We start from the raw sequence: 57671 nt of genomic DNA on the forward strand, positions 1-57671 counted from the left end.
CTTACGCGATCTTGAGCAGCTTTCGCTGCTCGTGCCGGGTGCCATCGCCACGATTTGCGTCGATCTGCCCTTCGTCGTCCTGCTGTTCGCGCTGATCGCGGCCATCGGCGGGTTCACCGTGCTCGGCCCCATCCTCGGCGCGCTGGGCCTCGTCCTCGTCGGCATGGTCTGCAACTATGCGCTGAAACTTGCCAGCCGCCGCGCCTCGAAGCTCGTCCAGGCGCGCAGCGACCTGACCGCGGAACTCACCAGCGGCTGGACCACGATCAAGGCCAACCACGCCGAAGGCCTGTTCGAAGGCCGCTGGGACGTGATTTCCGATCATCTTGCCATGGCAGGCAAGCAGGCGCGGCACTTGACCGAACTGCCAGCTTCCACCTCGGGCCTGCTCGTCCAGTTTGTGACCGTGATGGTCGTGGTGATCGGCGTGCTGCAGATCAAGGCAGGGGTGATGACAACCGGCGCGCTGATCGCCGTCGTGCTCCTCACCGGCCGCGCGATGGTGCCCGTTGCCGCCACCGTCAGCATGTTCGCCCGCGCCTACCAGAGCCTTGCGCAATTCCAGGCCTTGGCCGGCCTGCTCCAGACCGAGCCAGAGCGCGATGTTTCCGATCCCGCCGTCAGCCTTGCCCCGGTACGCGGCGCGCTCGCGGTCGCAGGCCTCTCGCACACGTTCAGCGGAAGCGGCACGCCAAGCCTTTCAGGCCTCACGTTCACCCTGCGCGAGGGTGAGCGCGTCGCGCTGATCGGCAAGTCGGGTTCGGGCAAGTCGACCCTCCTGCAACTGCTCGCCGGGCTCATCCCCGCCGAGCAAGGGCTCATCACGCTTGACGGCCACGCGCTGGACCGTTTCGCCATCCCGCACTTGCGCCGGAACGTGATCTACAGCGCGCAGGATGCCATGATCTTCGAAGGCACTGTCTGGCACAACATCCTGCTCGGCATGCCCGAACCTTCGGCTGCCGTGGTTGACCGCGCGATCCGCTGTTCGGGGCTCGACAGTTTCGTCGCCCGTACCGCAGAAGGGTACATGCGCCAGGTCGGCCCGCGCGGCTCCGCGCTGTCCGGCGGGCAGCGCCAGTCGCTTCTGCTCGCCCGCGCGCTGGTGCGCAACCCCCGGGTGCTCCTGCTCGATGAGCCCACAGCCTCGCTCGATGTCGCCAGCGAACAGGCGGTGATCGCTGGGCTGGCCGAAGCGACGCGGGGCAAGACGCTGGTTGTCGCAACCCACCGCCTCGCCCTGCTCGAAATCGTCGACCGCGTGATCTGGCTGGAGGAAGGCCGCATCGTGGCAGATCGGCCCAAGGCCGAAGTGCTCGCCCAGTTGGCCGGTCACAATGGAAGCCAGAATGGTAAACAGGCCTCTAGGGAAGCTGCCTGAGCAGCCCCGGCCAGACCCCTTAAACAGACCACCTTATGGCCGGTTAATCATGGCAGAGCGCCGTTTCGCGCCGCCACCCCAAGGAGCATGACGTGGCAGGCGCATCCGCCGACGGCGAAGTCAATCACTGGCCGGCTTTCGTGGACGTGCTCACCACCGTGATCATGGTGGTGACCTTCTTGCTCGTGATCATGAGCGCGGCGGTGATGCAGCTTTCGCAGCGCGTCATCGCCAATTTCAAGCAGCAGATGATCCAGCAGGAGCAGCAGCAGAAGCGTACCGGCAAGGACGGCAAGCCCGTCGCCTGCGCGCCCGGTGCCGCGCCGGTGCTGTCTCCGCGCGATGCCGAAGCCGGCACCTCGGTCTCCGAACTCGGTTCCGTGCTGCGCACCCCTACCGTGACAGACGGGGCCGAGCGCCTTTCGATCCGCACACGCGACACGCCCGAGACGCTGAAGCTGCAGGTCAGGCCGGTGGAACAGCCGGACGATGCAAGAGGCATCGAGGTCACGACCGCCGATACCCTGCTCAAGGTCGGCTTCACGCCCAATGCCGCGACTTATGACGATGCCAATTCCGCCCGCGTCATCAGCTTCATCAAGAGCAAGGCCCGCGCCGGAATTAAGTACGAGATCTGGTCCTTTGCACCCCAGACGCGCTCGGTCTCCGAAGCGCAGCGCGTAGCGTTCTACCGCGCGGCAATGACCCGCAATCTCCTCCTGCGCGCCGGCCTCGCCCCCGGCGATGTCACCACCCAGATCCGCGTTACCGATGCAGCCTCGCCTGATGGGCACATGGTCCGCGTGGTGATCAAGCCATGACCGCCACCGGAACCACCGCCGTGGAAAGGAAGCTCCGCGCCGAACTGCTCAAGATGACCGCCATCATGACGGTCCTCGCGGGGCTCGGCATCTATGCTCATCAGTTCGTCATCGACGGCGTCGAGGCCAAGCTGGCGCTCAACCTGTCGATCTTCGCGATCTTCGGGGTCGCAGCCGGGATCGCCTTCCGCAACGTGCTGTCGCTGCGCAACGAAGTCGTCGCGCTGCGCGCGCTCCAGGTCGATTACGGCGAGCGCGCCAAGCGCCCGCGCGATCCCTATGCGCAACCCGCCGTGGTCTTTTCCGAGCCTGAACTGCTCGGGCTGGGCTATCGCCTGATTGCGGAGGAGCTCGGCAAGCAGGACCATCTCGAGATCGGCGCGGACACCGTCCAGACGCTGCTCCACGATGTCGACTTGCGCATCAACGATCGCAAGTCGACCATCCTCTACTTCTCCGGCCTGATGGTGTTCCTCGGCCTGCTCGGCGCGTTCATGGGCCTGATGAAGACTGTGCACTCGGTCTCCGACCTGATCGGCGCAATGGACGTTTCGGGCAGCGCCGGGGCCGACAGCTTCGGCAAGATGATCGAGGGCATGAAGGCCCCGCTCAACGGCATGTCGGTGGGCTTCTCCTCGTCGCTGTTCGGCTTGATGACCTCGATGGTCCTTGGCGCGCTCGAGCGCTGCATGACCAGCGCGATGAAGACGCTGCGCAATGAATTCGAGCACTGGCTGTCGAACCTCGCCCAGCTCGAAGCCGGTCAGACCGAGGCCTCCGCCAGCCCCTCGCGCGATTTCGGCGCGGTACGCCGCGCGATCGAGGCGGGTGCTGCCGAACTTGCCGAGTTGCGTGCTGCCATCATCGGCCTTGCTCACGGCGCGCAAGCGAACAAGCAGGAGATCGCGGGCCTTGCCGGCGCGATCGGCTCACTGAAAGATGGCGTCGCCGCCCTCTCCGATCCGCGCCAGCTGCTGCGGCCGGTCTCCGATGCCGTGGCGCAGCTGGCGCACAACCAGTCCGACATGCTTGCCCAGATTACCGCGCTGCATGAGGATGCCGCGGCCGATCGCGCGCATATCCGCGCGACGCTTGCCGCCCTCGGCGTTCTGGCAGAACGGTCCGCCGCGCTCGATGGCGACGAGATCCACCGCCAGCTCGATAGCCTGATCACCCTTTCCGGCGAAGCGCAGCACCGGCGGCACGCCGCGCCAGCGGCGGCAGATCCACTGTCGCCGCCTTCCGCGCTGGCCCGCATCGGCGGCTGGCTCGGCCTCTCGCCGCGCCGCCAGTTCGGCGATGCGGGGGGGCTGCGCCATGACCTGCAAGCCGGTCTCGCCACCAACCGCCGCGCGATGCGCGCACTGGCCGCGCGGCTCGACCGGCGGCTCGAGCGGCTCGCCGTCGCCTCCGCGCACCACCGCGACGCGATCGCGCGGCTTGAACTGCGCTGCGCCGAACACCGCGCTGCGTTCGAGACTTTCGCCGCCGCCGCCGCGCTCCCGCCGGATGCCGCTTCCGTCCAGCTAGGCGATGCGCGCCTTGAAATGGAGCGCTTGCGCCGCCGCCTCGGCATGCGTTTCGAGCATTCCGCACCAGATCTCCCGGCGGCCGGCGAAGCCATCCCCAACGCCCAGCGCGGAGCATGACGATGGCGCTGCATTTCAACCCGTTTGGCCGCCGCCCGGTGTTCTCGCGCGCCGATGTGCGCCACGATTGCCGGATCGACGGCGAGATCGTGCTGACCGAAAAGATGGTGAGCTACGAGGGCCGCCTCATCAATCTTTCGCGCGGGGGGGCGATGTTTCGCCCGCGTCTTGCCTATCTGATGAACCGCCGCGGCGATGCCGTGCTGGTCCAGGCCGCTGGCCTCGCGCTTGTCGGCGAGATCGTCGCGACGACCCCGCTGGGTTTCGGCATCCGGTTCGAGCAGCCGCTGGGCGATGGCGAACTGGCGCGTCTGCTTGCCCACGTTGCGGCTGATCCAGCTGCTGCCTGAGCCCGGCGCAAGGCGGCGCAAAGCCCCGTCCTGCAGGGCTGCAAGCGCTATCCCCTAGGGTCTGCTTGCGCCGCAATTAACCACACCGGTTCCACATTCAGGCGGGTTCCAGGAGGTCATGAAGGAAGCTTGGTGCCGCATCGTCTTGCCAGACTGCCGCTGACGGCGCTCGCGACCGGCCTCGCCGCCGGCGCAGCGCTTGCGGTGTCTGCGGCCCGTGCTGCCGAACCTGCGCCGGCCCTTCCTCGCACGCCCGAATTGGCATACGTTCTGGAAGGGCTCGATGGTCCCGATCTCGTCACCGTGCCCGGTAGCGGTCCACGCCAGACCGCTCCCGCACCGCCCCCGCCGCTGCCGCAACCAGACCCCGCCGAAGTGAGCATGCCTGTCCTGCCGCAGGGACCGATGCCCGATGGCTCGACTCTCGCCGCGCGCATGGTGGACGGAGCCGCGCCGCTCCCCGGCGGGGAGGCCGAGCTTCCCCCGCTCGATCCCGCGCAGCCAGCCGCAGCAGATGCGCCGCCCCCGCCGCGCACTGTCCTCTCGAAGCTCGATCTGCCCGGCCCGGTCCCTGCCCGGCGTCCGGTTGCGCCGCCGTCCGCTCCCGCAGTCGCTGATACCGATGCGCCTGATCTGGCCCCTGCCGCACTTGCACCGGCCACACCTGAAGGCACCGAATCCCTCACTGAAGCGATCATTGCCTCGCTCAAGGGCAATCCCGAAATCCAGATCTCGCTCGCCCAGCAGGACGACGCGCGCTACGCCGTCAATGAAGCCCGCGCGAGCTACCTGCCGCGTATCGACGTGACCGGCGCCTGGGGCCGTGAGTTCGCCCGCACCATCCCGCAGGCGGCCACTCAGCGCTTCCGCAGCGAAGCCACGATCTCGCTCAACCAGAATCTCTGGGACTTCGGCGTCACCATCAACGACATCAAGCGCGCCCGCGCCAGCTACCGCGCCGCCCAATGGGGCACGCGCGAGCGGATCGAGGCGATTTCCTACGATATCGCCAATGCCTATCTCGGCGTGCTGCTCCAGCAGAACCTTGTCGCGCTGGCGGAAGGCGAAATCGCCTCGGTCCGCAAGATCCTGCGCATCGTCACCGTGCAGAAGGACCTCGGCCTCACCACCCCCGCCGATGTCGAGCGCGCACAGACCCGGCTCGACAACGTGCGCTCGCAGCTGCTTGATCGGCAGAGCGCGCTTGAACAGGCGCGCAATGCCTACAAGCGCCTTACCGATCACATGCCGCTGCGCGCCGCCGAAGTGCCTGCCGCCGGGGCCGCGCTGCCCGAAAGCGCCGATATCGCGGTAGACCTCATCGACACGCGCAGCCCGCGCCTGGCGCAGGCGGTCGAGGATCGCCGCTCGCTCGACAAGCAGTACGATAGCCAGGCCGATACCGCGCTGCCGCGCCTTGGCCTCTCCATTGCCAGCGACTATCGGCAGGATGTGCTCGGCGCGACCGGCCGCGCGATCGACGCCCGGGCGATGGTGACGTTTTCCTATCGGCTCTACAACGGCGGGGCCGCCACCGCGACCAAGCACCGCATCGCCGCGCGGCTGCGCCAGGCCGATTACGAGCTCGACCGCCGCCGCCGCGAGGTGGAGCAGGACATCCGCATCGATTACGCCAGCCTTGGCGCCGCGCGCGAAAAGATCGCCACGATCGAGGCCGAAATCGCCTCCGCCCAGCGCGTTGCCGATCTCTACAAGCAGCAATTCCGGGGTGGGCGGCGCACGGTGTTCGATCTGCTCGATGCCGAACAGCTGCTGTTTGCTGCGAAGGCCAAGCAGACCGCCAACCAGATTGCGCTGCGTGCGGCGGAATACCGTGTGCTGCAGAAACTGGGCGGGCTGTTCGATCTGGTCAGTGGCGGCCAGCCCCTTCCCGATCTCGAACAGCCCGCGCCCGGCGGCGGGGACTGACTCCGGGTGCCGCAATACGTGAATCACCGGAGCCCGCTGCGGCCCAAGCCCTAAGCTCGCGGGCGCTAGAACCGGCCGCCCAGCATTCGAGGTCGTATGGTCAAGATCGTTCGCGCCAAATCGGGGTCCGCAGCCACGCCGCGCGGCGGCAAGGGCTCCCCCGAGCTCGCGCCCGGTGCCGAGCCATCCGCCCAAAGTGCGGGCGCGGCTGGTTCGAAGCAGGACTACGGCGGGGCCAAGGTCGTCCAGCTCGATGCCGACGACAAGGCCCGGCTCGGCATCAAGTACGCGCCGTTCAAGGTCGAGATCGCCGACGTCGATGTCGTGCTCGTCTTCACCGATGGTTCGCGCATCATCATCCCGGGCATGGCGCTGGCCGCGTTCTCCGGCCGCAAGCCGGTCATTCTCTTCGCCGACAAGGAGTTTTCGGCGGACGAGACGGTCGGCATGGTCGGCGAGATCAATCCGCAGAGCCCCAGCCTCGACCTCCACCTCAGCAGCGCCGATGCGGCCAAGCCGGCCGAGACGCCCAAGGAGCCCACCGGCGCGGTGCAGCCCGAAGATGCGGCGCAGGCCCAGGCCGATGCCGCCGCGAAGGAGCAGAAGCAGCACAAGTCCGATCTGACAGGCAAGGCGCTGACCGAGAAGATCAGCGATTCCCTGCAGCAGAGCCCTGCTTCGCCCGGCGTCATGTCCGCCCGGTCGGTCGAACCGGCACCCGGCGACGCCCTTGGCCCGGCCGGCATCGGCAAGCTCGTGCCCAAGCTCACGTTCGAGCTGTTCAATTCCGAAGGCGTCACCCGCAGCACCGAAAACGGCGAGACGGTGATCAAGGGCGATACCGGCGGCCCCGGCTCGTCGAAGGATTCCGCCTTTGCGGCCCAGTCCGCGCCGGAAAGCATCGACGGCACTTCGGGCAACGATGTGCTCTATGCCGATGATCCCGCAAAAGCGCCGCAGGGCAACAGCCTGCGCGTGCTGCACGTCGTCGCCGAAGTGCCCGCAAAGGGCCTCGCTCTGCTGCAGGTGCTGATCCCTTCGCTGCCGGCGGGCTATGGCATCGTCAACGGCACGCTTACCGACAAGGGCTGGCTCGTCTCGATCGATCAGGGCAAGATCGAGAAGCTGACGACGATGACCGACGCTGCGGGCAAGGTCGTGCCGGTCCCCGCCAGCCAGTCGCACTTCGCGTTCGATCTGGAGCTGACCTACAAGCTTCCTCCGACCGCCGCGCAGGCCGCCGGCAACGGCTTCAAGGACGAGTTCTTCTTCCCCGTGCTGCTCGGCCTTTCTGCCGATGGCAAGACCTCGACGTATTCGGTCTCGGTCTCCACGCCCTTCGGTATCAAGGACGTGACCGATCAGGCCGGGATGACGGTGAAGGATCCCGTCACCGGCGATCCGATCCAGGTCCTGTTCGCCAACCCTCCCGGCACGAACATCTCTGCGGGCGCAGGCGACGATCACATTCACGCCGGGGCAGGGGCGGACAAGATCGACGGCGGGACCGGCACCGATGTGGTCGATTATCACCTCTCAGGCGAAGGCGTCGTTGCGAACCTGGCCACCGGCACGGGCAAGGGCGGCGCGGCCGAAGGCGACAGCTACGTCAATGTCGAAGGTCTCGCCGGCTCCGATTTCAACGATCGGCTGACCGGTGATGCGGGTGACAACACGCTGATCGGCGGCAGGGGTGCCGACGTACTCGATGGCGGCGCGGGCCGCGATACGGCTGACTATACCCACGCGCTAGATGGCGCGCCCGCAGGCACAACAGGCATCGAAGTGTTCCTTGATGGCAGCCCTTCGCGCGGGGGGGAGGCCGAAGGCGACACGCTCGTCAGCATCGAACACGTGATCGCAACGGGCCGAGGTGATGTGATCCATGGCGGCGACGCGGACGAATGGATCGAGGCGGGAGCGGGCGACGACCGCCTGACCGGCAGCGCCGGCGCAGACCGCTTCGATGGCGGTGCGGGAACCGATACGCTCGATTACAGCGGCTCAGCTGCAGCAGTCGAGGCCCGCCTTGATGGCACCGCGGGCAAGGGCGGCGATGCCGAGGGCGATAGCGCCACCGGTGTCGAAAATCTGGTCGGCTCCGCCTTCGATGATACGCTTACCGGCGATGGCGGCGCCAACGTGATCACCGGCGGCGCAGGTGCGGACCGGATCGACGGCGCGGGCGGGATCGACACGGTCGATTTCAGCACCAGCGCGGTCGCCGTCGAAGTCTATCTCGATGGCCGGGCCAGCCACGGCGGCGATGCCGAGGGCGATACTTATGCCAATATCGAGATCCTCAAGGGCAGCGCCTTCAACGATCGCCTCGTCGGCGGAAGGGGCGATGAAACCCTCTCGGGCGGGGCGGGCGACGATGTGCTCGAAGGCGGCTTCGGTGCCGATACGCTCGATGGCGGCGCGGGCTTCGATATCGCGAGCTATGCCGGTTCCGGCGCCGCCGTGCAGGTCGCGCTCGATGGCTCGCTGCGCGATGGCGGCGATGCGGTCGGCGATGTTTTTACCAGCATCGAGGGCCTCGAAGGCTCAGCCTTTGGCGACAGGCTGGGCGGCTCGGCCGGCAGCGATCTGCTGCGCGGCCTGGCCGGGGACGACGTGCTTGCCGGTCTCGGCGGAGCGGACACCATTGATGGCGGCGACGGCTTCGACACCGCCGACTACAGCGCCTCGCGCTTCGGGGTGACCGTGCGACTCGATGGCACGGCCTCCGAAGGCGGCGATGCCGATGGCGACCGGCTCACCGGCATCGAAAGGGTGATCGGCAGCGCGCGCGACGATAGCCTGATCGGCGCGAGTGCGGACGAAACGCTCGTTGGCGGCGATGGCAACGACATCCTCACCGGCGGCGCTGGGGCGGATACACTGATCGGCGGCGGCGGCATCGATACGGCGGACTATGCGGGCTCCGGCACCGGCGTCACCGTCACGCTCGATGGCGCACCGGGGCTGGGCGGCGATGCTGCCGGCGATGTGCTGCGCGGGATCGAGACACTCGGCGGCTCCGCCTTCGCCGACCGTCTCGGCGGCGATGCGGGCAGCAACACGCTGATGGGCAAGGGGGGCGACGATACGCTCACCGGCGATCTGGGAGCGGACACGCTGATCGGCGGCGACGGCTTCGATACTGCCGATTATTCCTCCGCTGGCGGCGCGTTAACCGTGCGACTCGATGGCAATGCCTCGTCCGGCGATATTGCCGGGGGTGACCGGCTCTCCGGTATCGAGCGCCTCGTGGGCGGCGCTTATGCCGATACCCTGATCGGTGACAGCGGCGACAACACCCTCGAAGGCGGCGCGGGCGACGATACCCTGCGCGGCGGCCTCGGCGCGGATACCCTCATCGGCGGCACTGGCGCCGACACGGCCGACTACAGCGATTCGGCTACTGCGGTTCAGGTCGATCTCGCCGCAAACGCGGGTGCCGGCGGCAGCGCTGCGGGCGATACCTTCAGCGGGATCGAGAACCTGTCCGGCTCGAACTACGCCGATCGCCTCGTCGGCGATGCTGCGGCCAACGGCCTCTCTGGCGGGGGCGGCGATGATATCCTCAGCGGCGGCGGCGGGGCGGACCTGCTGCAGGGCGGCGAAGGCTTCGATACTGCGGACTACAGCGCCTCGGGCGAAGCCGTCGCCGTCGCGCTCGATGGCTCGGCGGGCAGCGGCGGCGATGCTGCGGGTGACCAGCTTGAAGGCATCGAGGCGCTTACCGGCTCAGCCTTTGCCGATCGGCTCTCCGGCAACGACAGCGCCAACACGCTCAGCGGCGATGCGGGCGATGATGTCCTCGCCGGCCTCGGCGGGGCGGACCGGCTGATCGGCGGCACCGGGTTCGATACCGCAGACTACAGCCAGAGCGCGACCGGCGTGGTCGTCGGCACCGATGGCTCGGTCGGTATTGGCGGCGATGCGCAGGGCGATACGCTCAGCGGGATCGAGCGCGTGCTGGGCTCCGGCTTCGACGACCGCCTCACCGGCGGTGCGGGCGCCGATACACTCGATGGCGGCGCGGGCAACGACCGGCTCGACGGCGGCGCGGGTGCCGACACGCTGATCGGCGGACTCGGCATCGATCTGGCCGACTACGCGCGCTCCGGCGCGGGTGTGAACGCCGGTCTCGACGGCAGCGCGAACACCGGCAGCGATGCCGAGGGTGACACCTACAGCGGGATCGAAGGCATCTCCGGCTCGGCCTTCGGCGATAGTCTGCGCGGTTCCCTCGATGCCGATATTCTGCTCGGCCAGGGCGGCAACGACATTCTTTACGGTAGCGCCGGGGCCGATGTGCTCGATGGCGGCGCGGGTGCGGACGTCGCCGATTACAGCGCCAGCAGCGCTGGTGTGCGCATCGATCTCTCGCTCGCCAGTGCCAGTGGCGGCGATGCCGAGGGCGATACGCTCACCGGCATCGAAGGTCTGATCGGCACGCAGTTTGCTGATACGCTCGGCGGGTCGGCGGGGAACGATACGCTGATCGGCGCGGCTGGTGACGACGTGATCGAAGGGCGCGGCGGGGCCGACATGCTGGATGGCGGCACCGGCATCGATACCGCGAGCTACGAAAACAGCCGTAGCGGCGTGACCCTGACGCTCGACGGCTCGACGGGCAAAGGCGGCGATGCCGAAGGCGATTCGGTCACCGGTTTCGAACGCATCCTCGGTTCAGCCTACAACGACACCATCACCGGCGTGGGCGCCGCGGAGATTCTCGAAGGCGGCGGCGGGGATGATCGCCTCGCCGGCGCAGGCGGCGATGATACGCTGATCGGCGATGCGGGTGACGACATCCTCGATGGCGGCACGGGGGCGGACAAGCTCGACGGCGGCATAGGCTTTGATACGGCGGACTACCGCGCTTCATCCGCCGCAGTCACCGTCGATCTCGGCGCGGGCAGCGGCACGGGCGGCGATGCTGAAGGCGACCAGCTGTCAGGCATCGAAAGCGTGCTCGGCTCGGGCTTCGATGATCGGCTGACTGGCGGCGCTGCGGCGGAACGGCTGAACGGCGGCGATGGCAACGATGTGCTGAGCGGCGCGGCTGGCGATGATACCCTGCTCGGCGGCGCGGGCGACGACGTGATCGACGGCAGCACTGGCGCGGATGCCATCGATGGCGGCGCTGGGTACGACCGCGCCGACTACAGTCTCTCCGGCGCGGGCGTCTCCGTCTATCTCGATGGCACCACCGGCTTCGGCGGCACGGCCACTGGCGATACGCTCGCGGGCATCGAGGAAGTCATCGGCAGCGGTCATGACGACCGGCTGACCGGCGCGGGCGCAGACGAAACCCTGCGCGGCGGCGGCGGTAACGATGTGCTCACCGGGCGCGGCGGCGCGGACGTGCTCGATGGCGGCGCGGGCATCGATACTGCCGACTACAGCACCTCGGCAATCGGCGTGACGGTCGATCTCGCCCTCGGCACCGGCACGGGCGGCGATGCCGAAGGCGATACGCTGATTTCGATCGAGCAACTGGTCGGCTCGTCCGGCGCGGACAGGCTTTCCGGCGCAGCCAGTGACGACACCATCGCGGGCGGCGCCGGTGACGACATCCTTTCCGGCGGTGGCGGGGCGGATGTGCTCCTTGGCGGCGCGGGCAACGATAGCCTTGATGGCGGCGCGGGCGCGGACACGCTCGACGGCGGCACCGGGTTCGATACGGTCGATTATTCGGCTTCCAGCGAGGGCATCGTTGCCGGGCTGGGCGGCAGCATCGGCATCGGCGGCGATGCGCAGGGCGATACCTTGAGCGGGATCGAGCGCCTCGTCGGCTCGGCCTTCGGCGATCGCCTGCTCGGCAGCCTCAACGACGATGCGCTCGATGGCGGCGCGGGTGACGACATCCTTGTCGGCGGCGAGGGCAACGACGGCCTGCGCGGGGGCGCCGGGGACGATGTGCTCGATGGCGGAGCCGGCGCAGACCGCATCGATGGCGGCGACGGGATCGACACCGTCAGCTACGGCAGTTCCGCCCAGGCCGTCACCGTCCGGCTGGATGGCACGATCAGCAGCGGCGGCGATGCCGAAGGCGACCAGCTCATCGGCATCGAGAACCTCAGCGGCTCGGCCTATGACGATACGCTGATCGGCGATGCGGCGGCCGAGACCATTGCTGGCGGCGCGGGCGACGATGTGATCGCGGGCGCGGCAGGTGACGACCGCCTGCTCGGGGGTAGCGGCGACGACGTGCTCACCGGCGGGCTCGGTGCGGATCTCATCGTCGGCGGATCGGGCATCAACACGGCCAGCTATGCCGATGCGGCGTCGGGCGTCGCTATCGATCTTTCCGGCGCGGCGGGCAGCGGGGGCGAGGCCGCCGGCGATATGCTCAGCGATATCCAGCGGCTCGTCGGTTCGGCCTTTGCCGATATGCTCGGCGGCGGAGCGGGTAGCGAGACGATCCTTGGCGGCGCGGGCGATGATGCCTTGCAGGGTAGTGCCGGTGCCGACGTGCTCGATGGCGGCAGCGGCACCGACCTGGCGGACTACAGCGCCAGCGACGGCGCCGTCACCGTCGCGCTCGATGGTTCGATCGGCGTGGGCGGCGAAGCAGCGGGCGATCAGCTCATCAGCGTCGAAGGCGTGATCGGCTCCACGCTAGACGACCGCCTGACCGGCAACAGCGCGGCCAACCTGCTCGATGGCGGGGCCGGCAACGATGTGCTGGTGGGCGGCGGCGGGGATGATACGCTGCGCGGCGGCGCGGGCAACGATCTCCTCGATGGCGGCGCGGGTTCAGACCTCATCGATGGCGGTGACGGGTCCGACACCGTCGACTATTCGGGTTCGAGCTCGGGCGTTTCCGTCTCGGTCGATGGCTCTGTTTCCACCGGCGGCGCGGCGGAAGGCGACCGCCTGCTTCATATCGAGAACCTTGTCGGCTCGGCCTTTGCCGATACCCTGCGCGGCACCGCAGCGGATGACAGCCTCGTAGGCGGCGCGGGCGACGACATACTCACCGGGCGCGGCGGCGCGGACGAACTTGTCGGCGGAACCGGTTTCGATACAGCGGACTACAGCGATGCCGCATCCGGGGTCGCCGTCTCGCTCGCCACCGGGCGCGGCACCCTGGGCGATGCGGCGGGCGACCGGCTCGACAGCATCGAACGCCTCGTCGGTTCGGTCTTCGCCGACCAGCTCACCGGCTCATCCCAGGCCGATACCCTCGAGGGCGGAGCGGGTGACGACGTGATCGACGGCGGTGCCGGGGCCGATGTGATCGACGGCGGGCTTGGCCACGATACGGTCGATTTTTCCGCCTCGCTGGTGGGCGTCAACGTCACGCTTGCCGGCGGCGCCAGCGCTGGCGGCCTTGCCGAAGGCGATGTGCTGACCGGCATCGAGGAAGTGCTTGGCTCGGCCGAAGCCGACATCATCACCGGCGGCGCGGCTGACGAGACGCTGCGCGGCGGCGGCGGAGACGATACCTTGCGCGGCGGCGCAGGTGCAGACGTGCTCGATGGCGGCGCAGGCACCGATACGGCGGACTACTCGCGCGCGGCGGCAGGCGTCGCGCTCAGCCTCACCACTGGCGGCACCGGCGGTGAGGCGGCGGGCGACAGCTTCATCTCCATCGAGATCGTCGAGGGCAGCGAGTTTGCCGATACCATCGCGGGCGCGGCGGCCGATGATGTGCTGCGCGGGCGCGCCGGAGACGATGTACTCGATGGCGGGGCCGGGGCCGATCTGCTCGATGGCGGCACCGGCAATGATGTGCTGCGCGGCGGTGCGGGGGCGGACATGCTGCTCGGCGGCGCAGGTTCCGATACCGCCGATTACTCGACGTCTTCCGCCGGGATCGCGATCAACCTCGATGGCTCGCTCTCGGCCGGCGGCGATGCGCAGGGCGATACGCTGTCCTCGATCGAGAATGCGATCGGTTCCGCGTTCGACGATACGATCACCGGCACCTCGCAGGGCGAAGTGCTCGATGGCGGCGCGGGCAACGATGTGCTTTCCGGCCAGGGCGGCAGCGATACGCTGCGCGGCGGCGCGGGCGATGACATCCTCACCGGCGGCGTCGGGGCGGACCTGCTCGATGGCGGCACCGGCTTCGATACCGCGAGCTATGCCGATTCGGCTGCGGGCGTCATCGTCCGGCTCGATGGTGGTCCTGCCAGCGGCGGCGATGCCGAAGGCGATGTGCTCACCGGTATCGAAGGCGTGATCGGCTCGGCGCAGAACGACACGATCATCGGCGGCGGGGCGGACGACCGGCTTGATGGCGGGGCGGGTGACGACATCCTCACCGGCGGCGCGGGCAACGATATCCTGCTGGGCGGCGGCGGCGATGACGTGCTCACCGGCGGGCTCGGGGCCGATGTCATCGACGGCGGCACGGGCGACAACACCGCCAGCTACGCCGGGGCGGCGACCGGCGTCGCAGTCGATCTCTCCGGCGCGGCGGGCACCGGCGGCGAGGCCACTGGCGATACGCTCATCGGCATTTCCCGCCTGATCGGCTCGGCCTTTGCCGATACGCTCGGCGGCGGCAGCGGCGCGGAAACGATCCTTGGCGGCGCGGGCGACGATAACCTGCTTGGCAGCACCGGCAACGACCTGCTCGATGGCGGCAGCGGCTTCGACACCGTGAGCTACGCCGGATCGGGCGCGGCGGTCATCGCCTATCTCGATGGCCGCGCCGGCAGCGGCGGCGACGGCGCGGGCGATGTCTTGCTCGGCATCGAAGGCCTGATCGGTTCCGCCTTCGATGATACGCTTGACGGCAGCGACAATGCCGACCGGATCGAGGGTGGGGCCGGCAACGACACGATCCTCGGCGGCGGCGGCAACGACTCGCTGCTGGGCGGCGCGGGCAATGATCACATCATGGGCGGCGACGGCGCCGATGCAATCGACGGCGGGCTCGGCAGCGACACTGCGAGTTATGCCAATTCGAGCAGCGCCGTCACCGTCGCGCTCGATGGCACTTTCGGCAGCGGCGGCGCGGCCGGGGATACACTGACGAGCATCGAAGTCCTGATCGGCTCCGGCTTCGACGACCGGCTCGGCGGCGGCGCGGGCAGCGAGACCATCCGCGCGGGCGATGGCGATGATACCCTGGTCGGCAGCCTCGGTGCCGATGCGCTGGTGGGTGGCGATGGCACCGACACCGCCGACTATTCAGGCTCCACCGGCGCGATCAATACCGGGCTCGACGGGCGCACCGGCAGCGGCGGCTTTGCCGAGGGAGACGTTCTTTCGGGCATCGAACGGCTCGTCGGCTCGGGCTTCGGCGATATCCTTGCGGGCGGTATCGGGAGCGAGACGCTGGACGGCGGCGGCGGGGACGACACGCTCACCGGCTCGATCGGCGCAGATGCGCTGATCGGCGGTACGGGCTTCGATACGGCGGACTATTCGGCATCGGTCAGCGGGGTCGCTATCGCCACCGATGGCAGCGTGGGCAGCAGCGGCGATGCGGCGGGTGATACGCTCGCCGGGATCGAGCGCGTGGTGGGCTCGGCGTTTGCCGATATACTCGGCGGCAGCGCGGGCGCGGATGCCTTGGAAGGCGGTGCGGGCAATGACGTGCTCTCCGGCGGGGCGGGCAATGACACCCTGCTCGGCGGGAGCGGAGACGACACGATCACCGGCGGCAGCGGTGCAGACGTGATCGACGGCGGCAGCGGGTTCGACCGGCTAAGCTATGCGGCGTCCGGCGCGGCGATCTGGCTCGATCTTTCCAGCGGGCTTGGCTCCGGCGGCGATGCGGCGGGCGATCAGGTCGGCGGGATCGAGCAGGTCGAAGGTTCCGACTTCGACGATACCATCACCGGCAGCGGGGCGGACGAGGTTCTGTCCGGCGGCGCGGGGAACGATACGCTGTCCGGCGGCGCGGGCAGCGATGCCCTGTCCGGCGGCCTCGGCAACGATGTGCTCAGCGGCGGTGCCGGGGCCGATGCGCTCGATGGCGGCAGCGGCTTCGATACGGCCGACTACAGCGCCAGCGCGGCGGCGGTGCAGATCACACTCGATGGTTCGACCGCGACGGGCGGTGATGCCGAGGGCGACAGCCTGACCGGGATCGAGCGCGTCGTCGGTTCGGCCTTTGGAGATACCATCCTCGGCGGCTCTGCCGCGGAGACGTTGGAAGGCGGCGGCGGAGGCGACACGCTTTCGGGTGGCGGCGGCGGCGATACCCTGCTCGGCGGCGCGGGCGACGATCTGCTGCGCGGCGGCGGGGGTGCAGACGTGCTGTCCGGCGGCGACGGGTTCGACACCGCCGACTACGGCGCGTCCGATGCTGCGGTGCAGGTCGTGCTCGATGGTTCACCGGCGCAGGGCGGCGATGCCGCAGGCGATGTGCTCACCGGGATCGAGCGCGTCAATGGCTCGGCGTTCGATGATGCGCTGACCGGCAGCGATGGTGCAGATACGCTGTCTGGCGGGGCGGGTGACGATTGGCTTGTCGGTCTGGGCGGCGACGACACGCTGCTGGGCGGATCGGGTGACGACACGCTTGAGGGTGGTGCCGGGGCCGATCGCATCGATGGCGGCACTGGCTTCGATACCGTGACTTATGCGGCGTCATCCGCCGGCGTCACCGCTTCGCTGGGCGGCACGGTCGGCAGCGGCGATGATGCGGCGGGCGATACGATCACGAATGTCGAAGTGCTCCAGGGGTCGGCTTTTGCCGATAGGCTGACCGGCCGCAGCGGTGCGGATACGCTGCTGGGCGATGCGGGCGATGATACGCTCGTCGGCACCGCAGGCTCCGATACGCTCGATGGCGGCGATGGCTTCGATACGGCCGATTATTCTGCCTCTGCCGCAGGGGTCGCCGTCAATCTCGATGGCACGGCGTCCGCAGGGGGCGATGCGGCGGGCGACAGCCTCACCGCGATCGAGCGCGTGGTCGGCTCGGCCCAGGCCGATACTATGCGCGGTGCGGACGGCAACGATACGCTTGAAGGCGGCGGCGGCAACGATACCCTGCTCGGCGGCGCAGGTGCAGACACGCTGCTCGGGCAGGCGGGCGATGATGTGCTCGTCGGCGGGCTTGGTGCCGATGTGCTCGATGGCGGGCTGGGCACCGATACGGTGGATTATTCGGCTTCGGCCTCGGGCGTGAATGCCGGTCTCGATGGCGGGGCCAACCCGGGCGGCGATGCGGCGGGCGATACGATTGCCAACGCCGAAGTGCTCATCGGCACGGCTTTCAGCGACACGCTGCGCGGCGGGACTGACGCAGAGACGCTGCTTGGCGGCGCGGGCGACGATATCCTCAAGGCGAGCGCCGGTGCCGATGTGCTGGACGGCGGCACCGGCTTCGACATGGCCGATTATGCGGCCAGCAGCGCCGGGGTGATCGTCAATCTCGCCGCCGGCAGCGGTATGGGCGGCGATGCGCAGGGGGATACGCTGATCAGCATCGAGCGGGTCACCGGCTCGGCGCAGGCCGACCGGCTCACCGGCTCCGGCAATGCCGACGTGCTCGAGGGCGGCGGCGGCAACGACACGCTGACGGGCGGTGCGGGCAGCGATGTGCTCGATGGCGGCGCTGGCACCGATACGGCGGACTATTCCGGCTCGATCCAGGCCGTGCGCGTCGCGCTGGATGGCAGCGTGGGCACGGGCGGCGATGCCGAAGGCGATACGCTCATCGGCATCGAGATCGTGATCGGCTCGGCGCAGGGTGATACGCTGATCGGCGCCGATGCGGACGAGACGCTGCAAGGCGGTGCAGGCGACGATGCGCTCGTCGGCGGCGGCGGAGCCGATGTGCTCGTCGGCGGCGATGGGATTGATACGGCAGACTATTCCGCCGCCGCCGCGCGTGTCGCCGTCGCGCTCGATGGCAGTGCCGGTACGGCGGGCGATGCCACTGGCGATACGCTCACCACGATCGAGCGGCTGATCGGCTCCTCCTTCGATGATACGCTGGGCGGATCGGCTGACGATGACACCATCCTCGGCGGCGCGGGGGCCGATACGATCAGCGGCGATGCTGGGAATGATGCGCTCTCCGGGGGTGCGGGTGATGATACGCTCATCGGCGGCGGCGGGGCCGATGCCATGGACGGTGGCACTGGCTTCGATACCGCGAGCTATGCCGCCTCCGCCAGCGCAGTCACCGTCACGCTCGGCGGCGCGGCAGGCAGCCGCGGCGATGCGGCAGGCGACACGCTCGTCAGTATCGAGCAACTGATCGGCTCGGCCTTCGACGACCGCCTCACCGGTTCTGCCGCGAACGAAACCTTGCGGGCCGGCGCCGGCAATGACGTCGTCAGTGGCGGCGATGGTGACGACCAGCTGTTCGGCGATGCGGGCGACGATACGCTGATTGGCGGCACCGGCGCAGATGCGCTCGATGGCGGCGCCGGCTTCGATACCGTGTCCTACGCCACATCGCTCGGTGCGGTCACGATCAACCTCGATGGTAGCGCTTCGGGCGGCGGCGATGCGGACGGCGATGCGATCACCAATGTCGAGCGGGTCATCGGCTCGGACTTCAACGATGTGTTCAATGGCTCCGCCACTGCCGATCAGTTCGAAGGCGGCGCGGGTGATGACGTGTTCAATGCAAGCGCCGGGGCCGATGTGCTCACCGGTGGCGGCGGGTTCGATACCGCCGATTACAGCGCAAGCAGCGCAGGTATCACCGTGCGCATGGATGGCACGGCCTCGGCGGGCGGGCTCGCCGAAGGTGATGTGCTTGCGGGCATCGAGCAGGTCATCGGTACGGCCCTTGCCGATACCGTGACAGGCTCCGCCGCAGCCGACACGATCCTCGGGCAGGACGGCAACGATACGCTGTCCGGCGGCACGGGGGCAGACACTCTGCTCGGCGGTACCGGCGATGATATCCTGATCGGCGGTGCCGGTGCCGACGTGCTCGATGGCGGTGCAGGCTTCGATACCGCCGACTATTCCGGCGCGACCTCCGCCGTCGCCGCGCGCATGGACGGCGTTACCGGCACGCTTGGCGATGGCCTCGGCGATGTCCTTGACGGCATCGAACGTCTGGTCGGTTCGGACCTCGCCGATAGCCTGCTGGGTTCTGCAGACGCCGATGCCATCGAGGGCGGCGGGGGTGACGACCTGATCCAGGGCGCGGCGGGCGATGATGCGCTGCTGGGCGGTAGCGGCAACGATGTGATCGAAGGCGGCCTTGGTGCAGACCGCATCGACGGCGGCGCCGGCACCGATATTGCGGACTACGCGAAATCCGCAGCAGGCGTGACGATCGCCAGCGATGGCAGCGCGGGCAGTGGCGGCGATGCGGCGGGCGATGTGCTCACCGGCATCGAGACAATCCGCGGCTCGGCCTTTGCCGATACGCTTGGCGGCAGTGCAGGCGCGGATACGCTGTTCGGCCAGTCGGGCGACGATGTGCTCGCCGGGCTTGGCGGGGCGGACGTCCTCACTGGCGGCGAAGGCTTCGATACCGCCGATTACTCGGCCTCGGCCAGCGCGGTCGTCGTCGATCTTGGCGCGGGCACCGGCAGCGCGGGCGATGCGGCGGGCGATCTGCTCAGCGGGATCGAACGCGTGGTCGGCTCGGCGCTGGCCGACCGCCTGACCGGCTCGGCCAATTCCGACACTCTCGAAGGTGGCAGCGGCGATGATCAGCTGAACGGCGGCGCCGGGGCAGACACGCTGCTGGGCAGCGCGGGCAACGATACGCTGATCGGCGGCAGCGGCGGTGACATTCTCGACGGTGGCGACGGTTTCGATACTGCAGACTATAGCGCCAACACACAGGGTATCTCGGTCTACAACAATGGCGTGGATCAGGGTTCTGGCGGCGCGGCAACCGGCGATCTGCTCATCGGCATCGAACGTGTGCTCGGCTCCGCATTCGCCGATACCCTCGTGGGCGGCACGGCGGATGAAACGCTTGTCGGCAACGATGGCAACGATGTGATCGAAGGCGGGTCCGGCGCCGATGTGATCGATGGCGGCGCGGGCTTTGATACCGCATCCTATGCCCATGCCGCAGCAGCGGTGACTGTCAGCATCGGGGCTGGCGGGGCCAGCGGAAGTGGCAGCGCGGGCGAAGCGGCGGGCGATGTCCTCATCGGCATCGAACGGCTGGTCGGATCGGACCATGCCGATACGCTGATCGGCGGCACGGCGGTCGATACCCTCGAAGGTGGGGATGGCGATGACACGCTCGTCGCGGGCGCGGGCATCGATACCATGATCGGCGGGAGCGGCAACGATACGGCCGACTATTCGGGCGCGGGCGGCGGGATCGCCATCGCGCTCGATGGCAGCGTCGGCATCGGCGATATCGCTGCGGGCGATCGGCTCACCGAGATCGAAGGCGTGCTCGGCTCGGCCTTTGCCGATACGATCACAGGCGCTTTCTCCAACGATACGTTGAGCGGCGGCGGAGGTGACGATACCCTCTCCGGCGGCAACGGGGCCGACCGGATCCTTGGCGGCGCGGGCAATGATCTCCTATCGGGCGACGGCGGTGCTGACGTGCTCGATGGCGGCACGGGCATCGATACCGTGAGCTATGCAGGTTCGGTTGGCGCGGTCATTGTCGATCTTGCTGCGGGCACCGCCACCGGCGGCGATGCGGCGGGGGATACCTTCATCGCAATCGAGCGCTTCACCGGCTCGCGGGGCGGCGATACCTTCGTCGGCGCGGGCGGGGACGACTGGTTCGACGGCTTCGACGGCAACGACACGCTGTCCGGCGGCGGCGGCAACGATACGCTGCTCGGCGGGATCGGGGATGATACCATCGCGGGCGGTGCCGGGGCCGATACCATTGACGGCGGGGCAGGCTTCGATACGGCCGACTATTCCGCCTCCGCCACCGGGGTCACGATCCAAACCGGCGGGACATCGAGCGGCGGCGATGCCCAAGGCGATACGCTGGCCAATATCGAGCGCGTCACCGGCTCGGCCTTTGCCGATCGCTTTGAAGGTCGCAGCGCGGACGAGGAATTCGTCGGCGGCGCGGGTGATGATGTGTTCGTCGCCTCGGGCGGGGCGGATATCTATCGCGGCGATGCCGGCAATGACGCGGCCGATTATTCCGCGTCCACCAGCAGCGGCATGGTCATCTACATGGACGGCGGCTTCGGCGCGATCGGCGATGCGGCAGGCGACCGCCTGTTCGAGATCGAGACCGTGATCGGTTCGGCGCAAAACGACACGATCTACGCAGGCGCCTCCGGCTCGACCATCCAGGCAGGTGGCGGCAATGACACGCTGACCGGCGCAGACGGTGCGGACGTTCTCGATGGCGGTGCGGGCGACGACATCATCTTGACCGGGCTCGGCGCCGATCAGGTCACCGGCGGGCTCGGCACCGATATTGCCGACTACCGCAACTCGAATGCTGCGGTCACTGTCGCCAACAACGGCTCGGCAGGCGTTGGCGGCTGGGCGGCGGGGGATGTCCTCTCCGGGGTCGAGGTGATCTACGGCTCGGCCAACTATGGCGATACGCTGCGCGGCGGCCTGACAGCGGCTTCGGCGCTCCATGGCTGGGGCGGCAACGATACCTTCGTCTCGTTCAGCCAGGCCGATGCCATCGACGGCGGTACCGGCGCCGACAATGTCGACTATTCGGCCAGCCTAGCAGGCGTGACTGTTCGCCTCGACGGGACAGTCTCCAGCGGCGGCGATGCGGAAGGCGATACAGTCATCGGTGTCGAGCGGGTGATCGGCTCGGTCCTCGCCGATACGCTGATCGGCGCCGGCTTCAACGAGACGCTGCTGGGCGGTGATGGCGACGATACCCTGATTGGCGGCGCCGGGGCGGATACGCTCGATGGCGGGGCGGGCTTCGATACGGCGGACTATTCCTCCGCCGGGGGCGTGGTCGCACGCATGGATGGTACGCCGGGCAGTGCGGGCGAGGCCAACGGCGATGTCCTGATCGGCATCGAGCGGGTGATCGGTTCGGCGTTGGCCGACGTGATCTACGGTTCGGCAGGTGCCGATACCATCCTCGGCGGAGGCGGGGACGACGTACTCGCCCCCGGCCTCGGCGCAGATACGCTGGATGGCGGTGCCGGGACCGATATGGTGGATTACGCCAGCTCGGCCAGCGCGCTCACCGTCAACCTGACCGATGCCTCGCTCTCCACCGGGCTCGCCCAGGGCGATACTTACGCCAATGTCGAAGTCTGGTCGCTTTCCGCGTTCAATGACACTTTCATCGGCTCGGCCGGGGCCGAAACCGTCTACGGAAACGACGGCAACGATATGCTCGATGCCGGCGAGGGGAACGATAGCCTTTATGGCGGCAACGGCAACGATACGCTGACCGGCGGTGCGGGCGCCGATTCTATCGACGGCGGCGCCGGGATCGACACGGTCGATTACTCAGCCTCCGTGGCGGGCATCACCATCAATCTCGGCACTGGCACAAACAACACTGGCGGCGATGCCGAAGGCGATTTCTTTGAGCCCGGCACGATAGAGAACGCGATCGGCTCGGCCAATGACGATACGATTGTCGGCACCACCGGCGCGAACAACCTCAAGGGCGGCGCCGGGAACGATGTGATCCTCGGCGGCGCCGGCGCCGATGTCATGGACGGCGGCGCGGGCATCGATACCGTGAGCTATCTTGGTGCAACTGTCGCCGTCACCGTCAGTCTCCAGTCCGGCTCCGGCAGCGGCGGCGATGCGGCAAGCGATACGCTGACGGGTTTCGAAAACATCCAGGGCGGCAACGCCGCCGACAGGCTCACCGGCGATGGCAATGCCAACACGATCTGGGGCAGCTTCGGCGCCGACATCATCCAAGGCGGCGCCGGGAACGACACGCTCTTCGGCGACGACGGGGACGACACGGTCGAAGGCGGAGCCGGGGCCGACGTCATGGACGGCGGGTCTGGGACCAACACGCTGAGCTACGCATCGGCCGGATCGGCCGTGGCATTCAACCTCGGGGCCGGGACCGGCACACTCGGCGATGCCCTTGGCGATACGTTCACAAGCTTCGTCTATGCCATCGGCTCCGGCTTCAACGATACTATTGTCGGCAATCTCGCCCAGAATGTCATCCGCGGCGGCAATGGCGATGATCTGATCGACGGCGCTGCCGCCAACGACGTGCTGTTCGGCGATGCGGGCAATGATACGTTTCTCGGCGGCGCCGGCACCGATTCCATGGATGGCGGCACGGGGACCGATACGGTCGACTATTCCGCGGCAAGCGTTGCCGTGATCGCCGACCTCACCGCCGCCATCGGCTCGGCAGGCGATGCTCTGGGCGACGTCTACGTCAGTATCGAGAACCTCACCGGCACGGCCTTTGGCGACACGCTCTACGGCAACAGCAGCAACAATGTGCTGACCGGCGGTGATGGCGATGATGCCCTGATCGGGCTTGGCGGCAACGACACCATCCTTGGCGGCAACGGCAACGATCGCATCTCGGGCGGTACCGGGGCCGATGTGCTGGACGGCGGCGCGGGCACCAATACGCTGTTTTACGGCACCAACCCCCTCAGCCCGGAAAGCGTCTCGGTCACCACCGGCGTTACCATCAATCTCGACGGCGTCACGCTCGGCGTGGGCGGGGATGCGGCTGGCGATACCTACAAGAACTTCCAGCTCATCTATCTCACCAACCAGAACGACAGCGTGACCGGCACGGCCGCCGCTGAATGGTTCCGCGGCCTTGGCGGGGCAGATGCGATCAACGGCGGCGGCGGCATCGATACGGTGAGCTATTACGGTTCGACCTTGGGGGTCACTGTAGGGCTCGATGGCAGCGCCGGCAGCAGCAGCGAAGCGCAGGGCGATGTCCTCACCAATGTCGAGATCCTGCAAGGCACCGCCTTCGACGACACGCTTTGGGGCAGCAGCGGCAACGACACGCTTTACGGCATGGAAGGCAACGACACCTTGCGCGGCGATGCAGGCAGCGATGCGCTCGATGGCGGCAACGGGTCAGACACCGTCAGCTATGCCGCTTCGACATCGAGCGTGGTCGCCAGCCTCCTTGCAGGCAGCGGCAGCGCGGGCGATGCAGCGGGCGATAGCTACGTCAGCATCGAGAACCTCACCGGCTCGAACAGCAACGACACGCTTTATGGTGATGCCAACGCCAACACGCTGATGGGCGGCAGCGGCGATGATTTCCTGCGCGGCGGCGGCGGCGCGGACGCGCTCAACGGCGGCTCGGGTTTCGATACCGCCGACTATTCGGATTCGACCGCGGCGGTCTCGGTCTACCTCGATGGCACTTCGGCCAATGGCGGCTTTGCCCAGGGCGACGTGCTGACCTCGATCGAGGCGCTCGTCGGCTCGGCCTTTGGAGATATCCTCATCGGCTCGAACTCCAACGAGACCATCAGCGGCGGCACTGGCAACGATTTCATCAACGGCGGGACCGGCGCCGACACCATCGATGGCGGCGCAGGCACCGATACCTTCACGTATGCCAATTCGACCGGCGGCGTGACCGCCTATCTCGATGGCACTGCCGGCGTGGGTAACGAGGCCACCGGCGACCGGATTACCGACGTCGAGATCCTCGTCGGCTCCGCCTTCGACGATGCGCTATGGGGCACCTCGGGCGCCGATACCCTGCAGGGCGGCAACGGCAACGATGTGCTGGTCGGCGGCGCGGGCGCGGATGTCCTCGATGGCGGCGCGGGGGCCGACAGCGCCTCCTTCGCCAATTCCGCCGCCGCGATCACCGCCAGCTTCGCCACCGGCAGCCTCGTCGTCACCGCCGTCGATACGGTGGGCGACAGCTACATCTCGATCGAGGGCGTGGTCGGCTCCGCCTTCGGCGATACCCTGCGCGGCGGCAGCGCCGCCGAACTGCTCGACGGCGGCCTCGGCGATGACATGATCTTTGGCAGCGCCGGGGCAGACACGATCACCGGCGGCGGCGGGTTCGACACGGTCGACTACTCCGCCTCGATCGCTGCGATCACCGCGCGGCTCGATGGCACGGCTTCCAGCGGCGGCGATGCTGCGGGGGACATTCTTTCCGGCATCGAGCAGGTCATTGGCACCGCGCTCGCCGATACCTTCCTCGGCACCGGCGCCGATGAAATCTTCCGCGCCGGCGGCGGGGATGACACGCTGACCGGCGGCGCTGGCAGCGATACGCTCTACGGCGAGGCGGGCGACGATCTGCTGAACGGCGGCCTCGGCAGCGATGTGCTCGATGGCGGCACCGGCACCGATACGGCGACTTATGCCAATTCGGCGCTCGGCCTTGCTGCCAACCTTGCCGATACCTCGTTCAACACCAATGAAGCTGCGGGTGATACGTATGCCAGCATCGAAAACCTCATCGGCTCGGCCTTCAACGATCGCCTTACCGGCGATGGCGGGGCTAACGTGCTCGATGGCGGCGCGGGCAATGATCGCCTCGTCGGCGGCGCGGGCGCGGATAGCCTGATCGGCGGCACCGGCACCGATATCGCCGATTATGCCCAGTCGGGCAGCGCCGTTGCGCTTTCGCTCGGTGGCGGAGGGGCGGGCACCGGCACCGGCAGCGCGGGCGATGCGGCAGGCGATACTTTGTCCGGCATCGAAAGCGTGATCGGCTCCGGCTTTGGTGACAGCTTCACGCTCACGCTGGGCGCGGGCTTCGCGGTCGATGGCGGGGCGGGCAGCGATACGGTCGCGCTTGCCGTCAATGCCGGTTCGGTCACCTCGGCGCAGCTGGCCAGCGTGCTCAGCCGGGTCGAGGCGATCGACTTCACCGCGAGCGGCACCAACGCCAGCCTCACGGTCGATGCCAGCTTCATCCAGACCGTGGCCGGGGCCGGCAATGCCTCGCACCTCACGGTCGATTTCAATGCGGGCGATACGCTGCAGATCGCCAACGGCGCGTTCTACACCCAGAGCGGGAATGACTACACGTTCTACAGCGACAGCAATCAGACGACGACCGTGGCGCAGCTCTCGGTGATCTAAGGGGGGGCGGACCATCCGTTTTCCGCAAGGGTGACTTGCGCGGCGCGCGGCTGGTGGCCGGGCGCAGCAGCGGTACAACGGGGCCAACGCCGCTCGAAAGTTCCGCCCCGATGTCCGATATCTCAGACCCCACCGATCACGCCTTCTCGCCCTCGGTCAAGGCCGCGCAGATCCGCAAGGGCTCGCGCCACCACTATGCCGGGATGATCATGGCAGACCGCGTCGATGCCCGCCTTGCCGCCTTCGTCGCCGAAGTGCGCAGCTTCTACCTCGGCACGGCCAGCGCGGATGGCCAGCCCTATATCCAGCATCGCGGAGGGCCAAAGGGCTTCCTCAAAGTGCTCGATGACCAGCGCCTCGCCTTCGCCGACTATCGCGGCAACCGGCAGTACATCACCACCGGCAACGCGGCGGAAAACCGCAAGGCCTTCATCTTCCTGATGGACTACGCCAATCGCCGCCGCATCAAGGTCTGGGGCGAACTCGCGGTGATCGAGGGCGATGCCGATCTCAACGAAGCGCTCGCCATGCCCGGCTATCGCGGCGTTCCCGAACAGGCGATGGTCTTCACGATCACCGCGTGGGACATCAATTGCCCGCAGCACATCCCCCAGCTTCTGCCGGCCGAAGACGTCGCCGAAGCGCTCGCCCAAGAGATTTCTGCACGCGACGCGCGGATCGCCGCGCTCGAAGCACAACTCGCCGCCCTTTCAAAAAATGGAACGTAGTGTTGCAGTTTATCCCCCTACCGAAGCCACATCCGCATTCCTACATAGAGAAGGCAGCCGCCGGTTCCCCCCTCCCTTCCCGGCGGCCACCAGCGCTCTGGCGGCACATCCCTGGCCGCACAGAGCCCCAGCACCCGGGCGGGCCTCATCCCCCCCGCACTCCCGCCCGGGTGCCACCCTTTTCCCGATTGTCCCGCTCCCCAGCCTCACGAAAGGCCCGTCATGTCGCGTCCGCCGCTCCCGCCCTTCACCGCCGAAACCGCCGCGCAGAAGGTGCGCCTCGCCGAAGATGCGTGGAACACCCGCGATCCCCAGCGCGTCGCGCTCGCCTATACCGAGGACACCGAGTGGCGGAACCGCGCCGAGTTCGTGCAGGGCCGCGCTGCGGTGGAAGCCCTGCTCACCCGCAAGTGGGCGCGCGAGCTCGACTACCGCCTCGTCAAGGAACTTTGGGCGCATGATGGCAACCGCATCGCTGTGCGCTTCGCCTACGAATGCCACGACGACAGCGGCCAGTGGCACCGCGCCTACGGTAACGAAAACTGGGAGTTCGACGAACACGGCCTCATGCGCCGCCGCATCGCCAGCATCAACGAACACCCGATCCGCGCCGACGAACGCAAGCTCGATTGGCCCCTCAGTCGCCGCCCCGACGATTACCCCAGCCTCACCGCGCTGGGCTTCTGAAAGCCAGACCGATGAAACCCGCCCGCACCCGCCTGCCCGTCCTGCACCTCTGCTTCGAACGCCTCAGCGCCAAGCCGGAATGGCTGGAAAGCTGGCTGCTCGGCTGGGCCCTCCTGCTCGCCTGGGGCGCATTCGCGTTCCTCGTCATCCCCGCAAGCCCCACCGCCACCGCCGCGCAGTCGGTGTTCTTCGCGGGCCTCTTCCCGTGGATTCTGCTGCCGGTTGTGGCGGCCTCCGGCTCGAAGCCCTGCGGCAAGGGCTAGGCGGCGCAGGCAAGTTCGGCGGCTAGCGGAGTGACCGGGATTGGGACGTTGCTGCCATTCACTAAGTTGTAAACAAATGACAGCTTAGTTTGAAAGGCGACGTTCATCCTGTTGAACCAACATCTTCATGCGGAATGTGGACGGAGCAGCCTTGCAGATTTGTAGGTACAGCCCCAAACCTGAAGAGGGGTCTCGAGCGCGCGAGCCCTCAGGCCTGAAGTGATTCCGAGCGGGGAAACATATGGACATCGGAAGAATATTTCGCCTTACGAGGTTGGCGCTGGAAGCAGACGGAGCAGCGTCCGTCAGTGGAACTGGCTCGGCGGTGGTCCAAGCTCTGAGCCAACTCTCATCCGGGCCTTCCGAAACAAGCTATCAACAGACAGCTGTCGCAGCTCTCGGTTCGTTCAAGCAAGCCCTCAAGGCTGCAAACAACATCCTCACGCCAGAGGAGGTTTTAGCCATCGAAGACTTGGCAGACGCTCCATTGTTTACCGAAACTCTTGGTGATGAAGTGGCCGAAGCACTTCGAGAAAGTCCTGCGACCCCGACAACTGCGCGGGACGTTGCGCAGGGCATAGTTTCAAAGCGCGACCTTGCGTTGGCCCGTTTCCGGCAGTTCATTGCAACCGGCAGTGAACTTCGTTGGGATGTCGAGGAACCTGAGGATTGGGAGGCAGAGGTATCTTTCCAGCTCCCTCGGAACCTTTTTGATAATCAGTTCGACGGCCTGATTGGGGAGCTGCGCTACATACGTCGGCTTCTTCAGCACCTGAGCGAGCTCGACGGAGCAGCTGCATCAGAAGTGCAGCTGGCGAGCCTGTCGACTACCGACCCCTTGATTGCGCTCGGGGTTGGCCTCTACCTAGCGAAACAGGTTGGGAACTTGACGAAATGGGCGCTGGAACAGTGGAAATCTGTTGAGGAAATAAGAAATATCCGAGCGCAGACGCGGAAGCTCGCAGCCTTCTCAGAGGAAGAGGTGGACAGCATTTTCTCCGATAAGATCAAGAAACAAATCGACGCCGGAGTGGAGGCGAAGGTTGCAGAACTCATCACACCCCTTGCCAAAACTGCGCGCGGCAATGAGCTTGGTAACGCGCTCCGTAAGGACTTGCCCGAGTATCTGGGGCGCATCGAAAGAGGCATGCGAGTGGAGGTGCGGCTGATTTCGGCACCGGTCGTGGTCGAAGGCGAGGAGACCTCCCAAGAAAAGGAGATGCAAGATCTCGCAAGTGATCTGAAGTTCCCACCCGCCTCAACCGACCCTGTGCTTCAAATAACCCGGCAGGGGCCAGCCTAGGCGGTGTGGACCAGTAGCAGACGCTCCCGGAGCGGAGCCTGAACGTCTGAAAGTGGGTCGCAGACCGTCAGACCTATTTGTCCAAGCACCCTAAACTGCGCACGCTCCCGACCTAATCAAAAACCGCTGCTCGCGCCCGTTATCAAGGCTGAACATCCCCCCGCGCCCCGGCACGGCATCAAGCAGCAGGTCCACCGCCTCGCCCGCAGCGCTCCATGCCTCGAACTGGCGCACGCCGATATAGAACGGCGCCTCGCCCACCTGCCCCAGCAGCACGTCGCTTTCGCCCACGCGAAATTCGCCCGCCGGGTAACACATGGGGGAGGAGCCATCGCAGCACCCGCCCGATTGGTGAAACAGCACCGGCCCGTGCTCGGCGATGATCTCGCCAAGCAGGGCCAGCGCCGCCGGGGTGGCTGCAACCTTGTGCATCGGCCTCAGAAGAACCCGAGCGCCTTGGGGCTGTAGCTCACCAGCAGGTTCTTGGTCTGCTGGTAGTGGTCGAGCATCATCTTGTGGTTCTCGCGCCCGATGCCCGATTGCTTGTAGCCGCCGAACGCCGCGTGCGCCGGATAGGCGTGATAGCAATTGGTCCACACGCGCCCGGCCTGCACCGCGCGGCCCGTGCGATAGGCCTGCGTGCCATTGCGCGTCCACACGCCCGCGCCAAGGCCATAGAGCGTGTCGTTGGCGATGGCATGCGCGTCCTCGGCATCCTTGAAGGTCGTCACCGCCACCACGGGGCCGAAGATCTCCTCCTGGAACACGCGCATCTTGTTGTGGCCTGCAAGGATCGTCGGCTTGATGTAGAAACCGCCGGCCATGTCGCCCGGCATCACCGCGCGCTCGCCGCCCGTCAGCACCTTGGCGCCTTCATTGCGGCCGATCTCGAAGTAGGAGAGGATTTTCTCCAGCTGCTCGGAAGAAGCCTGCGCCCCGATCATCGTCGATGCATCGAGCGGGCTGCCCTGCACGATCTTTTCGACGCGGGCCACGGCGCGCTCCATGAACTTGTCGTAGATCGATTCCTGGATCAGCGCGCGGCTCGGGCAGGTGCAGACCTCGCCCTGGTTGAGCGCGAACATGGCAAAACCTTCCAAGGCCTTGTCGAAGAAGTCGTCATCCGCATCCATCACGTCGGCAAAGAAGATGTTGGGCGATTTGCCGCCCAGCTCCAGCGTCACCGGGATCAGGTTCTCGCTGGCATACTGCATGATAAGCCGCCCGGTCGTCGTCTCGCCGGTAAAGGCGATCTTGGCGATGCGGCGGCTCTGCGCGAGCGGCTTGCCCGCTTCGAGGCCAAAGCCGTTGACCACATTGAGCACGCCCGGCGGCAGCAGATCGCCAATCAGTTCCAGCAGCACATGGATCGAGGCCGGGGTCTGCTCGGCGGGCTTGAGCACCACGCAGTTGCCCGCCGCCAGCGCCGGGGCGAGCTTCCACACCGCCATCAGGATCGGGAAGTTCCACGGAATGATCTGGCCGACCACGCCCAGCGGCTCGTGGAAGTGGTAGGCCACCGTATCGTTGTCGATCTCGGAAATCCCGCCTTCCTGCGCGCGGATGCAGCCCGCGAAATAGCGGAAGTGGTCGATCGCCAGCGGCATGTCCGCCGCCATCGTCTCGCGGATCGGCTTGCCGTTGTCCCAGGTCTCTGCCGTGGCGAGCAGCGCGAGGTTCTCTTCCATGCGGTCGGCAATGCGGTTCAGGATCAGCGCGCGCTCACCGGCGCTGGTCTTGCCCCACGCATCCTTGGCAGCATGCGCGGCATCGAGCGCCGCTTCCACATCGGCGGCGGAGGAGCGCGCCAGCGAGGTGATCACCTGCCCCGTGATCGGCGAGGGATTGTCGAACCGCCGCCCGTCTGCGGCATCGACCCAGCGTCCGCCGATATAGTTGCCGTAAAAGTCCTTGAAGGGATGCGGGGGCAGTGCGCCGGTCATGCTCGTTCCTCTCGTATGTCCCGCCGGGTCTCATGCCCGGGCGTGGGTTTGTGGTGCAGCCGTGCAGGGCCATCATGTCCACCAGTGAAGTCTATCGCTGGCGGGCGCGGAAACAAGGGGTTGCCTGCCCATGGCGGGAAACCCCTGTCCTACAGTGCAGGCTCTGCGGTAAACCGGCGCCATGCTCCTTGACCCGCATCAATTCGAAAACCCGCGCCGCAAAACCGGCCTGCGGGAACCCTCCCGGGTTTCTCCCTCAGGACTGTGTCAACTGTGTCAACCTGACCTAAATTGGGAGGCGCAAACGCGAATCGGCAGCCGCCAGCCGTCACGGCGACTGTGCAGTAAAAACACCAATGTCAGGGTGGGAAACTGTAGCGGGCAAAGGGATTCGAACCCCCAGCGGAGCGGCTTGCCGCGGAGCGCAAATGAAGGCTCAGAGGGTTCCCCGCAGACACGCGGACCCTTTGCCTGATCGCGCAAGATGAAGGGAGGAAACTGGAGCGGGCGAAGGGATTCGAACCCCCAGCGGAGCGGCTTGCCGCGGAGCGCAACTGAAGACTCAGAGGGTTCCCCGCAGACACGCGGACCCTTTGCCTGATCACGCTAGATGAGGGAAGGAAACTGGAGCGGGCGAAGGGATTCGAACCCTCGACCCCAACCTTGGCAAGGTTGTGCTCTACCCCTGAGCTACGCCCGCTCGTGCGTTTCGGATCGGGCTGCCTGAAGGCCCCCGACCGGGGTGAAGCGCGCCCTTAGCTTCATGGGCTAGCCCGCGCAACAGCAAAAATGCGCGCAGGCCCTATCGCTTGCCCTCTTGCCCGCAAATGCCCTTGCCGAACTGCCCTCGCTTCCCACATGGGGGCAACACATTCTTTCACGTTTCAGCGCGGAGACCGACCAGTGGCAAGCCTTGGCCTCAATCTCGAAGAGCAGAAAGCGGTGGACCGCTTCCGCAAGGCCGTGGTCGAGCCATCGATGACCAAGCTCGTCGTGCTCGATTTCTGGGCCGAATGGTGCGGGCCGTGCAAGGCGCTCACCCCGCTGCTTGAGAAAGTCTGCGGCGAATACGCTGAAAAGGGCGTCGTCCTCGCCAAGATCAACGTCGATGAGGAACAGTTCATCGCCGCACAGTTCCAGGTGCGCTCGATCCCCACGGTCTACGCCATGTTCCAAGGCCAGCCGGTGGCAGACCTTACGCCCGCGCGCAGCGAATCGCAGCTGCGCCAGATGCTCGATCAGATGCTCGCGCGCCTCCCGATCCAGGCGGGGGACGAACCCGCGCAGGATATCGCCCCGCTGCTCGCCATGGGTGAGGAAGTGCTCGCACTTGGCGACGGCGAACGCGCGGTCGGCATCTTCTCCCAGATCGCGGAAATCGCGCCGGACAATGCTGCCGCTCACTCCGGCCTGATCCGCGCGCTGCTCATGGCGGGCGACAAGGCAGCGGCGGAGGACGTCCTCGCTTCGCTCGATCCCAAGCTGGCGGAAGACCCGGCGCTGGCGCAGGCCCGTTCCGCGCTCGCGCTCGCTGCCGATGCGCCCGAGCCCAGCGAGCTCGACGGTCTGCGCGCCGCCGTCGCCGCCAATCCGGAGGATATGGACGCGCAGCTCGCACTCGCCAACGGGCTCTATGCCGCCGGTGACCGCGATGGCGCGGCGGGCCTGCTCCTCGCCATGGTCGCGCGCGACCGGGCGTGGAACGAAGGCGCCGCGCGCACCCGCCTGCTGCAGATCTTCGAAGCTATCGGCCTTGAAGATCCGTGGGTTGCGGCCACCCGCCGCAAGCTTTCCACCGTGCTTTTCGGCTAAGCCATGGCGCAGGACAGCAGGCCGGTGCGCCTCTCGATCTTCCCGCTCACGGGCGCGCTGCTCTTCCCGGGGCTGCAGTTGCCCCTGCACATTTTCGAGCCGCGCTACCGCTCGATGATCTCCGATTCGCTGGTGCGTGACCGGCGCATCGCCATGATCCAGCCGCAGGGCCAATATGATGGCGCCCCGCTGTTCCAGATCGGCTGCGTCGGCAAGATCGGCGAAGTCGAGGCGATGGAGGACGGGCGCTACAACGTGATTCTCGAGGGGATTTCCCGCTTCCGCCTGCTGCGTGAACTCGATGTGACCACGCCGTTCCGCCAGGTCGAGGGCGAGCTGATCGAGGACGACGCGAGCGCCAGCCTCAGTGCGGTCGAACGCGCCTCGTTCGAGCGCGAGGCGCGCCGCTTTGCCGATGCGCAGGGCTATTCGGTCGATTGGGATTCCGTCGGCCGGCTCGATGATGTCTCGCTGATCAACGGCGTCTCGCAGATTGCCCCGTTCGATGCCGCCGCCAAGCAGGCCCTGCTGGAGGCTGACAGCCTTGCCGCGCGGTGCGAGCTGCTCGTCCAGCTCATGCAATTCTTCGGCCGCCGCGATTCGGACGACGGGCGCGTGACGCTGCAGTAATCTAGAACTGCGCCCTGATCCCGTCGATCACGAACTGCGCGGCAAGCGCGGCGAGCAACACACCCAGCAGCCGGGTGATAACCGCCTCGACCTGCGAGCCCAGCGCCCGGATGATCGGGCGCGCGGCGACCAGCGCGATGAAGCTCAGCAGCATGACCGCGCCGAGTGCCGCCAGTATCACCAGCGTCTCAGGCAGACCGTGCGCCCGCGCGGTGAGCAGCATGACCGAGGCGATCGAGCCGGGACCGGCCAGCATGGGCATGGCCATCGGGAAGACGGAAACGTCCTCCACTTGTGGCTGCGCGGTGCGCACTTTCTCCGCCCGCTCCTCGCGCCGCTCGGTGCGCTTCTCGAACACCATGTCGATCGCGATCATGAACAGCATGATGCCGCCCGCAATGCGGAAGCTGTCGAGTTCGATGTGCAGCGCGCCGAGCAGATCCTCGCCGAACAGCGCGAAGACCACGAGGATGCCGCTGGCGATCAGGCATGCGCGCAAGGCCATGATGAAGGCCTGACGCGGCGTGGCGGAAGCCGTCAGCCCCGCGTAGATCGGCGCGCAGCCTGGCGGGTCGATCACCACGAACAGCGTTGTGAAGGCGGAAAGGAACAGCGCCAGCATTATCCTACCCCTCGTTCTTCGCGATTTCGGTGCGCTTCAGCACCTCGTTCATCTTGCCGTCCTGCCAGAGCCACACGGTCCATTCGCGCGTCCCGCCGGGCAGCACGGTGGAGCGCCAGGCGAGCGTGCCGTCGATCGAGCGGCCATCCTTGCTATCGGACCCGGCAGGAGCGGTCAGCGCCGGGATCGGTCCGGCCAGCGGGCGAGGCGGCGGGGGCGGATCACCGCGCTTGGGCTTGGGCGGCGCATCGGCCAGCGGATCACGGCGCGGGCGCGGCGGGCAATCGGCGACTTTGCCGGTGATGAAGTCGGCCCGGGCCAGCGGCGCGGTGAGATCACCGCCCTGATCGAGCACCCACTTGTAATCGCCCTTCTTGCGCTGGCGCTGCCACACGGTGGAGAACCAGCCGTTGCTGCCACCTGCCTGATAGCCGCCGAAAGTCACCCCCGCGCTGCCGTCGCAGCTCATCCAGACCGAGCTCGGCTGCCACTGCACCGCTTGCGGCGGATTGGCGCGGCCTTTGAGCCAGAGTTTGGCAGCCACGCGCTGCGGCACGAACATTTCCGCCTCGTCGGTGGCGGTCGCGGCAAAGGCGGTCCACTGGCCCTTCTCGCGCGCCAGCCGTGCAAACGCGCTCTCCGCTGCAATCAGTGCGCTGGGATTGCCGATGGGCGTGATGGCGCTGCCAAGGCTAGCTGGCCCCCCGCGCGGGTCCTGCGCCGCAACGGGCAGGGCGAGGGTAAGCAGGGCGGGAGCGAGCAGGGCGAGGGTTAGCAGGCGCTTCATGCGGGCAAGCCTAGAGCAGGCTGCCGGCAATAGAAAGGCAGCGCCTCAGATCGCGTCTGCCGCCAGCTCCAGCCCGGCGCCCCGATAGGCGGCTACGAGCGCATTGCGCAGCAGTACGGCGATTGTCATCGGGCCGACACCGCCGGGCACCGGGGTTACCGCACCGGCCACTTCCATCGCGCCAGCATAGTCGACATCGCCGACCAGCCGCGTCTTGCCTTCCTCGGCGGCAGGTACGCGGTTGATGCCAACGTCGATCACGGTCGCACCGGGCTTGATCCAGTCCGCCTTGACCATTTCCGGACGGCCGACCGCTGCCACCACGATATCCGCGCGGCGCACCACTTGCGGCAGGTCCTTGGTGCGGCTGTGCGCAATCGTCACCGTGCAGCTTTCGGCCAGCAGCAGCTGCGCCATCGGCTTGCCGACGATGTTGGAGCGCCCGATCACCACCGCATCGAGGCCGGAGAGCGAGCCCAGCCGGTCCTTCAGCAGCATCAGGCAGCCGAGCGGTGTGCAGGGCACGAAGCCCGGCTGACCGACTGCAAGGCGGCCTGCGCTGATCACGTGGAAACCGTCCACGTCCTTGTCCGGGTTGATCGTGGAGATCACCTTCTGTTCGTCCATGTGCGAAGGCAGCGGCAGCTGCACGAGAATGCCATCGACCGCAGGATCGGTGTTGAGTTGCTCGACCAGCGCGAGGAGATCGGCTTCAGCCGTCTCGGCAGGCAGGCGGTGCTCGAAGCTGGCCATGCCCGCCTCGATGGTCTGCTTGCCCTTGGAGCGGACATAGATCTGGCTTGCGGGATCTTCGCCAACCAGCACCACGGCAAGGCCTGCCTTGCGGCCAGCTTTGGCTTCGAACGCGGCGGCAAGCTCTCCCACCTTTGCGCGCAGCGTTGCGGCAAAGGCCTTCCCATCGATCATCGCGGCAGTCATTGCAGTACTCTCGGGTTGCAGTTGGATCAGTACGGCGTGGTCATGTCGGCGAGGAAGATGAGAACGCGGACAACCAGATCCAGGCCGAAGATCACGATCATCGGCGAGAAATCGATGGCTCCGGTGTTTGGCATCGCCCGGCGGATGGGATTCAAGAGCGGGTCAAGGATCGCATTAAGCGCTGTCAGCAAGGCCGAAACAACCTTGTTGCGCTGGCTCACCACGTTGAATGCGATCAGCATGCTCAAAATAAACGAAATGATTACAACGATCTGAAGCAGCTGAATAAGCTTGATCAGGGCTGCAATCAGCGAGAACAACAGCATTACGCATTCCCTATGTCAGCAAGGAGTGCACGCTCCTAGCCGACCCTCTCCCGAAGCCACAAGGGGCCCCTCGCCGAACGACCGACGGCGATGGACAAACTTGTATGTGTTGCATACAAATTTGTCCAGAGCCTCCCGCAGGCGAGTGCGGATTTTCAGAGCTTGAGCGTGGTGCTTTCGATGTGCCAGCGCAGTTGCTCCGACGTGGCACCGTCGACGTCGTTGACCCGGCGCAGCACGACTTCGCCAGTGATGATGCGCGAACCGTCGGTGATCGTGACCGGCGCGGTGTAGTAGATCGAGCCCGCCGCGCCTTCGCTTTCGCCCTTGCCAAAGGTCACTTTCGGATAGTGCAGCCCGGCCCACCGAGCCGCGAAGTCGGTCTCCGAAAGGCCGCTGCGCGCGCCCAGATCACCCCAGAAGGCGCGGACCACCACCCAATCGCGCGCCTCGATCGCATCGCCCCATGCACGCAGGACCACATCGGGATCGCGCGAACCGGGAGGACGGGCCGGCGCAGGCGGTGGCGGCGCATCAGGCGTTGCCGACGCATCCAGGGCAGGCGATTCCGCGGGGGAAACCGCCGGCGAGCCTGTGGAGGAAGGCGAAGGTGCAGGAGCAGGGGCTGTGCAGGCCGCGAGGGCGAGCAGTGCGGCAGCGCAGAGAAAGCGGTGTATCATGCAAGGCCAATGCCCCGCAGCCGCGCCGGTTCCCTGCGCCGCGCTCAGCTTCACGCGCGAATCAGCGTACCGGCACCGCGCGCGGTGAAGATTTCGATCAGCATCGCGTGCGGCACGCGCCCATCAAGCACGACTGCCGCCTCGCATCCGGCTTCCACCGCATGGACACAGGTCTCGAGCTTGGGGATCATGCCGCCGCTGATCGTGCCGTCCTCTGCGAGGCGGGTGATATCCGCCGGGGTGAGGTCAGTAAGCAGGCGGCGCTCCTTGTCGAGCACGCCGGGCACGTCGGTGAGGAGAAACAGCCGCGCCGCGCCGAGCGCTGCAGCAATCGCGCCGGCCATGGTGTCGGCGTTGATGTTGTAGGTTTCGCCATCCTCGCCCACGCCGATCGGGGCGATCACCGGGATCATGTTGGCGCCGGTGATGGTGTCGATCACCGTGGTGTCGATCTTCGCCGGTTCGCCGACGAAGCCGAGGTCCACGACGATGGCTTCCCCGCTTTCGGCGTCGTTGATCGCCTTGGGGGCCTTCTTCGCCTCGACCTTGCGGGCGATCACCATGCCGCCGTCCTTGCCGGAAATGCCGATGGCCTTGCCTCCGGCGCGGGCGATCCAGCTGACCAGTTCCTTGTTGATCGCGCCGGCGAGGACCATCTCGGCCACTTCGGCGGTCTGCTTGTCGGTCACCCGAAGGCCATCGACGAAGCGCGATTCGATGCCGAGCGCCTTCAGCATCCGCCCGATCTGCGGTCCGCCGCCGTGGACGACCACCGGATTGATGCCGACTGCCTTCAACAGCACGATGTCTTCGGCAAAATCCTGCGCGAGATCGGGATCGCCCATGGCATGCCCGCCATACTTCACCACGAAGGTCTTGCCCGCATATCGCTGCAGGTAAGGCAGCGCCTCGGTGAGCGTTTCGGCCTTGGCGAGCATCGCCTTGTGATGGGCGGCGTCGTCGGCTGCGGGATCGTGCGTGGTTGCCATGATGCGCCGCGCTTTGGACCAAGCAGCCCGAAGGTGCAATATTTAGCGGAATGTCTGGCTTTGGCCGTCGAGCTTGCGGCCCAACTTGACGAAGGCCCAGATCAGCGGCGGCACCATGATCGTGGAGAGCAGCAGCTTGGCGGCAATCTGGCCCGCCATGATCTCGCCAATCGGCAGCGGCACGCCGGCAGCATCCGTTACCCCTGCGAACGAGATCGTGATGAAGATCAGCGTATCGACCATCTGGCTAAGGAGGCTGGCGATCCAGGCGCGCAGGATCAGCAGCCGCCCGCGCCCGCCGGCAAGCCGCGAGAAGACATAGACATTGAGCGTCTGCGAGGTGCCATAGGAAATAAGGCCCGCAAACTGCATCCGCGCGCCTTGGCCGAGCAGACGCGCATAGGCTTCCTGATCGCCCCAGAACGGCGCGGGGGGCACCACCTTGATCACGAAGGTGAGCAGCAGCATCGAGACGATCAGCGGCACGAAGCCGAAGCGCACCAGCTTGTTGGCCACATCCTGCCCATAGAGTTCAGCGACAGCGCTGGCCATGACAACCAGCAGCAGGAACGCGAAGATCCCGCTTTCGACCGCCAGATCGCCAAGTAGCGGCCAGTGCCCGAGCGCGGCGATCTTGGTGCCGAGCACGCCGGCCAGCACGACAAGCCCGCCATAGAGCAGCGAAAAGGCGAAGAGCGAGGTGGGAATGCCCGAAGTTTCCGGCGATGCGGCGTGTGGCTGGTCTTGCATTGGCAAGGGTTAGCGGGATTTTGACCCTGCGCCAAATCCCGTTTAAGCCACGCCCGACTGGGTTTTCATGGGGAGCGACAGCCCGCGATGCGCGTTTTGATGAGCCTCGCCGGCATGGCGCTGATTCTGGCCGTGGCGGTTCTGCTGTCCTCCAATCGCAGGGCGATCCGGCTGCGCATCGTTGCCCCCGCCTTTGCGCTGCAGGCCGGGTTTGCCGCGCTGGTGCTCTATTTCCCGCCGGGCAATGCCGCACTGCAGGGTGCAGCCGCCGGAGTGGAGGGTCTGCTCGGCTATGCCAAGGCAGGCGTCGCCTTCCTGTTCGGGCCGCTCGCCGATCCCGCGATCGGCGGGCGCAGCTTTGCCATCGCTGCGCTGCCGACGATCGTGTTCTTCGCCGCGCTGATTTCGATCCTCTATTACCTCGGGATCATGCAATTGGTGATCCGCTGGATCGGCGGGGGGCTGGAAAAGATCACCGGCATCAGCCGGGTCGAGGCGCTGTGCGCCGCCTCCAACATCTTCGTCGGCCAGAGCGAATCGCCGCTGGTGATCCGGCCTTATCTCGCCGCGCTGAGTCCCTCGCAGATGTTCGCGGTGATGACGGTGGGCATGGCCGGCGTCGCGGGCACGATCCTGGCGGCCTATGCCGCGATGGGCATCCGGGTGGACTACCTCGTGGCCGCCGCCTTCATGTCGGCGCCGGGCGGCGTGCTGATGGCCAAGCTGATCATGCCCGATGTCCCGCCGCCCCTGCACGCGCACGATGATACCCCGCTGCACAATCCGCATATCGCCGTCACCGCGCCGGATGAGGAACGCCCAGCCAACCTCATCATGGCCGCAAGTCAGGGCGCGCAGACCGGTGTGCGGCTCGCTGTCGCCGTGGGCGCGATGGTGCTGGCCTTTGTGGCGCTGGTGGCGATGGCCAATGGCATATTGGGCGGGATCGGCGGGCGGCTGGGCTATCCCGGCCTCTCGTTTCAACAGATCCTCGGCACCGTGTTCGCGCCGGTCTTCCTCCTCCTCGGCGCGCCCAACTGGGCCGAGGCGGCGCAAGCCGGGGGTCTGTTCGGCACAAAGATCGTGCTCAACGAATTCGTCGCCTTCATCGATCTCGGCACGGCGAAAGACCTCAGCGCACACACCGTCGCCATCGTCACTTTCGCGCTGTGCGGCTTTGCCAATTTCAGCTCGATCGCGATCCAGATGGCGGTCTCGGGCAGCCTTGCGCCCAACCAGCGCCCGGTGATCGCCAGGCTGGGGCTCAAGGCGCTGGCCGCCGGCGCGCTGAGCAATCTGATGAGCGCGGCGCTGGCGGGGATGTTCCTCAGCGTATGAACCCATGACCAGCCCTGCCGCGATAAGGGCGGGCGCCGCCTACGGTGTGATCGGCTTCGGCTTTGGCTTCCTGTTTGGCGTGGTGCGGACCCTGCTGGTTGCCCCGGCCATCGGTGCGTTTGCTGCGGTCGCCATCGAAACGCCGCTGATGCTGGCAACTTGTGCGCCGCTCGCGCGGTGGTGCCTTCGGCGATGGGCTGTGTCCGGGCCGGGAGAGGCGCTTGTGATGGGACTTGCGGCCTTTGCGGTGTTGATGGTTTGTGAGGTGCTGCTTGGGCTGGCGCTGGGTCAAGCTCCACCCGCGATGCTGGCCGCGCTGGGCAGACCGGCCGGTTTGCTTGGCCTTGCGGGCCAGATCTGCTTCGCTCTGCTGCCGCTAGGCTGGACGGCGGCGCAGCGCCTGCCGCGCCAATAGCGGCAAGCCGAGCAGCACGAACGGCGCGGCCATGAAGCCCCAGTAGCCGTTGTCCGGCCGCCCGAACACGGTGAGCGCGGCGAGGAAACCGGCGCTGCCGATGGCGGCGGTGCGCTCCATCTCGCGGCCCCAGCGCAGCATGGCGGCAAGCGAGGCGGCGACTGTCACGAGGATCAGCGGGCCGGGCAGGCCGGTCAGCACAAGATTGCGGCGCAGCGCGTCGATTACCAGCGGCAGTCCGCCAAAGCGCACCCAGCCGGGCGAGGTGAGATCGCCGGGCACGACCTGCGCGGCCACCAACCGGGCGTGGATCAGCCAGAGTCCGCCCGCCAGCGCTATGGCTCCGAGCGCCATCAGCGCGCGCTTCCCGTCGCGCTGCCACAGCGCCATGAGGAGGATCGCCGCGAGCCACGCCAGCGCCGTCTCGCGCACCAGCACGGCGAGCAGCGCAAGGCTCACCGAGAGCCAGGGCCGCCGGTGCGCTGCGAGCGAGAGCATGATCAGCAGCACGCTCCACTGCTCGTGAAGATAGACGTTGTCCGGAAAGAACGCGCCGAACAGCCCCGCCACTGCCAGCGCGACGACCGCGAGCGCTTCGCCGGAAGTACGGTCCGCAAGGCTTTGCCTGAGCGCGATCAAGGCGCCGAACAGCAGCGCGATCAGCGCGGCCGTGCGCGTTACCGTGCTCGGCAGCAGCGCCAACATATAGGCCATCGTCGGCGGGCGCACCGCGAGCGCTGGCTGGACCGGATAGGACCGCTCGCGCTGCGCGGCCATCGTGGCGGGGTAGAAATTCTCGCCCCCGCGCACGCGTTCGACGACGGTGCGGTAGAGTTCCTGATCGAGCTGGACGGGCTTCGTGGGCGACTTCGCGGCTAGCGGCACGGCAAAGCAGGCGAGCAGGGCGCAGACCGCGACCAAGACTGTGCGTATCATCTCCAGTCCTCCCTCCCGTGCGTGTCGAGCGAAGTCGAGACACCGTAAACGACGCCGAGTGTCTCGACTTCGCTCGACACGAACGGGGGTTGGGAACCGGGCGGTGAAATCACAGCTCGCGCTTCAGATCATAGAGCAGATCGAGCGCCGCGCGCGGGCTCAGCGAATCGATGTCGATGGAGGAAAGCTTCTCGCGCAGCGCATCGACCTTCTCCTCTGCCGCCTCGATCGCTGCGGCGAACAGCGGCAGATCATCGAGCCCCGCCGCCAGCCCACCGGTCGCGGCGCGGCCCTTTTCGAGCCGGTCGAGCACAGACTTCGCGCGCTTCACCACTGGTGCCGGAACCCCCGCGAGACGCGCGACGGCAAGGCCATAGCTCTTGTCCGCCGGGCCTTCCGCAAGCTCGTGCAGCAGCACCAGATCGCCCTTCCACTCGCGTGCGCGGACGTGATGCAGCGAAAGCGCGTCGCAGGTTTCGGCGAGGCGCGCGAGTTCGTGGTAATGCGTTGCGAAGAGGCAGCGCGAACGGTTCGCTTCATGCACGGCCTCGGCCACGGCCCAGGCAAGCGCAAGCCCGTCGTAGGTCGATGTGCCGCGCCCCACCTCGTCGAGGATCACGAAACTGCGCTCGCCTGCCTGCGCTAGGATCGCGGCGGTTTCGACCATCTCGACCATGAAGGTTGAACGCCCGCGCGCCAGATTGTCGGCCGCGCCGACGCGGCTGAACAGGCGGTCGACGATCCCGATCTCCGCCGCCTCCGCCGGCACGAAGCCGCCCGCCTGCGCGAGGATCACGATCAGCGCGTTCTGGCGCAGGAATGTGGACTTGCCGCCCATGTTCGGCCCGCCAATCAGCCAGAGCCGGTCGCGCGGGGTGAGCGTGCAATCGTTGGCGACGAAGCGCTCGCCGCGTGCCGCGAGCGCGGCTTCCACCACCGGATGCCGCCCGCCACGGATGGTGAGCGCGGTATCTTCGCTAAGGTGCGGCAGGCACCAGCCGCCTTCCGCCGCGCGCTCGGCCTGCCCGGCGGCTACGTCGATGCGCGCGAGTGCCGCCGCCGTCGTCGCAATCGCCTCGCGCGCGGCTACGGCGCGAGCCGTGAGGTCCTCGAAGTGTGCTTCCTCGGCCGCCAGCGCATGCCCGCCCGCCTCGGCGATGCGGCTCGCTTCCTCATGCAGCGCCAGCGCGTTGAAGCGCACCGCGCCCGCCATGGTCTGGCGGTGGGTAAAGCCGCTATCCGGTGCCATCAGCCGATCGGCATGGCGCGCCGGCACTTCGATGAAGTAGCCCAGAACGCCGTTGTGCCGGATCTTGAGCGAGGGCGTCCCGGTCTCCTCGCGGTAACGCGCCTCCAGCGCGGCGATGGCGCGGCGCGAGTTGCCCGCCGCATCGCGCAAGGCATCTAGCGCGGCGTCATAACCCGCCGCGATAAAGCCGCCATTGGTCCGCTCGGTCGGCGGCGCAGGAACGAGCGCGCGGGCGAAGAGATCGATCAGCGCGCCGTGGCCGCCCAGCGCGGGGATCAGGCTGTCCGCCAGCGCAGGCCGGTCGGCGTGCGCCGCGAGGAGCGCCTGCAGGCGCTGCGCCTCGCTCAGGCCATCGCGCAGCTGGCCGAGATCGCGGGGGCTTCCCCGGCCCGCCACGATCCGCCCCAGCGCGCGGCCCACATCCGGCGCGGCGCGCAGCACGGCGCGCAAGTCGCCCCGCAGCAGGGGATCGTCGTGCAGCCAGCTGACCAATTCGAGCCTTGCCCGGATCGCTGCGAGATCGGTCAGCGGCGCGGCGAGGTCTTCTGCAAGCAGCCGCGCACCCGCGCTTGTCACGCAGCGGTCGATCGCTTCGATCAGGCTGCCCTTGCGCCCGCCGCTGCTGGCGGAGAGAATTTCGAGGCTGGCGCGCGTCGCCTCGTCCATCGCCATGAAGGCGCCCGCCTCGCGCACCACCGGCGGCAGCAGCAGCGGCAGATTGCCGCGCCCGACATGCTCGAGATAGTCGATCAGCCCGGCGGCCGCCGCCAGCATCGCGCGGCTGAACGCGCCGAAGCCATCGAGTGTGGCAACGCCGTGCAGCGCCATCAGCCGATCCGAACCGCGCTGCGAATCGAAGGCGCGGGCCGGGCGCTCGCCAGCCTCGGGCAGATCGAGTCCGGAATCCTCGGCCATGACGAGCTCGGTTGCGCCGAGCCGGGCAAGCGCGGCGGGGATGGCCTCGGGCGCGCATTCCTCCAGTTCCATCCGCCCGGTGGAGATGTCGCAAGCGGCAATTCCGGCAACCCCGCGCACAGTGCAGACCGCCGCCAGCACATTGGCGCGGCACGGTTCGAGCAGTGCGTCTTCGGTGAGCGTCCCCGCTGTCACGAAGCGGACGATATCGCGCGCCACCAGGGCCTTGGAACCGGCGCGTTTGCGCGCTTCCTCGGGCGTTTCGGTCTGTTCGGCGATGGCGACGCGGCAACCGGCGCGGATCAGGCGGGCGAGGTAGCTTTCCGCCGAATGCACCGGCACGCCGCACATCGGGATCGGCGCGCCGCCATGTTCGCCCCGGCTGGTGAGGGCAATATCAAGCACACTGGCAGCGATCTTCGCATCCTCGAAGAACAGTTCGAAGAAATCGCCCATGCGGTAGAACAGCAGGCAGCCTTCGGCCTGCTGCTTCAGCGCAAGATATTGCGCCATCATCGGAGTTGGGGCATGGGAGTTCACAGCCGCCGTGGCTAGACCACGCGCGCAGGTTTCTCAAATGATCGACACCGGATATCGACACTTCAAGTCGTAAATGGTCCGGGCATGGGCTGGGCGGATGCTTCAAGGGTTCTTGGGAGGCGGGTGCTTCCAGGGGGCCAGAGGGATGATCAATTCGATCCTTCCGACCGGCGCCGATGCGAAAGTGAACTGGGGTTGATGCAGGTCCGCGAAAAAACTTTGGCCATGAGCCTGCGGGGGTTGTGGGAGCGCGTGCTGGCGCTGCCCTGGCTCAGTGCGCCCGGAATCATCGTCATCGTCGTGCTGGTATGCCTGCCCTTCGCGCTGGTCGAAGTGCCGCCGCTGATCGACGTTCCCGGCCACATGGGCGCCGCCGCGATCGAGGCGGCGCGTCCCGGCAATCCGCTGCTCAAGTATTTCTCGTGGAAGTGGGTCTTCACGCTCAACATCGGCGGTGATGTGCTGGCGAAGCTGATCGGCGCGCAGTTCGGCATTCTGGCGGCGGGCTGGTGGAGCACGGTGCTGGCGACCGGTCTCTTCGCTGGTGGCTGCCTCGCCACGATCCGCGTGCTCAATCCCAAGGGCGGGCACGGCGCGCCCTGGGCGCTGATGTTCGTGTTCAGCTTCCCGCTGCTCACGGGCTTTCTCAACTACATCCTCGCCACCGGTCTTTCGCTTATGGCCTTTGCTGCGGCGGTCTGGCTCGAGGACAAGCCGAAGCAGCGTGCAGCGCTGCTGATCGCCGCGCAGCCGATTGCCCTGCTGTGCCATGCCATCGGCGGCCTGCTGCTGGGCCTGCTGGTCGGCGCCAATGCGCTGGGCCGCGAACTGGATCGCCTGCCCGCCGGTTGGTGGCACCCGTCCGAGTGGCGGCGCTTGCGGGATGAGCAGGACTGGCGCGCGATTGCCAAGCGGCTGTTCATCCTGTGCTGGCCGCTGATTGCCACGGTGGTGACGATCCTGCTGTGGAAGTATTTCTCGCCCGATCCCGCGCGCAGCATGAACCGCTGGCGCTGGGATCAGAAGGCCTGGTATCTCGTGCTCACCCTGCGCGACCAGTCGCTGCTGCTGGATGGGGCGACGACGATTGCTTGCTTCGCGCTCATCCTGTTCGGCTGGGTGCTCGGTGCGCGCTGGAAGTGGCAGCTGGGCCTTCCGGGCCTCCTCGTCTTCCTGCTGTTCATCGCGATCCCCAGCGATATCAACGGCAGCGCCTTTGTCGATGTGCGCCTGCTGCCGGTTGCCTGCATGCTCGCGCTCGGCTTGCAGGACTGGAGCCGCGTTCCGCTCGAACGCGCGCGAATGATCGCCTTGGCTGGCGCGCTGCTGCTCGGCACGCGCCTTATCGTCACCGGGGCCAGCTTTGCCGACTATGCCGACGACTATCGCAAGCAGCTATCGGCGCTCCATCATGTCGAACCCGGCAGCCGCGTCCTCGCCTTCGTCGAGCATTCCTGCATCGAGGAATCGTGGCGCAACACCCGCCGTGACCATCTCGCCAGCCTGGCCGGGCTCTACCGGCAGGCGTGGGTCAACGACAACTGGGCGGTGCCCGGGCTACACATGGTGATCCCGCGCTTCCGTCCGGGGCGCAATTTCACCGCCGATCCGTCTGAATTCGTGTGGTCGCGCGCCTGTCAGGGCGGCCGCATGCGCAGCGTCGATACTGCGCTGAAATATGCCCCGATCGAGCGGGTCGATTACGTATGGCTGATCGATACCGGGCTGCCGCGCCACCCGGATTCGCGGCTCCAGCTTGTCTGGCAGGAAGGCCGCAGCCTGCTTTTCGCCGTCCGGCCCTTGGGTTTTCCGAAGTGGCGCTCTAAAGACTTGTAATCACGCAGTGCCCGCGGCGCGCGCCCCCAGGCAAGCAATCTTGCCATGGGGATGCAGCCGGGCCAGTACGCCGCGCGCGCCGATGGGGGATACGATGACTGACGAGAGCAATGTCCGCTTCACCGAACGTGAAGCGCTGTTCTACCACAACACGATTCGCCCCGGTAAGATCGAGATCATCGCCTCGAAGCCGATGGCGACGCAGCGCGACCTCAGCCTCGCCTATTCGCCCGGCGTTGCCGTGCCGGTCCGCGTTATCGCCGAGAATCCGGCCGCCGCCTATGACTATACCGCCAAGGGCAACCTCGTTGCGGTGATCTCCAACGGCACGGCCATCCTCGGTCTCGGCAACCTCGGCGCGCTCGCTTCGAAGCCGGTGATGGAAGGCAAGGCGGTGCTGTTCAAGCGCTTCGCCGACGTCGATTCGATCGACATCGAACTGGCGACCGAGGACCCGCAGGCGTTCATCGATGCGGTAACGCTGATGGAGCCGAGCTTCGGCGGCATCAACCTCGAGGATATCAAGGCACCCGAGTGCTTCATCATCGAACAGGCGCTGAAAGAGCGCCTCAAGATCCCGGTGATGCACGATGACCAGCACGGCACCGCGATCATTTCCGCCGCCGGCCTGCTCAACGCGTGCTTCCTCACCGGGCGCAATCTTGCCGACGTCAAAGTCGTCGTGAACGGCGCGGGTGCCGCCGCGATCGCCTGCACCGCGCTGATAAAGGCGATGGGTGTGCGCCACACCAACGTCACCATGTGCGACAGCAAGGGCGTGATCTACATCGGCCGCGCGGGGATCGACCAGTTCAAGTCTGCCCACGCCATCGAAACCCCGCACCGCACGCTGGAAGAAGCGATGGAAGGGGCCGACATCTTCCTCGGCCTTTCGGTCGAAGGCGCGGTCACGCCCGAGATGGTCAAGAAGATGGCGCCGCAGCCGATCATCTTTGCGATGGCCAATCCCGATCCGGAAATCACCCCGCCCGAAGCCAAGGCCGCGCGCCCCGATTGCATCGTTGCCACCGGCCGTTCGGACTATCCGAACCAGGTCAACAACGTGCTCGGCTTTCCCTTCATTTTTCGCGGCGCGCTCGATGTGCGGGCAACCGCGATCAACGAGGAAATGAAGATCGCCGCCGCCCGCGCCATCGCCGAACTGGCGCGCGAGCCGGTGCCCGAGGAAGTGGCTGCCGCCTATGGCCAGAACCACACCTTCGGGCTCGACTACATCATCCCGGCGCCGTTCGATCCGCGCCTCATGGAAGTCGTCTCCTCCGCTGTCGCCAAGGCGGCGATGGAATCGGGCGTGGCGCAAAAGCCGATCGAGGATTTCGACGCCTACCGCACCGAGCTGAAGGCCCGCCTCAATCCGACCACCGGCGCGCTCACCAGCGTCTACCAGCAGGTCAAGGAAAACCCCAAGCGCGTCGTCTTCGCAGAGGCGGAGAACGAAGTCGTGCTGCGCGCGGCGATCCAGTACCGTGATTTCGGCTATGGCACGCCGGTGCTTGTCGGCCGCACCAAGGCGGTCTGCGATCTCCTCACCGAACTTGGCGTGGGCGATCCCTCCAGCTTCGAGATTCACAACTCGGCGGTTTCGCCGCTCGTGCCGGAAATGGTGACCTATCTCTACGAGCGGTTGCAGCGGCGCGGCTTCATGGAGCGCGACGTGCGGCGCATGGTCAATCAGGACCGCAACGTGTTCGCCTCACTGCTCGTCGCGCTGGGCCACGGTGATGCGATGATCTCCGGCATGACCCGCACCTTTGCGCAGACGATCAAGGAAGTGCGCCAGGTGCTGGATCCGAAGCCCGGCCATCTGCCGTTCGGCATCCACATGATGGTGGCTAAGAACTACACCGTCTTCCTTGCCGATACGACCGTGAACGAGCGCCCGAACGCGGCCGAACTTGCGCATATCGCCACGGAAACCGCCGCCGTTGCCCGCCGCATGGGGCATGAACCGCGCGTGGCGTTCCTGTCCTACTCCACCTTCGGCAACCCCAGCGGCCGCTGGCTTGACGAGATTCGCGGCGCCGTCGCCATCCTCGATGAGCAGAAGCCCAATTTCGAGTACGAAGGCGAGATGGCGCCCGATGCCGCGCTCAATCCCAAGGTCATGGCGAACTATCCGTTCAGCCGTCTTTCGGGTCCTGCCAACGTGCTCATCATGCCCGGCCTGCAATCGGCCAACATCTCCGCCAAACTGCTGCGCGAACTGGCCGGCAATGCAGTGATCGGTCCGATGCTGATCGGCATGGAAAAGCCCGTCCAGATTGCCGCAATGACCTCGATCGCGCCGGATATCCTGACGCTGGCGGTGCTCGCGGCGGCGGGGGTTGCGGGATAGGCTGCTAGGCTGGCGCGGCGCGCGGCTGCCTGCCCTGCAGGCCTTCGATGCGTGCGCGAACATAGAGCACGTAGCCCACGTAAATCGCGGCGAGCGTGGCCGAGGTGAGCATTCCGGCGTGGTAGCTTCCCGTAGCGTCACGCATCGCACCGAAGGCGTAGGGTGAGGCGAACGAGCCCAACTGCCATAATGTGTTGATGGCCCCACTGCCCACGGCAAGCTGGCGGACGGGCAGCGCATCCGGCCATGATGCAATCACCAGCGCGCCTGCAGCGAAGCTGACCGCGGTCTGCAGCAGATAGCCCGCCACGACCGCACCTGGTGAGGGCGCCAAGCCGATCAGGAACAGGCCCAGCGCGGCAATGCTGCCGAGGCCGGCGGTATAGCGCAGCCGGTCGCCATGCCGGTCGGAATACCATCCGGCGAGCAGGATCACGACCGCTCCGTTGAAGCCGCCAAGGCTGACCAGCCATCCGATGGTCTTCGTATCGAGCCCCCCGTTCGCCGCCAGCACCGCCGGAGCCGACAGGACGAAGCCACTCATCGCACAGTTGAGGAGAAGGCCCGTGCACCCCAGCAGCCATACCGTCGGGTTGGCCAGCACGGTGCGCAAATCGTGCCGCCCGGTATCGCCAATCAAGGCTGCATCGCGTGCCAATGCCCCGGAAATCCAGGCCTTCTCGTCTGGTTCGAGCCAGCGGACATCGTCCGGGCGGTCGGGCAGGAAGCGAAGGATCGCGCAGCCCATCAGCACGGCAGGCAGGCCCTGCGCGAGGAACACCCATTGCCACCCGCGCCATCCCGCAAGGCCATCAAGTCCGAGCAGCGGGGCTGCGGTTGCCCCCATCACCACGCCTGCCAGCGCCGGGGCGATGTAGATCCGGGTGACCGCGCGCCCGCGATAGGCTTTCGGGAACCAGTGCGATAGGTAGTAGACAAGGCCCGGAAAGAACCCCGCCTCGGCAGCGCCGAGCAGAAACCGCATCAGGTAGAACTGCGAGGCGCTGCGGACAAACATCATCCCCACCGCGAGCAGACCCCAAGTGATCATGATCCGTGCGAGCCACTGGCGCGGACTGAAACGCGACGCCATCGCGCCCGAGGGGATCTCGAACAGCGCATAACCGATGAAGAACAGGCCGCCGCCAAATCCGTAGACAGTGGCGCTGAAGCCGAGATCGGCATTCATCTGCAGCGCGGCGAAGCTCACGTTCACCCGGTCGATATAGGCCATCACATAGGCCAGCAGCAGGAACGGGACGATGCGCAGCATCGCCTTGTTCATGGCGGTGCGCGCTACCCCTGCTTCGTCCCCCACGCGATGCTCCGTCCAGCCCAGAGCGCAGGTTGATCCGAAGGTGCGCCGAAGCGCAAATGAATTGTCAGATCAGCCCCGCCAGCGGACTGCTCGGATCGGCATATTTGCGCGTCCCCATTCGCCCCGCAAGATAGGCATCGCGCCCCGCTTCGACCGCGGCCTTCATCGCGCGGGCCATGCGGATCGGGTCCTTGGCTTCGGCGATGGCGGTGTTCATCAGCACGCCGTCGCAGCCCAGTTCCAGCGCCACGGCGGCATCGCTTGCCGTGCCAACCCCGGCGTCGACAAGGACCGGAACCTTGGCGCCTTCCACGATCAGGCGGATCGTCACGCGGTTCTGGATGCCGAGGCCGGAGCCGATCGGCGCGCCCAGCGGCATGACCGCGACGGCGCCCGCATCCTCAAGCTGCTTCGCCGCGATAGGATCATCCACGCAATAGACCATCGGCAGGAAGCCTTCCTTGGCCAGTACTTCGGTCGCGCGGATGGTTTCGATCATGTTGGGATAGAGCGTGCGCGCCTCGCCCAGCACTTCGAGCTTCACCAGATCCCAACCGCCCGCCTCGCGCGCCAGGCGCAGCGTGCGGATCGCGTCCTCGGCGGTGAAGCAGCCGGCGGTGTTGGGCAGGTAGGTGATCTTCTTCGGGTCGATGAAGTCCGTCAGCATCGGCGCCTTGGGATCGCTGACGTTTACGCGGCGCACCGCCACGGTCACGATCTCCGCGCCTGAAGCTTCTACCGCCGCCGCGTTCTGCGCAAAGTCCTTGTACTTGCCGGTGCCCACGATCAGCCGCGAACGGAAGGTGCGGCCCGCCACGGTCCAGGTGTCTTCTGGCCAGGTGTCTTCTGGCCAGGTATCGTCATCCTGCCCGCCGCCAACGAAGTGCACGATCTCGAACATGTCGCCGTCGGCGATCTGCACTGCCGCCAGCGTCGAGCGCGGGACAATTGCGCCATTGCGCTCGACCGCAACCTTGGCGGGATCCAGCTCGAGGCTGCGGACGAGATCGGCGATCGAGCCGGGCGTGGCGCGGCGAGGTTCGCCGTTGATCGTAAGGGTGAGAGTCGCTGCTGTATCGGTGGACATGCCGCGGGCTTTAGCGCCCACACCGCCGTGCGCAAGCTGTCAGCAGGTGTTGCGGCGCAGGTTCACGATATGCGCGGAGGCAACCAGCAGCACGCCGCTAATGGTCAGAAGCGCCTCGGCCGTACCGTGGTCGCTGGCAATCGCGGCGGCCATCAGGGCCAGGCCGCTGGTGCCGAGCGCCAGCGGCAGGCGGTGCCCATGGCGCAATGCGCCCGCGCCGATCGTGAACATCCCGACGAGGAAAGCTGCCACCAGCCCGAAGCGATGGATCGCGGGATCGAGCAGCACGCCGCCGCCCAGCCCCAGCACGCCGATCAGGAACAGCCCCGCCACGCAGTGCACCATGCACAGGCCGCTGATCAGCACGCCCAGCCGGTCAAACCGGCCGCGCAGCAGTTCAGACGAAGAGTCGGGGCGGTCGGTCATGGCAGTCGGTATATGTAATAGTATCACATAACGCAATGCTCAAGCTGACCTCCGGCGCAACCCCTATCGGCATGCCCCCTTTGGCGCTTGCGTTTCGCCCGCCTCGCGAGCAGAGGCGCGCCCATGGATGCTGTTGCCATGGCCCCGGCTCGTTCCCGTGAGCGCGCTCCCGCGCCGCTTGCGCTGTCCCGCTGGCTGCTCGTCGTCGCGTTGATGATCATCGCCATCGTGGTGGTCGGCGGCATTACGCGGCTGACCGAATCGGGGGTCTCGATCACCGAATGGAAGCCCGTTTCGGGCGCGCTGCCGCCGCTGACCGAGGCGGACTGGCAGGCCGAGTTTGCCAAGTACCGCCAGACCCCGCAATACGTGCTGGTCAACGGCCCTGCCGGCATGACGCTGGCGACCTACAAGTTCATCTTCTTCTGGGAATGGGTCCACCGCCTGCTGGCCCGCGCGATCGGCATGGCCTTCGCGCTGCCGCTCGCGTGGTTCTGGCTGCGCGGGCAGATCCCTGCGGGCTACAAGCCGCGCCTGTTCGCGCTCCTCGCGCTCGGTGCGCTGCAGGGGGCGGTCGGCTGGTGGATGGTCAAGTCCGGCATCGCACACGACGTGAAGGTCAGCCATTTCCGGCTCGCCGCGCATCTTCTGGTTGCGCTGACCACGCTTGCGGGGGTCATCTGGACCATGCTCGATCTGCGCGCACTGGCGCGGGGCGAACCGCGCGCGCGGCTGACGGGCTTTGCCGCGCTGGTCCTTGCCATGCTGCTGGTGCAACTGTTCTATGGTGCGCTGCTGGCGGGTATGCGCGCGGGCACCGTGGCGGGCGGCGGCTGGTTCAACTGGGATGTCTGGCCGCTGATGCAGGGCACTTTCTTTCCGGCAGGAATCGAATGGTCACTGGGCGCGGTCCACGCCTTGTTCTCCGATCCCTACCTCGTCCACTTTATCCATCGCTGGTGGGCATGGGCGGTCGTCGCCGTCCTCGTCGTCATGGGCCGCAAGCTGCGCCGCGCCGGCGCTCGCCCGGTTTCGGTTGCGATCCACAGCGCCTTCGGCACCCAGATCGCGCTTGGCATCGCGACGGTGATGAGCGGTGTGACCATCTGGATCGCCGTGCTCCACCAACTCACAGGCGCGCTGCTGGTGGTCTGCACGGCATGGGGCGCGCACCGGCTCGGGAAGCGCTGAGCCGACCCTAGCGGGGAAGCAGAGCGGCGATCGCCCTGCCTTCCTGATTGAACCAGGGGCGCAGGCGAGCGAGCGGCACCTTGATGTCGTCGCCGCAGGCCATCGCAACCCGGGGCAATTCGGGTGAGAAGACCAGCGCGCCCCTTGCGATGCCCACGCGCCAGAACTCCTGCTGTGACACCGCGTCGCGGCACTCCGCGCCATCGGCTTTCCATCCCAGCAGGATCGCCTTGCGGAATGCGGGCGTCAGCGTCTTTGCCTCCCCGGTTTCGCCGTCGTAATGTTCGCGATGCACCGCCTGCGGTCCGAACCAGTCGAGCGGGTCCACCTCCACGCCGCGCGCAAGGTCGAAGGTCCGGGGGGCATTGTCGTTGTTCGGATGCGCGCCGCCACAGCTGCTTTCGGTGGAATCGCGCACGCCGAGCCAGCGATTCGTGATCAGCGTCGGCTCCACGGCCCTCCAGTATTCCCCGTCTGTGCCGATCGAATTGACATTGGCAGCCATGCAATCGAGCCATTCGCCGGTGCCATCGGGCTTGGGCAAAGGCAGGCGCAGCAGCGCGTTGATCTTGGCGATCGCAGGCGAGGAGCCCTCAAGCGAGAAAGTCGATATCTCCGCTTGATCATCGAACCATGGCCAGGCCTTGAAGGTCGTAACCGTGTACTTCGCTCCCTCCAGCAGTGCGGCCTTGGTCGAGAGGCGAACCGCATCGAGGCGGGGACGATGGAACACCATGTCCGCGCAAGGTCCGCCATACTCCTTGCTCGGCCCACCGATCCGGGCCAGCCGAAGCGGGAGCACCTTCTTGCCGTCGCTCCATGTGCCCGTCAGCGCGCCATCCTGCACCGCGATGGTCCACAGTGCACCGTTCTTGCCGTCGATCGCCTGTTCGAACCATTTGCCCGGCGCCGGGCCCGGCTCAAGCCGCAACAGCCGCTTCACGCGGTCATAGTAGTACGCGCCCTTCTCCTGATAGGGCGTGTGGTCGAGACAGGCATGGATCGGCGCGGTCCCAACGGTACCAGCCCAGACGCCTTCCCACGCAGGCGGCGGTGCATCCCACGGCTCGTCCTTTGCCTGTGCCAGCGAAGGCATGCCCGCTGCAGCTACCAGTGCCGCAATGAAAAGCCTGATCCAGCGCATCGACGCCACCCCCTGTTCGGCGGTGAGCCTATGACCCGCGAGAAGCCACTTCAACCCGGCTTTGCGCGCCGCTTTGGCTACCCTATAGGCTTGGGGCGGGAACCGGCATTTGGCGGCGGTATTATTTTACCTCTCCCGAAAGGCCCGGTTTGCTTGACTCCAGCGGCCTTTTGCAACAAAGGCGCGCTTCCTCGTCGTTGGGCGGACTTCGGTTCGCGCTCACGGCGTACCACTATCCTAGAATGGGTTTCAGCCATGAAGGCGCTCACGAAAATCACCCGGTCGATTAAGCCGGCCGAGGTGGAGAAGAAGTGGCATCTTATTGATGCCGATGGCCTCGTTGTCGGCCGTCTCGCGGTGATCATCGCCAATCACCTGCGCGGCAAGCACAAGCCGAGCTACACCCCGCATGTCGATTGCGGCGATCACGTCGTCGTGATCAACGCCGACAAGGTGAAGCTGACGGGCAACAAGCTCAAGGACAAGATCTACTACAAGCACACCGGTTATGCCGGCGGCATCAAGGAAGTCACTGCGGACAAGGTCCTCAATGGTCGCTTCCCCGAGCGCGTGCTGGAAAAGGCCGTCGAGCGCATGATCCCGCGCGGTCCTCTCGGTCGTGCACAGATGCGCGCGCTGCATCTCTATGCCGGCAGCGAACATCCGCATGCCGGTACCCAGCCCGAAGCGCTCGATGTCGCCTCGATGAACCGCAAGAACAAGGTGGGTGCGTAAGACATGTCTGAAACCGATACCGTCTCCAGCCTCGCGGATCTCAAGGATCTGACTTCGGCTGCTCCCGCCGCTCCCGTCTCGGCCTCGCCCGAAGCTCCCCGCGCCCCGACCGGCCCTGCCGCGCCGCTGCGTGAGCGTGAAGTCGATGCGCAGGGCCGTTCCTATGCTACCGGCCGCCGCAAGGACGCCGTGGCCCGCGTGTGGATCAAGCCCGGCTCGGGCAAGATCACCGTCAACGGCCGCGATCAGGAAGTCTACTTCGCACGTCCGACCCTGCGTCTCGTCATCAACCAGCCGTTCGAAGTCGCTGACCGTTCGGGTCAGTATGATGTCGTCGCCACCGTCAAGGGCGGCGGGCTTTCGGGTCAGGCCGGCGCGGTCAAGCACGGCATTTCGACGGCGCTGACCAAGTTCGAGCCTGCGCTGCGCAGCGCGGTCAAGGCTGCCGGGTTCCTGACCCGCGACCCGCGCGTTGTCGAACGCAAGAAGTACGGCAAGGCCAAGGCGCGCAAGAGCTTCCAGTTCTCGAAGCGCTAAGCCTTTCTGCTCAAACAAAAAAAGGGCGTCGGGACCATCCCGGCGCCCTTTTTTCTTGTGCGTACCTCAGTGCCCCGGGGCGTTGCGCTTCATGCCTTCGGCCATGCGGGCCAGCTGCTCGGGCGTGGCTTCGGTCTGGTGCCGTGCCTTCCATTCGGCGGCGGGCAGCCCGTGGATCAGCTCGCGCGCGGCAGTCTTGTCGAGTGGTGCACCGGCATCGATGATCCAGTCCGCCAGGCAGTTGCGGCAAAAGCCGGCAAGGCCCATCAGCTCTATGTTCTGCGCGTCGTGTCGATGGCGCAAGTGCCTGACAAGGCGGCGGAACGCAGCGGCGGCCACAGCATCAGAGAGTCCATCCAGTGCATCGACTGATGCGATTTCTGCATTCGTATCCATTGGGTTCGTCCTTGGGTTTTGCAGGTAGGTAGGCCATAGGGCGGGCGCATTCAATTCGAGGTGATGGACGTGGCAAAACTGGATCCCCGTGGCCGCAAGGTGAAAATCCTCGCCACCGTCGGCCCGGCCAGCCGGTCACCCGAGATGCTGGAAAAGCTCTATCGCGCCGGCGTCGATGCCTTCCGCGTCAACATGAGCCACGGTGAGCACGCCGTCCATGCCGAAACGATTGCCGCGATCCGCGCGCTGGAGCGCAAGATGGGCCGGCCGATCACCGTGCTGTGCGACCTTCAGGGCCCCAAGCTGCGCGTCGGCAAGTTCAAGGATGGCCGCGCGGTGATCCGCCATTCGGGCCACTTCACGCTCGATCGCAATCCCGAACCGGGCGACGAAAACCGCGTCCAGTTGCCGCATCCCGAATTGTTCGGCATCCTCAGGCCCGGCCAGCGCCTGCTGATCGACGATGGCAAGCTGCGGTTGCGAGTCATCCGTGCCGATGACAACGAAATCCTCTGCTCGGCCGAAGTCGGCGGCGTCATCTCGGATCGCAAGGGCGTCAATGTGCCCGATGCGGTGATCCCGGTTCCGGCGATGACCGACAAGGACCGCCGCGATCTCGCGTTCGCGGTCAGCCAGGGTGCGGACTGGATCGCGCTGTCCTTCGTGCAGCGGCCCGAGGACGTCGCCGAAGCGCGCCGCCTGATGGGCGGCTACGGCGCGCTCATGGCCAAGATCGAAAAGCCCGCCGCGATCTCGCGGCTCGACGAGATCCTCGAACTGGCTGACGGCCTGATGGTCGCGCGCGGCGACCTTGGCGTCGAACTCAATCCCGAGCAGGTCCCGCCGCTGCAGAAGCGCATCGTTGAAAAGGCGCGGCGCGAGGGCAAGCCGGTCGTCGTCGCGACTCAGATGCTCGAATCGATGATCGAAAGCCCGACGCCGACCCGCGCCGAAGTGTCCGACGTCGCCAACGCGGTCTACGACGGCGCCGATGCGGTGATGCTCTCGGCCGAAACCGCCGCCGGCGCGTGGCCTGAGGAAGCCGTTACGATCATGGACCGCATCGCGAGCGAGGTCGAGAACGACCCGGGCTATGCCGCGCGCGTCCACTTCATCGAAACGCGCCCCGATCCCACTACTGCCGATGCGCTCGCGGAAGCCTGCGCCAGCATCGCCAAGGCGCTGCCGATTGCGGGGATCATCGTGTTTACCGGCTCCGGCTCCACTGCGCGGCGCGTAGCGCGCGAACGGCCGGGCGTGCCGATGCTCGTGCTCACGCCATCCACCCTCACCGCGCGCAGGCTTGGCCTGCTGTGGGGCGCGCATGCCGTCGCCACCAAGGATATCGGCAGCTTCGAGGAGATGATCGCCAAGGGCAAGCGCATGGCCCTGCGCCACGCGTTCGGCACCGCCGGATCGCGGCTCATCGCGCTGGCGGGCGTGCCGTTCGGTACTCCGGGTTCGACCAATCTGCTGCACATGGTGACCCTGAGCGGCGACGAACTCACCAGGCATCACGGCTAGCAGCCGTCAGCGCAAGCTGGTGGCCATCCCCAGCACGCCGACCGCGACAACCAGTGTGGCGAGGCCGACCAGAAAGCTCCGGTCCGCCACGGCCTCATAGACCTCGGCGCGCGGCCCCTCGCGCAGGGCGAGGTAGGAAAAGAAGCAACTGATCGAAAAGCCGGCGGCCGACATCCACGCGATCTCGTCCGCCATGGTCTTGCTGCCGCTGTCGGATATCCTGAGCCCCGCAATGAGCAGCAGCGAGATGCCGAGGAGGTTGCTGGCGGCGTTGAGGATGTGATGCGTGCGGGCCATGTCCGCCCATAAGGGACCCGCGCCTTAAGCCGCCGTGAACCGGATGGCAGCGCAAGAGCGAACGACGCAAACGGGCGGTGCTCCGTTCACATGCGTGCCGTTGCCGACGCAAGGCGCCCGCATGTAAACGCGCTGAGGCTGCCATGTAAGGTATTGTTGCTTCGGGTAAAACGTATTGAATTGCTGCGATCAGTTGTCATGGACGGCGCCCTCACAAGAACGGGAGCAGTGAATGCCAACCAGAACAAACAAGGTCGCACGTGGAATTTCCGGCGGGTTCAGCGCCCTCGCGCTTGCCGCTGCGCTATCAGCTTTCGGTACGGGCATCGCCCAAGCGCAAGAGGCTGCGCAGGAAGCGGAGCAATCGTCGATCGACGTGCTCAATGCCGATATCATCGTGACCGCCACCAAGAAGAAGGACGTCGAGAACGTCCAGAACGTCCCTCTTGCGATAACCGCCTTCAACGCGAAGAGTCTGCAGGCGCTGCAGGTGCGCGATCTCCAGACTCTGACCTATAGCGCGCCCAACGTTTCGCTCGATCAGGTCGGCACCTCGCGCGGCACGGCAAACTTCTCGATCCGCGGCCTTGGCGTGAACAGCTCGATCCCCTCGATCGATCCCACGGTCGGCGTCTTCGTCGATGGCGTCTACATCGGTGTGAACAACGGCCTCGTGTTCGATGTGTTCGATCTCGGCTCGGTCGAGGTGGCGCGCGGGCCCCAGGGCATTCTCTATGGCCGCAACACCACCGGCGGCGCGGTGCTGATCAATACCGGGGATCCGACACCGGATGTGCGCGCCAATTTCCGCGCCTTCTACGAAGGTCCGGTCGATTCCGGACGCGGCAGCGGCAACTTCGCCATGCAGGGCGTGGTGTCGGGTCCGCTGATCAAGGACGTGCTCAACTTCAAGGTCGGCGCCTACGTCAACAAGGACGAGGGCTACTTCAAGAACCTCTAC

38 protein-coding genes and 1 tRNA gene (2 of these 39 only partly in view) are annotated in these 57671 nt (G+C 66.8%); 21 read left to right on the top strand and 18 right to left on the bottom strand.

The window, feature by feature from the left end:
• The 10 genes from ACODS2_RS00500 to ACODS2_RS00545 all read left to right on the top strand — a co-directional run.
• Positions 1 to 1381 carry the 3' portion of an ATP-binding cassette domain-containing protein gene (locus ACODS2_RS00500; RefSeq protein WP_488997116.1) on the top strand. The gene continues 860 nt to the left of window position 1, outside the view, so only the last 1381 of its 2241 coding nucleotides appear in the window; the start codon falls outside the window, past its left edge; its stop codon occupies positions 1379 to 1381.
• 92 nt (positions 1382 to 1473) lie between these two features.
• Positions 1474 to 2202, top strand: coding sequence for a hypothetical protein (locus ACODS2_RS00505; RefSeq protein WP_488997117.1), 729 nt, complete (start codon positions 1474 to 1476; stop codon positions 2200 to 2202).
• The gene (locus ACODS2_RS00510) at positions 2199 to 3851 is read left to right on the top strand and encodes a hypothetical protein (protein ID WP_488997118.1); all 1653 of its coding nucleotides are present in this window, start codon (positions 2199 to 2201) and stop codon (positions 3849 to 3851) included. The genes ACODS2_RS00505 and ACODS2_RS00510 overlap by 4 nt, the downstream gene beginning before the upstream one ends.
• A gap of 2 nt (positions 3852 to 3853) precedes the next feature.
• A complete protein-coding gene (locus ACODS2_RS00515; RefSeq protein WP_488997119.1) occupies positions 3854 to 4201 on the top strand; it encodes a PilZ domain-containing protein in 348 nt (115 codons plus the stop codon).
• A gap of 132 nt (positions 4202 to 4333) precedes the next feature.
• Positions 4334 to 6130 (top strand): TolC family outer membrane protein, encoded by a 1797-nt coding sequence (locus ACODS2_RS00520; protein WP_488997120.1) that lies wholly within the window; start codon positions 4334 to 4336, stop codon positions 6128 to 6130.
• 96 nt (positions 6131 to 6226) lie between these two features.
• On the top strand, positions 6227 to 26011 hold the full coding sequence (locus tag ACODS2_RS00525) for a hypothetical protein (protein WP_488997121.1): 19785 nt from the start codon (positions 6227 to 6229) through the stop codon (positions 26009 to 26011).
• A gap of 110 nt (positions 26012 to 26121) precedes the next feature.
• Positions 26122 to 26739: a pyridoxamine 5'-phosphate oxidase family protein gene (locus ACODS2_RS00530; RefSeq protein WP_488997122.1), complete on the top strand. Its 618-nt coding sequence runs from the start codon at positions 26122 to 26124 to the stop codon at positions 26737 to 26739.
• A 222-nt stretch (positions 26740 to 26961) separates the two neighbouring features.
• A complete protein-coding gene (locus ACODS2_RS00535) occupies positions 26962 to 27426 on the top strand; it encodes a nuclear transport factor 2 family protein (protein ID WP_488997123.1) in 465 nt (154 codons plus the stop codon).
• Positions 27427 to 27437: 11 nt separating this feature from the next.
• Positions 27438 to 27689, top strand: a complete 252-nt coding sequence (locus ACODS2_RS00540; protein WP_488997124.1) for a hypothetical protein — start codon at positions 27438 to 27440, stop codon at positions 27687 to 27689.
• 241 nt (positions 27690 to 27930) lie between these two features.
• Positions 27931 to 28992, top strand: coding sequence for a hypothetical protein (locus tag ACODS2_RS00545; RefSeq protein WP_488997125.1), 1062 nt, complete (start codon positions 27931 to 27933; stop codon positions 28990 to 28992).
• Positions 28993 to 29082: 90 nt separating this feature from the next.
• Here the strand turns inward: ACODS2_RS00545 and ACODS2_RS00550 are convergent, their stop codons facing one another.
• The 3 genes from ACODS2_RS00550 to ACODS2_RS00560 all read right to left on the bottom strand — a co-directional run bounded on the left by ACODS2_RS00550 (position 29083) and on the right by ACODS2_RS00560 (position 31635).
• Positions 29083 to 29424, bottom strand: coding sequence for a DUF779 domain-containing protein (locus ACODS2_RS00550; protein WP_298191031.1), 342 nt, complete (start codon positions 29422 to 29424; stop codon positions 29083 to 29085).
• A gap of 5 nt (positions 29425 to 29429) precedes the next feature.
• Entirely contained in the window at positions 29430 to 30935 is a 1506-nt protein-coding gene (adh, locus tag ACODS2_RS00555) for an aldehyde dehydrogenase (protein WP_488997126.1), read from the bottom strand.
• A gap of 625 nt (positions 30936 to 31560) precedes the next feature.
• Positions 31561 to 31635 (bottom strand) — tRNA-Gly (locus ACODS2_RS00560).
• 203 nt (positions 31636 to 31838) lie between these two features.
• On the opposite strand from ACODS2_RS00560, the gene ACODS2_RS00565 reads away from it, so the two are divergent.
• Together ACODS2_RS00565 and ACODS2_RS00570 are read left to right on the top strand one after the other, a co-directional pair.
• Positions 31839 to 32747: a tetratricopeptide repeat protein gene (locus ACODS2_RS00565; protein WP_488997127.1), complete on the top strand. Its 909-nt coding sequence runs from the start codon at positions 31839 to 31841 to the stop codon at positions 32745 to 32747.
• 3 nt (positions 32748 to 32750) lie between these two features.
• Positions 32751 to 33377 carry an LON peptidase substrate-binding domain-containing protein gene (locus ACODS2_RS00570; protein WP_488997128.1) on the top strand — a complete coding sequence of 209 codons (627 nt, stop codon included), beginning with the start codon at positions 32751 to 32753 and terminating at the stop codon, positions 33375 to 33377.
• Position 33378: 1 nt separating this feature from the next.
• On the opposite strand, the gene ACODS2_RS00575 is transcribed toward ACODS2_RS00570, so the two are convergent.
• The 7 genes from ACODS2_RS00575 to ACODS2_RS00605 form a co-directional block, all read right to left on the bottom strand.
• Positions 33379 to 33999 (bottom strand): MarC family protein, encoded by a 621-nt coding sequence (locus ACODS2_RS00575; protein ID WP_298169021.1) that lies wholly within the window; start codon positions 33997 to 33999, stop codon positions 33379 to 33381.
• 4 nt (positions 34000 to 34003) lie between these two features.
• Positions 34004 to 34786 carry a hypothetical protein gene (locus ACODS2_RS00580; protein ID WP_488997129.1) on the bottom strand — a complete coding sequence of 261 codons (783 nt, stop codon included), beginning with the start codon at positions 34784 to 34786 and terminating at the stop codon, positions 34004 to 34006.
• 45 nt (positions 34787 to 34831) lie between these two features.
• On the bottom strand, positions 34832 to 35725 hold the full coding sequence (gene folD, locus ACODS2_RS00585) for a bifunctional methylenetetrahydrofolate dehydrogenase/methenyltetrahydrofolate cyclohydrolase FolD (RefSeq protein ID WP_488997130.1): 894 nt from the start codon (positions 35723 to 35725) through the stop codon (positions 34832 to 34834).
• A 26-nt stretch (positions 35726 to 35751) separates the two neighbouring features.
• Positions 35752 to 36051: a YggT family protein gene (locus ACODS2_RS00590; protein WP_421836271.1), complete on the bottom strand. Its 300-nt coding sequence runs from the start codon at positions 36049 to 36051 to the stop codon at positions 35752 to 35754.
• A gap of 155 nt (positions 36052 to 36206) precedes the next feature.
• Complete coding sequence (locus tag ACODS2_RS00595; protein ID WP_488997131.1) at positions 36207 to 36533, bottom strand: hypothetical protein; 327 nt, start codon at positions 36531 to 36533, stop codon at positions 36207 to 36209.
• 248 nt (positions 36534 to 36781) lie between these two features.
• The gene (gene argB, locus ACODS2_RS00600; RefSeq protein ID WP_298169009.1) at positions 36782 to 37720 is read right to left on the bottom strand and encodes an acetylglutamate kinase; all 939 of its coding nucleotides are present in this window, start codon (positions 37718 to 37720) and stop codon (positions 36782 to 36784) included.
• 42 nt (positions 37721 to 37762) lie between these two features.
• Positions 37763 to 38470, bottom strand: a complete 708-nt coding sequence (locus ACODS2_RS00605) for a queuosine precursor transporter (protein ID WP_488997132.1) — start codon at positions 38468 to 38470, stop codon at positions 37763 to 37765.
• Between the two features lie 87 nt (positions 38471 to 38557).
• Between ACODS2_RS00605 and ACODS2_RS00610 the strand changes: the two genes are divergently transcribed.
• Both ACODS2_RS00610 and ACODS2_RS00615 read left to right on the top strand, forming a co-directional pair.
• Positions 38558 to 39808, top strand: coding sequence for a NupC/NupG family nucleoside CNT transporter (locus tag ACODS2_RS00610; RefSeq protein ID WP_488997133.1), 1251 nt, complete (start codon positions 38558 to 38560; stop codon positions 39806 to 39808).
• Positions 39809 to 39812: 4 nt separating this feature from the next.
• Positions 39813 to 40223: a hypothetical protein gene (locus tag ACODS2_RS00615; RefSeq protein ID WP_488997134.1), complete on the top strand. Its 411-nt coding sequence runs from the start codon at positions 39813 to 39815 to the stop codon at positions 40221 to 40223.
• Here ACODS2_RS00615 and ACODS2_RS00620 read toward each other — a convergent pair.
• Both ACODS2_RS00620 and mutS read right to left on the bottom strand, forming a co-directional pair.
• A complete protein-coding gene (locus ACODS2_RS00620) occupies positions 40185 to 41159 on the bottom strand; it encodes a hypothetical protein (RefSeq protein WP_488997135.1) in 975 nt (324 codons plus the stop codon). The two genes, ACODS2_RS00615 and ACODS2_RS00620, sit on opposite strands and share 39 nt — an antisense overlap.
• A 109-nt stretch (positions 41160 to 41268) precedes the next feature.
• Positions 41269 to 43839, bottom strand: a complete 2571-nt coding sequence (gene mutS, locus ACODS2_RS00625) for a DNA mismatch repair protein MutS (RefSeq protein ID WP_488997136.1) — start codon at positions 43837 to 43839, stop codon at positions 41269 to 41271.
• Between the two features lie 249 nt (positions 43840 to 44088).
• Between mutS and ACODS2_RS00630 the strand changes: the two genes are divergently transcribed.
• Positions 44089 to 45699, top strand: coding sequence for a hypothetical protein (locus tag ACODS2_RS00630; RefSeq protein ID WP_488997137.1), 1611 nt, complete (start codon positions 44089 to 44091; stop codon positions 45697 to 45699).
• Positions 45700 to 45793: 94 nt separating this feature from the next.
• Positions 45794 to 48055 (top strand): NADP-dependent malic enzyme, encoded by a 2262-nt coding sequence (locus tag ACODS2_RS00635; RefSeq protein ID WP_488997138.1) that lies wholly within the window; start codon positions 45794 to 45796, stop codon positions 48053 to 48055.
• 4 nt (positions 48056 to 48059) lie between these two features.
• Here the strand turns inward: ACODS2_RS00635 and ACODS2_RS00640 are convergent, their stop codons facing one another.
• The 3 genes from ACODS2_RS00640 to ACODS2_RS00650 form a co-directional block, all read right to left on the bottom strand.
• Positions 48060 to 49373, bottom strand: a complete 1314-nt coding sequence (locus ACODS2_RS00640) for an MFS transporter (RefSeq protein WP_488997139.1) — start codon at positions 49371 to 49373, stop codon at positions 48060 to 48062.
• Between the two features lie 64 nt (positions 49374 to 49437).
• Positions 49438 to 50460 (bottom strand): sulfur carrier protein ThiS, encoded by a 1023-nt coding sequence (gene thiS, locus ACODS2_RS00645; protein WP_488997140.1) that lies wholly within the window; start codon positions 50458 to 50460, stop codon positions 49438 to 49440.
• A 39-nt stretch (positions 50461 to 50499) separates the two neighbouring features.
• On the bottom strand, positions 50500 to 50886 hold the full coding sequence (locus tag ACODS2_RS00650; protein ID WP_488997141.1) for a MerC domain-containing protein: 387 nt from the start codon (positions 50884 to 50886) through the stop codon (positions 50500 to 50502).
• Positions 50887 to 51024: 138 nt separating this feature from the next.
• Here ACODS2_RS00650 and ACODS2_RS00655 point away from each other — a divergent pair, with 138 nt between their 5' ends.
• Entirely contained in the window at positions 51025 to 52077 is a 1053-nt protein-coding gene (locus tag ACODS2_RS00655) for a COX15/CtaA family protein (protein WP_488997887.1), read from the top strand.
• Between the two features lie 7 nt (positions 52078 to 52084).
• Here ACODS2_RS00655 and ACODS2_RS00660 read toward each other — a convergent pair whose 3' ends face one another.
• The gene (locus ACODS2_RS00660) at positions 52085 to 53221 is read right to left on the bottom strand and encodes a hypothetical protein (protein ID WP_488997142.1); all 1137 of its coding nucleotides are present in this window, start codon (positions 53219 to 53221) and stop codon (positions 52085 to 52087) included.
• 255 nt (positions 53222 to 53476) lie between these two features.
• Here ACODS2_RS00660 and rplM point away from each other — a divergent pair, with 255 nt between their 5' ends.
• On the top strand, positions 53477 to 53956 hold the full coding sequence (gene rplM, locus ACODS2_RS00665; protein ID WP_421836260.1) for a 50S ribosomal protein L13: 480 nt from the start codon (positions 53477 to 53479) through the stop codon (positions 53954 to 53956).
• 3 nt (positions 53957 to 53959) lie between these two features.
• Complete coding sequence (gene rpsI / locus ACODS2_RS00670) at positions 53960 to 54493, top strand: 30S ribosomal protein S9 (protein ID WP_488997143.1); 534 nt, start codon at positions 53960 to 53962, stop codon at positions 54491 to 54493.
• Positions 54494 to 54559: 66 nt separating this feature from the next.
• Here rpsI and ACODS2_RS00675 read toward each other — a convergent pair whose 3' ends face one another.
• Complete coding sequence (locus ACODS2_RS00675) at positions 54560 to 54889, bottom strand: DUF1244 domain-containing protein (RefSeq protein WP_488997144.1); 330 nt, start codon at positions 54887 to 54889, stop codon at positions 54560 to 54562.
• Between the two features lie 63 nt (positions 54890 to 54952).
• On the opposite strand from ACODS2_RS00675, the gene pyk reads away from it, so the two are divergent.
• Positions 54953 to 56413, top strand: coding sequence for a pyruvate kinase (gene pyk / locus ACODS2_RS00680; protein ID WP_488997145.1), 1461 nt, complete (start codon positions 54953 to 54955; stop codon positions 56411 to 56413).
• A gap of 6 nt (positions 56414 to 56419) precedes the next feature.
• Here pyk and ACODS2_RS00685 read toward each other — a convergent pair whose 3' ends face one another.
• Positions 56420 to 56710 (bottom strand): hypothetical protein, encoded by a 291-nt coding sequence (locus ACODS2_RS00685; RefSeq protein ID WP_488997146.1) that lies wholly within the window; start codon positions 56708 to 56710, stop codon positions 56420 to 56422.
• 232 nt (positions 56711 to 56942) lie between these two features.
• On the opposite strand from ACODS2_RS00685, the gene ACODS2_RS00690 reads away from it, so the two are divergent.
• On the top strand, positions 56943 to 57671 hold the 5' end (the start) of the coding sequence (locus ACODS2_RS00690) for a TonB-dependent receptor (protein ID WP_488997147.1). 1611 nt of this gene lie beyond the right edge of the window; only the first 729 of its 2340 coding nucleotides appear in the window; the start codon lies at positions 56943 to 56945; its stop codon lies beyond the right edge, outside the window.

The sequence above is a fragment of the Novosphingobium sp. FG137 genome, assembly GCF_057809735.1.

Coding starts and splice junctions, on each gene's coding strand:
- ACODS2_RS00510 (WP_488997118.1), top strand. CDS start 2,199: ATGACCGCCACCGGAACCACCGCCGTGGAAAGGAAGCTCCGCGCCGAA.
- ACODS2_RS00515 (WP_488997119.1), top strand. CDS start 3,854: ATGGCGCTGCATTTCAACCCGTTTGGCCGCCGCCCGGTGTTCTCGCGC.
- ACODS2_RS00525 (WP_488997121.1), top strand. CDS start 6,227: ATGGTCAAGATCGTTCGCGCCAAATCGGGGTCCGCAGCCACGCCGCGC.
- ACODS2_RS00530 (WP_488997122.1), top strand. CDS start 26,122: ATGTCCGATATCTCAGACCCCACCGATCACGCCTTCTCGCCCTCGGTC.
- ACODS2_RS00535 (WP_488997123.1), top strand. CDS start 26,962: ATGTCGCGTCCGCCGCTCCCGCCCTTCACCGCCGAAACCGCCGCGCAG.
- ACODS2_RS00540 (WP_488997124.1), top strand. CDS start 27,438: ATGAAACCCGCCCGCACCCGCCTGCCCGTCCTGCACCTCTGCTTCGAA.
- ACODS2_RS00545 (WP_488997125.1), top strand. CDS start 27,931: ATGGACATCGGAAGAATATTTCGCCTTACGAGGTTGGCGCTGGAAGCA.
- ACODS2_RS00550 (WP_298191031.1), bottom strand. CDS start 29,424: ATGCACAAGGTTGCAGCCACCCCGGCGGCGCTGGCCCTGCTTGGCGAG.
- adh (WP_488997126.1), bottom strand. CDS start 30,935: ATGACCGGCGCACTGCCCCCGCATCCCTTCAAGGACTTTTACGGCAAC.
- ACODS2_RS00570 (WP_488997128.1), top strand. CDS start 32,751: ATGGCGCAGGACAGCAGGCCGGTGCGCCTCTCGATCTTCCCGCTCACG.
- ACODS2_RS00575 (WP_298169021.1), bottom strand. CDS start 33,999: ATGCTGGCGCTGTTCCTTTCCGCCTTCACAACGCTGTTCGTGGTGATC.
- ACODS2_RS00580 (WP_488997129.1), bottom strand. CDS start 34,786: ATGAAGCGCCTGCTAACCCTCGCCCTGCTCGCTCCCGCCCTGCTTACC.
- folD (WP_488997130.1), bottom strand. CDS start 35,725: ATGACTGCCGCGATGATCGATGGGAAGGCCTTTGCCGCAACGCTGCGC.
- ACODS2_RS00590 (WP_421836271.1), bottom strand. CDS start 36,051: ATGCTGTTGTTCTCGCTGATTGCAGCCCTGATCAAGCTTATTCAGCTG.
- argB (WP_298169009.1), bottom strand. CDS start 37,720: ATGGCAACCACGCACGATCCCGCAGCCGACGACGCCGCCCATCACAAG.
- ACODS2_RS00605 (WP_488997132.1), bottom strand. CDS start 38,470: ATGCAAGACCAGCCACACGCCGCATCGCCGGAAACTTCGGGCATTCCC.
- ACODS2_RS00610 (WP_488997133.1), top strand. CDS start 38,558: ATGCGCGTTTTGATGAGCCTCGCCGGCATGGCGCTGATTCTGGCCGTG.
- ACODS2_RS00615 (WP_488997134.1), top strand. CDS start 39,813: ATGACCAGCCCTGCCGCGATAAGGGCGGGCGCCGCCTACGGTGTGATC.
- ACODS2_RS00620 (WP_488997135.1), bottom strand. CDS start 41,159: ATGATACGCACAGTCTTGGTCGCGGTCTGCGCCCTGCTCGCCTGCTTT.
- mutS (WP_488997136.1), bottom strand. CDS start 43,839: ATGATGGCGCAATATCTTGCGCTGAAGCAGCAGGCCGAAGGCTGCCTG.
- ACODS2_RS00630 (WP_488997137.1), top strand. CDS start 44,089: ATGAGCCTGCGGGGGTTGTGGGAGCGCGTGCTGGCGCTGCCCTGGCTC.
- ACODS2_RS00635 (WP_488997138.1), top strand. CDS start 45,794: ATGACTGACGAGAGCAATGTCCGCTTCACCGAACGTGAAGCGCTGTTC.
- thiS (WP_488997140.1), bottom strand. CDS start 50,460: ATGTCCACCGATACAGCAGCGACTCTCACCCTTACGATCAACGGCGAA.
- ACODS2_RS00650 (WP_488997141.1), bottom strand. CDS start 50,886: ATGACCGACCGCCCCGACTCTTCGTCTGAACTGCTGCGCGGCCGGTTT.
- ACODS2_RS00655 (WP_488997887.1), top strand. CDS start 51,025: ATGGCCCCGGCTCGTTCCCGTGAGCGCGCTCCCGCGCCGCTTGCGCTG.
- ACODS2_RS00660 (WP_488997142.1), bottom strand. CDS start 53,221: ATGCGCTGGATCAGGCTTTTCATTGCGGCACTGGTAGCTGCAGCGGGC.
- rplM (WP_421836260.1), top strand. CDS start 53,477: ATGAAGGCGCTCACGAAAATCACCCGGTCGATTAAGCCGGCCGAGGTG.
- rpsI (WP_488997143.1), top strand. CDS start 53,960: ATGTCTGAAACCGATACCGTCTCCAGCCTCGCGGATCTCAAGGATCTG.
- ACODS2_RS00675 (WP_488997144.1), bottom strand. CDS start 54,889: ATGGATACGAATGCAGAAATCGCATCAGTCGATGCACTGGATGGACTC.
- pyk (WP_488997145.1), top strand. CDS start 54,953: ATGGACGTGGCAAAACTGGATCCCCGTGGCCGCAAGGTGAAAATCCTC.
- ACODS2_RS00685 (WP_488997146.1), bottom strand. CDS start 56,710: ATGGCCCGCACGCATCACATCCTCAACGCCGCCAGCAACCTCCTCGGC.